We start from the raw sequence: 57,671 nt of genomic DNA, 5'->3' as shown, positions 1-57,671 counted from the left end.
CTCGACCCACGCTTGTCCACCACCTATGTGTCCCATGTTGTCTAAATTTTCAATCAACGAATTAGAATTATTATACATAAATATTTATAAAAATTCAACAATATGTATAATTTTTACACAGTTTACTCAAATTACTCTTTTGTAGACGATAAAACAACCTTAAATCAACACATTCCATAAGATAGTAGTGAAAATAATAGAAAGGAGTGTTAAGTATGAGTTGCCAAAATGAATTCCCTTGTTGGCAAGAAAATCAACATACAAGACCTAGCACAAGTGGGGGTTGTGTAGAAGATACGGTTAGAAGAATTTTCGATGCGCAAAAAAAGGCGGCAGCAGACGATGCGAGCAGATGTATTACAAGCTGTGACCAATCCATTGAAGATTTACTTTCTCCTACACACACACACCGTCCTACTAGGTATACGACCATTCCATTTATGTTACAATGTAAAGATAACTGTAGCACGTTTGTCGCTTCTGGCTTTACTAGTAGGGATACTCGTGGGGACCGTGATCACCATTTTCGTTGTGTTAGTTCTCCAGTATTTAAAGTACGTGGCTTTGTACGTGGCAATGACCATTGCGTGCGCTTAGAACTACTTGAACCTATTTTTGAACAAGGACATGGACCAAGGAAAGACGATGATGGTTGTTCCAAACATTCTATTTGTGGCACTTTTGGAAATCGCTCGATTCGTAACTTCCGCTATACAGGTGTTTGTATTACAGTTGACCTACGCTGTTTCTGTGGGATTACTTGTTTAGATCCTATCACACCTGCACCTGCTCGATAATGTGAGCAAATAAACAGTCATGATGCAAAAATCCTTGTATGATACTAGTAACAAGTATAAAAAGGCGGTAGAAAAATGAGCACATTTGCAACGATTCATACGATGGAAGAAATCGATTCATTCATTACAGAAAATGAACTTGCATTTATTTATATTACAATGCCAAATTGCAGTGTTTGCCACGGACTGTTACCACAAATTGAAGTGATATTTAAGCAATTTCCTAACATTGCAACTAGACAAATCAATGCAGCAGAAGTACAAGAAATTGCCGGACGGTTCGAAATATTTACTGCACCTGTTTTACTGTTGTTCGTTGATGGAAAAGAATATCTTCGAGAAGCAAGGATTGTCCAAACAGCAAAACTTGAAACACAAGTGAAACGATTATACGAAAACTTTTATGGGAATTAATCGAAAAAGGACCGCAACTCTATGAACTACAAAAAGGGAATTTCAGTACCACTTACCGTACTGAAATTCCCTTTTCCTTGTATTTGTACCTGATGTCATTGCAAAACGAATAAGTAGTAGCTTTTAGCCCACACATCTTTACTCCTTTATATACGCTTCATTAATATATATTTCTAGGAATTTATTAATGTGTTGACGATTTTCCACCGTTAATTCACCAACATATTTTTTATCCAACGTATTTGTATCCAAAACAGCTATTTTTGCCGTGTCATCATTATACATAAAGGCTGGAATGAAGTATAAGAGCCCATTTATTTCCTCGATATAACTATCTTGTGCATCATCATACGATACCCCTTCATCAAAAATAAGTGTTGATATCCTCTCGCCATTTTCTACATTATATTTCATTAATGCCGCTTTACCATCTTTGTTTTGTAAGAAATAGAGGTCATTAGCATCCGCTTGTACAGGAACACCGCCTTTTACTTCCTTCTCTACCTGTATTTCCTTTTTCTTTTGTGATGCAACATCTATCTGCATAACTTTATTTAACTTCATCTTAATTGAACCATCGTCTGAGTAAATTTCACTTGAATCTACTAGATAGAGTGACCCTTTATCTTTATCTGCTTCTAATACAGTCGCATAGGCAAAACCTTCATCGTTCTCTAACGCATCAACCGTATAGATCGATGTCGTATTTTCTAATTTTTCATTTTCCATATCAAATGTATATATCACTACTTCTTCGGCATAATTCCCATATTCACTTGAAACAACGGCATCTTCTTTATGATTTACAGTCGTAACAAATATGTTGCCATCTTCATAATACACATTTCGTATATCTAAATACCAATAATCTAAAACATCTGGAATATCAACCGAAAGTTTTGTCACTTGTTTAGAATCCTTATCTAACAAATGTACGTCAAATTTTTCTGGAGCCATTTCCCAATTCATACTAGAGAACCCAACATATGCAACAATCTCATCTGACTCAAAAAAATAGGAATCATATTCATCCTTCCCGCGCATAAAAGATGGATATTTTTCATTTAATCGTTCCATCTGTTCTGAAGAGAATCCATCTAATCGTTCTAACCAAGGAAGATCCGCTTCATAAGTCGTACCATTTTTGTCATATTTAAAAGTTTCATCAAAAAAATAATCCCCCATATTGATGGACCCGAAAATGGCTAATGATTCTACTAAACTTGCATCACCTTCTATATGATGAAACTTTATTTGCGGAAAGCTTGCTGTCATTTCCTTGCCTGAAATAAAGAAAACGGTATATATCACCACAATCATCACTGCGACACTAATTAATTTCATATACTTTTTCATGATATTGCCCCCCTTATACCGTTACTTTTTTATTTATTAAATAATGACTGAATACGAGTGATAATATTAAGACGATACTACTCGAAAGTAGGACGAGTAGGATAACTTCTTTTCCATACAAATAATTATATCCAAAAAAAGTGGCACTCCATAATGGAGCTAGCATAATCAAACATGCGATACCAATATTTAAAAGAGCATACACATTCCCAATCATTCGATAACTTCTCTCGATTAAAATACTCGTAAAAAATACAACCGTTACAACTATACCGATATACTGATAAAAGATAAATTCCGTAACATCTGTCGGTAATAACATATAAGTAATGTCTAAATGATATACAACCGACATCAGATCAAGGTCCGAACGATATACCTTCGGAATAATAAAGGCAATAACTTTTGATTGAATAGCCATTAAAAATAACTGAAACGCCATTAACCCTAAACCCGTTATAAAAATAGTTGCTAATTTTGCATAAAAGACATTCATTCTCGAAGTTGGTAAGGTGAGCAGACGATAAATAAAAGTATTTTTTCCAATCCAATCACGGTACCAAATAAAAAATGTATAAAATAAAATACTAATTAATCCAATGAATAATGGCCCTAAAAAATATAAACTATATGTCACATCCAATAAACCGAACGGTTCCAGTTGTTCCGTAATCGTATTTTGTCCAGCACCTTGATTCACCAATTTATTAATTTGTTTTTTATACAATAAAGATGAAACAATCGTTCCTCCAATTTGGAAAATGAACATACATACAAATATACCGATATATAATTTAAAAAAACGATTAAATTCAAAGTTTAATAGTTTTAAAAATGATTTCATGGACGATAAACCTCCCTCATCACATCAATAATAGACTTCCCTTCTTCTTCTCGGACTGTTTCAGCATTAAATTGCTTCACCACTATCCCATCATCTAATAAGACAACTTGATCAATTAAATGTTCAATATCTTGGATTTCATGTGTCGTAATAATAACACCACGGTCTTCAATTAAATGGCTTGTAAATACGTCTGCAATTTGTTCTCTACTAAAAATATCTATTCCGGAAAACGGTTCATCCATTAATATGTAATCCACATCTAAAGCTAACCCTAAAATCATATTTACTTTTGCTTTATTTCCTTTTGATAAATGTTGAATTTTTTCATCTTTCGTTAACTTAAAAAATGTCAGTAAGTCTTCCGCACGTTTTTCATTCCACGCAGTATAATAATCTTGCATAAAAAGAAAAGCATCTTCTATACGCATCGACGATAACATCGTAATCGTATCTGGAATATAGGCAATTTTTTCATACGTTTTTTTCGTTAATTCCGCTCCATCGATTAAAATTTCTCCACTTTTTATCGGTGTTAAGTTCATGATAGCGTTTAAAATCGTCGTTTTTCCCGATCCATTAATTCCGACTAAACAAGTAATTTCTCCCTTATCCGCCGTAAAACTAACCCCGTTTAATACTTGTTTTTTTCCGTACGACTTTTTTATGTTTTTCACTTCAATCATCTTTTTCGCCCCCTTCATAATGCGTTTCTAACATAGGAATAACCTCATTTAATGGTATTTGTAATGTTTCGATAGTCGACACAAATGAAATGATTGCATCTTGTAACAATGCATCTTTTACTTCTTGAATGATTGTTTCATTCGTCGTCACTTTACTCGGTAAATTCCCCTCTGTATGGATCAATCCCAACTCCTCCATCTCTTTATATGCACGTTGCACCGTATTCGGATTTATTTTTAATGTATTTGCTAACTCTCTTCTGGAAGGTATTTCCGTTCCAGGCTCTAATACGCCACTTGCAATTCTTTCTTTAAAATAACGAATCACTTGTATGTAAACTGGTTCACGACTATTTAATTCCATACGCAATATACTCACCCCTTCTTCCTACTGTATGAAGCTCTTCATACAGCAAACATAAAAAATTAGTGTATGAACCGACTCATACACTTTGCCCAAGAATATACGTGTACTATTCGATTAATACGCTATGTGTATTATAGAGGTAATACAGTATAGATGTCAATATTTATTTCTAACATGTTATAATATGCTCAGATACTACTCATAAAGGAGATTACAATGAAGTTTATATCATGGAATGTCAACGGACTACGTGCCGCTGTAAGAAAAGGGTTTGTCGACTTCTTTGAAGAAATCGATGCAGACTTTTTTGCTGTGCAGGAAATTAAGTTACAAGAAGGACAAATAGATTTGGATTTTCATGGGTATGAATCCTATTGAAATTATGCCGAACGTAAAGGATATGCTGGTGTTGCCTTATTCACAAAGCATTCTCCCTTATCCGTACAATACGGGTTAAATGGCGAAAATGAACAAAAAGAAGGGAGAATCATTACGCTAGAATATGAAGACTATTACGTCGTCACTGTTTATACCCCGAATTCACAACGTACATTAGCAAAATTAGATGTTCGCTTACAATGGGAAGATGCGTTTTATACGCATATATTGACATTAGACGAAAAGAAGCCTGTCATCATATGTGGTGATTTAAATGTGGCACATCAACCGATTGATTTGCGCAACGATAAGGCAAATGAAGGAAATTCCGGTTTTACAATAGAAGAAAGAGAGAAGTTTTCTCGTTTATTAGAAGCTGGATTTATCGATACATTGCGCTACTTCGAGCCTGACACAGATGGGCTGTATACGTGGTGGAGTTATATGAAAACTGTTCGAGAACGAAATATTGGGTGGAGAATCGATTATTTTTTAACCTCTAGTAGATTGGAAGAAAAATTGCTTACTGCAACAACATATCCACATATTTTTGGAAGTGACCATTGTCCGATTGGGTTAGAAATTGCATTATAAAGTTTAAATGTCCATATACATACTTTGATTCTAGCATCATCATAAAAAAGCTTGTATGCTGTAAAAAGAAGCATACAAGCTTTTTCTTAAGATTTTTCGTATGTTTTACCTACACGGTCCCAATCCATCATATTTTCTAATATTAAGGCAATAATGATTCCAACTAACAATCCATTACTCATAAACGGACGAATAAACGCTGGAATGGATTCAAAATAAGATGCCGGAAATGTCATTATAACGACTCCAGCAAATAGTGGGATAGCCGAACGATATACATTTAATGTATTAAACGACATTCCTTTAAAGAAATCAATAGATGAATTAAACAATTGTAAATAAGCAACGAACAAGACCGCACTACCGATACTTAAAGGCAATGTAGAGAAAAATGTCCCAATTGGTGGAATAATACCCATAAGGAAAAATAGAAAACCACCAATAATAAATGGTACCTTATCATATATATTCGTCTGTTTTAAAAAACCAATAGATGATACGAAAGGTGCATATGGTACGAGACCAAAAAAACCTGCACCAACTGTCGCAACTCCTGTTACTGTGAATGATTTACGATAATCTTCGTTCGTTGTCGTTTGTTGAAACATTTCATCTGTTCCTTTTAAAGCACCGAACGTATTCGATGTATTCAACAGTCCTGCTAAAACGGCTGTTAAAACGACGCCCGTATCCCATGTCATTTTCCCAAAAGGAAATAGGGGAATAGCGCTTACATTTTCTGATGTTGCAGCTGATGGCGATCCGAAAAAAATGACATATAAAATCCAACCAATAATAATCCCGATTAACAGCGCATAACTTCGAACATTCGCTGGTGACTTAATGCTGATGATGATAACGAGTAATGCGATGAATATGGCTAATCCCGCTACTGGTAGATTAATTGCCGCTGTTTCTGCAGCTTGACCGAACGGAATTCCGAGCATCCCTTTTAAAAATATTTGTATGAGTGTAATACCTAACAAGAGCATAAATACACCCATCACACCTGGATTAAATAGTTTGGCTATGTAAGGTCCTATGCCTAATAGACCAATTAAAATCGTAATGACCCCTGAAATGATGACGCCGATTGCAAGACTACCACCTAACACATGTAATGGCATTCCTTGGGCAGAGGCGGTTGCAACAAGGGTTAAGAAAATTCCCCACCATAAACCAGATTGCCCCTCTAAAATCGGACGTCCATGACCGAAAAAAACTTGTCCTAAACAAGCGAGCCCAGTAATAATAAATGAAAACTGTAATAAAGGAACGATCTCCGCTTGCGTCATTCCAAATGCTTCCCCCACTGTAATTGGAATGATCACGATGTTGGCAAAAATAAAAAAGAACCACTGTATACCAGCAATCCAATTCTTTGTATCCTTTAATCCTTGCATATATACTCCCTCTTTCTTTTAACGAAGTAATGCTTTCCATTTTAACATAAAATGAACAATACCTTAAGCAAATATTCAGATTATTTGTAAACTATTTATCTAGCATTTATAATAAATTGTAAATTAATGATCTAGTATAAAAAATTTTATATAAATCGTTCTTTCATCCCTGTTCATTTTATGTAAATTCTGGCATAATATTAATTTACAACTTGATTTTATAGAAATATTGTAGTAATATTGTTATTTGCCCAAGGAATCACTATAAAAGAATTGTAAAATTTGAGGTGAAAAAGGATGAAGAATTTTATTTCTTCTAAAATGGGATTTTTTACAATTGCAGCAGTATTCATCTGGATTAAATCATATATTGCTTATTTAACAGAATTTAATTTAGACGTACAAAATACAATGCAACATTTTCTGTTATTGATTAACCCAATAAGTTCGACACTAGTCTTTTTAGGTATTGCTTTATTTGCGAAAGGACGTAGAGTCGGTGGGTTTATCATTATCATTCATAGTTTTATGAGTTTACTATTGTATGCAAATGTCGTATTTTATCGATTTAACTCTGATTTTATTACATTGCCTGTATTAACTCAAACTAGTAATTTTGGAAGCTTAGGAAGCAGTATTGTTAACTTAATGCAATGGACAGACTTATTTTATGCGTTAGACATTATCATCTTAATTGTATTGTTTCGATCAAGTCGTCAAATTTGGTCTAGCGAACGTATGCAATTAAAACGTCCTGCGATTATTATCGCTACTGGACTTGTTGTGTTCTCTATCAACTTAGCATTAGCAGAAGTAGATCGTCCACAATTACTAAAAAGAACTTTCGATAGAAACTATATCGTTAAATATTTAGGTGCATATAACTTTACGATTTATGATGCAATCCAAAATGTAAAATCCTCTACGGAACGTGTGTTAGCAGATAGTAATGATATTACAGAGGTACAAAATTATACAAACAATAAATATGCAGAACCAAACGAAGAATTATTCGGAATTGCAGAAGGTAAAAATATAATTAAAATTCACTTAGAATCATTCCATTCGTTTTTAATCAATATGGAAGTGAATGGGGAGGAAGTAACACCTTTCATTAACTCATTAGTAAATGATGACAAGGAAGACTATACGTATTTCGAAAACTTCTTCCACCAAACAGAGCAAGGTAAAACAGCAGATGCTGAATTAATTATGGATAACTCTTTATACGGTTTACCACAAGGTAGTGCCTTCGTTACGAAAGGTAAAAATACGTATCAAGCATTACCAGCTATTTTAGGGCAAGAGCAAGGGTATAAAAGCTCCGTACTACACGGAGATAGTAAATCTTTCTGGAACCGTGATGAAATATATAAAGAGTTAGGGGTAGATTATTTCTTTGATGAAGCTTTTTACGATATGAGTGAAGAACAAGTTATCGGATACGGGCTAAAGGATAAGCCTTTCTTCAAAGAATCAATGCCTATTATCGAAGCAATGGAAGAACCATTTTATGCACACTTTATGACATTAACACATCACCATCCGTATTTAATTGATGAAGAAGATGCAACAATTGACCCAGCAGATACGAATGATGGTTCTGTTGATCGATATTTCCAAACAGCTCGTTATTTAGATGAATCATTAGAACAATTTGTACATGACTTAAAAGAGGCTGGTCTATATGACGACTCTGTTATTATGATATACGGAGATCACTATGGTATTTCTGAAAATCATACAGCGGCATTATCAGAAATCTTCGGTGAAGAAATGACACCATATAAATATGCAGAATTACAACGTGTACCATTCATATTAAAAGTTCCTGGGGTAGAAGGACAAGGTACCGTTTCTGAATATGCTGGTCAAGTAGATGTAATGCCTACTTTATTACACCTATTAGGGATAAATGCAAAAGATTATGTTCTATTTGGTACAGATTTACTCTCTGAAGAACATGATGATCTCGTTCCATTTAGAAATGGTGACTTCTTTACAGAAGATTATGCGATGGTAAAAGGAGTCTTTTATGATAACCATACTGGAGAAGAGATTGAACCGACAGAAGAACTGGAAGCATTAAAGGAAAAGGTGGAACATGAATTAGCAATGTCTGACAAAGTGTTACAAGGAGACTTATTGAGATTTTATTCACCAACAGATGATTGGAATCCGGTAGACACTGATGATTATTTCTATGACATTAACCAGTTTACAGTACCGGAAGAGCTAAAAGAAAAATGGCTCGGTACGGAGGAAGAGACTGATATAGACACTACAGAAAACAAAAATTCCAATGAAGACGAAGAACAGGTAGAGGAATAATCCTCTACCTGTTTTCTTTTCCATAAAGCGGTACAATAAATGGCGTTGAAAGAGATAATACCAATATCATTTTTCCCTTTAACATTTATCGTCATCATCAAAAACCAATCTAGAGGAAGCTTCTATCTTTTTCTAATAGAATCAATTGTATAGTCTATCGTGTTAAAAAGGTAATGATTCTACTTAGAGTAGCAAGTTTTATAAACAACAAAATAAAAACGTAGGAAATGTACGTAGACTCCTGCGTGAGGATAGGCCTAGATAAGACAAGGGAAGGCGAAGCCTGAGCTTGGCTTAGCAGCCGCACGCGGAAAGCGGAGTACATTTCCGAAGTGACATATTCCCGCTATTCTTATTGGTTCCACACCATTACATATTAGATGACCTTAATGGATCATGACAAAGATCCACCCTTACAGCTAGGCTACAAAGGGGGAGGAAACCAGCATGTAAACAGCCAAATAAAACGTAGGAAATGTACGTAGACTCCTGCGTGAGGATAGGCCTAGATAAGACAAGGGAAGGCAAAGCCTGAGCTTGGCTTAGCAGCCGCACGCGGAAAGCGGAGTACATTTCCGAAGTGACATATTCCCGCTATTCTTATTGGCTCCACACCATTACATATTAGATGACCTTAATGGATCATGACAAAGATCCACCCTTACAGCTTAGGTTACAAAGGGAGAGGAAACCAGCATGTAAACAGCCAAATAAAACGTAGGAAATGTACGTAGACTCCTGCGTGAGGATAGGCCTAGATAAGACAAGGGAAGGCGAAGCCTGAGCTTGGCTTAGCAGCCGCACGCGGAAAGCGGAGTACATTTCCGAAGTGACATATTCCCGCTATTCTTATCGGCTGAACACAATAAAATATTAAATGACTTTAATGGATCCACCAACAACATTTGACAAAGAGCCTAAAAACACCCTTTCAGTTAGATTTTATCCTAACTGAAAGGGTGTTGTTCCATCATTCAAATTTTATTATGCGATATGCTGATTTGCTAGTTGCTGGATAAGTGGAATCTTATCAATATCAAAGTTCCCACCACTTACAACAATTCCGCAATGTCTCGACTTTATATAGTCTTTATGCGCGAATAATGCTGCTAGAGCTACTGCACCAGCACCTTCCATTAATGTTTTATTTCTTTCTAACATATATAAAATCGCACTTGCAATTTCTTCTTCTGTCACTGTTACAATATCATCCACATATTGATGAATAAGCGGAGAAGTGAGGTCACCTGGTTTTTTAACGGCAATTCCTTCTGCAATTGTATCAGCACGATAAGGTGAGTTTGGTGTCGTTTGATGGAAGTCATGATACATTGGACAGATCATTTCAGATTGTACACCGATAATGCGAATGTTTTTATTCACATGTTTCGCTGCAACAGCCATACCGCTAATAAGTCCACCACCACCGATAGGGACGATAAACGTATCAATTCGATCTTCCTGCCTTAACGCTTCCATCGCAATTGTTCCTTGACCGGCCATAATGTCATAATCATCAAATGGATGTACATATGTCGCCCCCGTCTCTTTTTGACGGATCATAGATGCTTCATATGCTTCTTGGAAAGAACCTCCAACTAAAACTACTTCCGCTCCGTAATTTTGTGTTGCTTCCACTTTACTATGCGGTGTTTTTTCAGGCATAAAGATAGTAGCTTTTACCCCTAACTTCCTTGATGCATATGCAACCCCTTGTGCATGGTTTCCAGCAGATGCTGTAATTACCCCTTTATCAAGTTGTTCATTTGTTAATTGCATCAATTTAAATGTAGCACCCCTAAATTTAAATGCACCTGTCTTCTGTTGGTTTTCCATTTTAAAATACACTTTTTTCCCGACAATCTGATTCGTCGTCTCTGATGTGATCAATGGCGTCGAATGTACAATCGGCTTCAAACGCTCTAACGCTTTATAAATTTTTTCTCCCGTTAACAAATCCCCAATGGTTCCACACTCCCTAGTTCCACTTACTTTATTTTATAGTCTAGTCTTTTCATATGCAGAAATTTCATCCTCAAGTTGCAAAGTTAAAGCAATTTCATCCCAACCGTTCAGTAAATTTTGACGGTGGTATTCTGGTAAATCAAATGCAAATTCAGTTCCATTTTGATCTGTTATGACCTTCTTCTCAAGGTTTACAGATAATTCTAATGTTCCTTCTTCTGCTTCTTTTAACCATTTATTAATCTGCTCTTCTTCTACTTTAATTGGAACGAGTCCATTTTTAAATGAATTATTGTAAAAAATATCCGCAAAACTTGGAGCAAGGATAATTCTAAAGCCATAATCTAATAATGACCATGGAGCATGCTCTCTAGATGACCCACACCCGAAGTTTTCTCCTGTCACCAAAATGGATGCATGATCATATTTTGTATCATTTAAATTAAAATCTGGTCGTTTATTTCCATCATCATCAAATCGCCAATGGTAAAATAAAAACTGTCCAAAACCTGTTCTTTCAATTCTTTTTAAAAATTGTTTCGGAATAATTTGGTCCGTATCGACATTCGTACGGTTTAATGGATAAACGAGACCACGATGTTCCTTTATAGGTTCCATTGTACAACATCCTTTCCTTGCCGTAAATTATTGATACGTTCGAACATCGACAAATTTACCTTCAATCGCAGCAGCTGCTGCCATTTCTGGACTTACTAAATGTGTTCTAGCACCATTTCCTTGTCTACCTTCAAAGTTACGGTTTGATGTAGATGCACAACGTCCTCCTGAAGGAACAATATCTTCGTTCATTCCTAAACACATACTACATCCTGCATCACGCCATTCAAATCCAGCTTCCTTGAATACCTTATCGATGCCTTTTTCTTCTGCTTCCATTTTCACTAAAAATGACCCTGGTACAACAATTGCTTTCACACCATCTTTTACTTGTTTGCCAGCAACAATTTTTGCTGCTTTTTCTAAATCAGATAAACGCGAATTTGTACAAGAACCAATAAACACGTGATCAATTTCAATGGATGTCATCGGTTGGTTTTCTTCTAAGCCCATATACTCCAACGCTAGTCGTACTTCTTCTTTATTTGGCGCTGTATCAATAGTTGGAGTTGCACCACTTACAGGTACACCCATTCCAGGGTTTGTTCCCCATGTTACTTGTGGTTCTACTTCCTCTGCATTGATTGTTAATGTTTTATCATATGTGGCACCTTCATCTGTCGCTAGTGCTAACCACTCATTTGCCACTTCATCGAATGCTTCTCCTTTTGGAACGTAACGACGACCTCGTAAAAATTCGATTGTTTTCTCATCTGGACTAATTAGCCCTGCCCTTGCTCCAGCTTCGATGGACATATTACAAATCGTCATACGCTCTTCCATGGAAAGATTACGAATAGCTTCCCCTGTATATTCTACAATATAACCTGTTCCCATTTTCACGCCATATTTTGCGATAATTGCTAAAATTAAGTCTTTAGCAGTAACACCAGGTCCGAGATTACCTTCCACTTTTAAGTTAAGTGTTTTTGGTTTATCTTGCCATAATGTTTGTGTCGCAAAAACATGTTCTACTTCACTCGTTCCAATACCGAATGCGATCGCTCCAAACGCTCCATGTGTCGATGTATGACTATCTCCACATACAATCGTTTTCCCTGGTTGTGTTAATCCTAATTGTGGTCCAATTACATGTACAATCCCTTGATCAGGATGGTGCATATCTGCTAGTTCGATGCCAAACTCTTCACAGTTTTTTGCTAATGTATCAATTTGTAATTTTGCAATCGGATCACTAATTTCATCACGATTTAATGTCGGCACGTTATGGTCCATCGTCGCAAATGTTAAATCTGGTCGACGAACTTTTCTATTTGTTAAACGTAATCCTTCAAATGCTTGAGGAGACGTTACTTCGTGAATAAGATGTAAATCAATATATACTAAATCTGGTTTTCCTTCTTCTTCATGGACGATCTTTTGTTCCCAAACTTTTTCTATGATTGTTTTAGGCTTCGCCATAAGAACACCTCCACCTTATGATAAATGACGAATAACCGCTTCTGTCATTTCCTTCGTTCCAACAACTTTTCCACCATTGATTCGTAAATCTTTCGTATGGTATCCTTCCTCTAATGCTTTTTCTACAGCAGTTTCAATCTCTGTCGCTTCTTTATCCATATCAAATGAATAACGTAATAACATCGCTGCAGACATAATCATCCCAATTGGATTTACAATACCTTGACCTGCAATATCAGGAGCAGAACCGTGTACAGGCTCATATAGTCCAATCGTTTCTGATAAACTAGCAGAAGGTAACATACCAATAGATCCGGTTAAAACAGATCCTTCATCACTTAAAATATCTCCAAACATATTTTCTGTCACGATGACATCAAAATATGTCGGTTCTGTAATAAGGCGCATTGCCGCAGAGTCTACTAACATATGTTCTACATGAACATCTGGATAATCTTTCTTTTTCTCCTCTACGATCTCTCTCCAAAGACGGCTAGATTCTAAGACATTTGCTTTATCTACTGAAACAAGATGTTTTTTCCTTAATTGTGCACTTTCAAATCCTTTTTCTACGATTCTTTCAATTTCATCACGACGGTAAAGCAAAGTATCCACCGCAACAGTTCCATTTTCTCTTCGTTCACGTGGGGTACCGAAGTACAATCCACCTGTTAGTTCCCGAACGATATAAATATCGCTACCATTAATAATCTCTTCTTTTAATGGTGATGCATGTAACAATGGGTCAAATCCTTTGATTGGTCGTATATTCGCAAATAAATTTAACGCTTTACGAATTTTTAATAAACCTTGTTCAGGTCGTACATCAGATGGCAAGTTATCCCATTTAGGGCCACCAATCGCACCTAATAAAATAGCATCCGATTGTAAGCATACATTGACGGTTTCTTCTGTTAATGGTTCTCCATATTTATCATATGATGTTCCACCAATATCATGTTGTTCAAATTCAAATGTATGGCCATGTTTTTCAGCAATTTTTTCTAACACCTTTACTGCTTCACCTGTTACCTCATGTCCAACCCCATCTCCTGGGAGTACAACTATTTTCTTCACCATTTGATTCAATCCTTCCTACACGATTCATGTTCATTTCCCTAGTAAAGATAAATTATATATCATCATGTAATGTATGTTACATTAGACGAAACGTTTCTTGCGGAGAATATCGAAGTATCATTCGATGAAGGGTACTTCTAGTAGAGTAGAAGCAAAGAGGAAGGATATTGTATCCTACCTCTTTCTTCCATTGATTACGTTTATTTTAATGGATTTTTAACAAATGGCATTAAGTCACGTAATTCTCTTCCAACCTTTTCAATCGGGTGATTGTTTTCCGCGTTATTAATTGCATTAAACATCGGACGGTTTGCTTGGTTTTCTAGAATCCAACCTTTCGCAAATGCACCGCTCTGTATATCATCTAGAACCTCTTTCATACGTGCTTTTGTTTCTGCGTTAATAACACGTGGTCCAGATACGAAGTCACCCCACTGTGCTGTATCTGAAATAGAATAACGCATGTTTTCTAATCCGCCTTCGTACAGTAAATCTACAATTAATTTAAGTTCATGTAAACATTCGAAGTAAGCAACTTCAGGCTGGTATCCTGCTTCTGTTAATGTTTCGAAACCTGATTTAATTAATGCAGTCGCTCCACCACATAATACTGCTTGCTCTCCGAATAGATCTGTTTCTGTTTCTTCTTGGAATGATGTTTCGATGACACCTGCACGAGCGCCACCTACTCCTACTGAATAAGCTAATGCAACCTCACGTGCTTTTCCTGTAAAGTCTTGGTACACACCATATAATGCTGGAACCCCTGCTCCTTCTTCAAATGTACGACGAACTAAATGTCCAGGTCCTTTTGGTGCTACTAAAAATACGTCTACATTTGCTGGAGGTACAACTTGACCATAATGAACATTAAATCCATGAGCAAATGCTAATGCTGCACCTTCTTTTAAGTTATCTTTAATTTCATTTTCATACACAGCTGCTTGTAACTCATCAGGTAATAAAACCATCACAACATCTGCTGCTTTTGTTGCTTCTGCAACGGCTTTTACGGTAAAACCATCCTCTTCTGCTTTTTGTTGTGACTTCCCTGGTCTAATTCCAATCACAACGTCAAAACCACTATCACGTAAGTTTAACGCGTGTGCGTGACCTTGTGAACCATATCCGATTACTGCAATTGTCTTTCCTTGTAATACCTCTTTGTTAATATCTTTCTCGTATAAAACTTTTGACATGACTTCTATCTCCTTTTTCATATAATAATCATCATTTTTTATGTAAAATTATTTTGGCGATTTTTAAGCCGTCGCCAAAATAATTTTCGCTATACTGTAAACTGGTTAATTTCAGCAATTTGAGCTGGTTGTGGTTGGTGTCCACGTAAAAATGCTGTCACACCTGTTTTAGATAACTCTTTAATACCGTATGGTTTCAATAATGCAATTAATGCATCAATTTTTTCCGGCTTTCCTGTCACTTGAATCGTAATACTATCTTTACTAATATCAATGACGGTTGCACGGAAAGGTGTAATTAATCCTTGGATTTCATTACTTAATTGCGGAGAACTTGCTACTTTAATAAGCGCTAATTCTCGGGCAACAATCGATTTATCTGTTATATCAGAAACTTTAATGACATCAATTTGCTTATTTAATTGTTTCGTTAACTGTTCTGCCTTTTGATTGTCACTTACTTCCACAACTAATGTCATTTTTGAAATACCTGGTGTTTCAGTTTCCCCTACAGAAATACTTGAAATATTAAACTGTCTACGTTGTAACATCCCTGTTACACGGTTTAGTACTCCACTTCTATTTTGAACCGTAGCTGTTATAATACGTTTCATTTCGTCACCCCTATCATTTCTTGAATTCCTTTTCCAGGAGCAATCATCGGATAAACTTTTTCCTTCTGAATAATTCTGAAGTCAGCTACCACTGGTCCGTCATATTCGAACATTTCTTTTAATGCTGCTTCAACATCTTCTTCTTTTTCCACTTTCATTCCTTTTAATCCGTAACTTTCCGCTAACTTAACGAAATCTGGATTTATATCAAGTAATGACTGTGAATATCTTTCATCATAAAATGTTTCTTGCCATTGGCGAACCATTCCTAATGCAGAGTTATTCATAATTATTACTTTTACTGGTAAATTCCATTGCTTTAATAGTAGTAATTCTTGTAAATTCATTTGGAATCCTGCATCTCCGTTAATCGAAACAACTAATTCATTTGGACGACCAAACTGTGCACCGATGGCAGCAGGAAATCCGAATCCCATCGAACCTAATCCACCTGATGATGCCCAGTTATGTGGTTTATCTAATGTATAATGTTGAGCTGCCCACATTTGATGTTGTCCAACATCCGTTGTAACAATCGCCTCTCCGTTTGTTGCTTTATGAATTTTCTGTATGAGGCTTTGTGGAGAGATCGCTTCATCAGATAAATCATGCCATAATGGATAGTCCTTTTTGTTTTGTGCGATTTTTTCCATCCAAGCTTCATGGTTTGGTTGTTTAATATCTTTCTTTAATAATGCTTCCAATGCTAATTTTGCGTCCGCTACAACCGGAATTTCTGTTGGAACGTTTTTCCCGATTTCAGCTGGATCCACATCAATATGTGCTACTTTTGCCATCGGAGCAAAATGTTGTAGATTTCCTGTTAAACGGTCATCAAAACGTGCACCGATATTGACGAGTAAATCACTTTCGTACACAGCCATATTCGCCGTATAAGAACCGTGCATTCCTGCCATCCCTAATGATAGTTCATTCGATCCCGGGAAACTTCCTAAGCCTAGCAATGTATTGACAACTGGTAGACGGTATTTTTCTGCGAACTGTTTTAATTCCTCAGCAGCATCCGCAAATAATACTCCTGCACCAGCTAATAAAACTGGGCGCTTCGCCTTTTCAATTGCATCTGCTACTTTGACGATTTGTAGAGGATTCGGTTTTGTTGTCGGTTGATATCCTGGTAAATAGAAATCCGTTTTAAACTCCCCGCTCGGCAATGCTTCGGAAATATTTTTCGGAATATCAATAACAACTGGCCCTGGTCTTCCTGTTGTCGCAATATGGAACGCTTCTTTTACAACACGTGGTAAATCTGTTACATCGTCCACTTGATAATTATACTTCGTAATCGGCGTCGTAATCCCTAGCACATCTGACTCTTGGAATGCGTCTGTTCCAATTACATGATTTGCTACTTGTCCTGTAAATATTACTAAAGGCAATGAATCCATCATTGCATCTGTAATGCCTGTAATTAAGTTGGTAGCACCTGGTCCTGATGTCGCAATGACAACTCCCGGTTTCCCTGTTACACGAGCATATCCTTCTGCTGCAAAAATTGCTCCTTGCTCATGTCTTGTTAATATATGTTTGAACGATGCGTTTGAACGATAAAGTGCGTCATAAATCGGTAATACAGCACCACCCGGATATCCGAAAACTGTGTCCACTTCCGCCTCAACTAATAACTCCATCAATAAATCTGCACCTGTTCTCACTTCATTTGTTGTCTTTGAAGGTAGTGTTTGTTTTGGCTTTGCCTCTGCTTTCAATGTCATTTCCTCCTTAAAAATATCTTCCTTAAAACAAAGTCTATATAGAAACAATCGTCATACATTTTTTCTTTTTTCTTCCTCATCCTCCACTTTCAAATAAAAAACTCTTTTCTCCACAAATCTCCTAAAAGATTATGGGGAGAAAAGAGTATCTTTTCACGGTACCACCCAAAAATTCATAGCATTTCTCACGAAAGCTATCTTGCAGACTTCTTTTTTAAAAAAAGTCTATTATTGGTAACAGGTATATGTTATATACCTGGCTATGCCTACTAAAAAAATCGTTCAGCATAACACTCAAGGATGATGTCGGAATAAGTAGTGTTTCTAGGCTTCCAGCAACCCTAGATCTCTGAGAACACGATGTGCTTATTCCTTTTTTCCTGTCATCGATTTATTTGTATGAATTATCTTGCAATTGTTAATAATATAACTTATTTCATTATACGCTATTATAAATTAACGAACATAAATATTCAAACATTTCGAAAATGTTATGAAGAAATCCTATTTCCTTCCGAATCAACTTCCAAAAAAACAAATGTCTGAATTAACAGAAAATTAATGTTGAAGAAAGAAAACCTCGTAAATGAGTGAATATTAAAAGCATACAATGTTTTCAATCTTTCGTCAATATGTTTGTTTCCTTTTTCACAATTTTTATACATTTGTATTTGAAAAAACATTATGGTTTACGTTGCATCTCTTTTTGCTAAACGACGATTATGTTCGTTCCTCTACAAACGTTTCGCCTAGACGATATACACGATTCGCAATTTTTTTAACTTCATGTGGATTATGTGTCACGAATATAACTGGAATTTTCCACTGCTCGTGTAATCTACACAATTGTGTATAACTCGTCTCTTTCGTACGTTCATCTAAAGCAGAAAATGGTTCATCTAATAAAAGAATTTGTGGCTCCATTGCATAGGCACGTAACAATGCTGTACGTTGTTTTTCCCCACCCGATATTTCACGTGGATACTTATCTAATAAATGTTCCATATGCAATGCACGGATCCATTCACGTGTTCTATTTTCATTTTGCATACTATATGCTATGTTTTCCCAAACGGTTTTATGTGGAAATAAAGCATAATCTTGAAATACATAGCCAACTTTCCTTTGTTGCGTCGGGATACACGATTTACCATCTTGCGTAAAAATTTGATCCCGAAATTTTATATACCCATTATCTGGTGTCACAATTCCGGCAATCATATTTAAAAATGTTGTTTTTCCAGTACCAGATGGACCGACAATAGCAATGATTTCATCGCCAATCGTACATGTAATCTGTAATGTTTTGTGAGGTATTTTTTTCTCCACATCAATTGTAAGCATACATTTTCTCCTATTGTTTATGTTTCATCATATGTTTCCTACTCCACCAGTTCAACCAATAAATCGCAATAAATCCAATAATTACGATCGTCACTACCCAAAATTTTGCTACGCCCATCTCTCCTGACTCCACCGCAAAATAAATGGCAATCGGGATCGTATCCGTTACATTCGGTATGTACCCAGCAATCATTAATGTCGCACCAAATTCACCTAGCGCACGCGCAAATGCTAATACCGTTCCAGAAAGCAAACCTGGCCACGCTAATGGAAAAGAAATTGTCCAAAATACATTCCAACGGGATTTTCCTAATGTGTATGCAACATATTCTAAATTACGATCATACTGTTGAAAGGCTGCAACGGCACTTTGGTACATGAGTGGAAAGGAAACGACGATGGCAGCAAGCAAGACACCATACCAAGTGAATACAATTTGTACATCGAACTGTGCCATGAGCCACTTCCCAATAAAACCATTTTTTCCAAATAAATATAACAAACCAAATCCAACTACTGTTGGTGGCAATACTAAAGGAAGCATAATGATTGCTTCTAAAACGCTTTTTCCAAAAAAGTCTTTTTTCGCAACGAAATAAGCAATCATCATCCCGATGATAAATACGAAAACTGTCGAGATAAGTGCTGTTTTTAATGATAACCAAAATGGGAATAAATTCACTTGTTCCAACATGTCCTTCTATATCCCTTCAAATCCGTAAGCTTTTTTTATTTCATTAGCCTCTTCGTCTAATAACCAATGTATAAATTGCTCTGTCGCTTCTTTATTTTCTACCGTCGTCGTCATACCGATTGGATACACTATTTCATCATGTAATGTTCCATCTATTTCTTCGATGATTTCAACATCATCTGATATTAGTGCATCTGTTTTATATACGACACCAACATCTACATTCCCTGTTTCAACGTACGTTAACGCTTGTCGCACATCATTCGTATAAACAAATTTGTCTTGCAAGTCACTCCATAATTCGACCCCTTCGAAAAATTGCTGTGCATACGTACCTGCTGGAACAGTTTCCGGATGCCCAATCGCAATTTGCTCAACGGAGTCATCTTCTAATGTTTGAACATCTTCATATGTAATCGTAGCTTCGTTTCCTTGAATAAGAACTAAAGAGTTATATAAAAAAGGGGTGACTGTTTCTTTTTCAATAAGCTCTACCTCTTCTAAATGGGTCATCCATTTTTCATCGGCGGAAATAAAAATATCTGCATGTGCACCTTGCTCCATTTGTTTCGCTAACTTTCCTGAACTGCTAAATTGTAATTGTATATCCACATTATTCGCTTCTTCGTATAGTTGTTTCATTTCCTCTAATGGCTCTTTTAAGCTTGCTGCAGCTAATACGGTAATAGTTTTTTGCTCCTCCTGTTGACAACTTGTTAAGACAAATATACTAAATACCATGACTAAACAAATGACACGCTTCATAATTTACCCCTCTTACCTCTTTTCTTTTGATTATAACTTTAGAAAATTTCACTGTAAATAAAAATATGCCCCAGCTTTCCATAAACTGAGGCATATGTATCGATGCTTACCATTTTATTTACATGTATACTACTCTTTTTATAATGTGGACAAAAAATTATTTTGTCCCAAATAAACGGTCGCCCGCATCTCCTAATCCCGGTACAATATATCCATCTTCATTTAACTTCTCATCCATCGCCCCTAAATAAATATCAACGTCTGGATGATTATGTTTAATTAACTCTACTCCTTCAGGTGCTGCAACTAAACACATTAGTTTAATGGATTTTGCTCCACGTTTCTTCAATGATTCAATTGCGTCATTTGCTGAACCACCTGTTGCCAACATCGGGTCTAAAACGATTAAAATACGCTCGGAAATGTCTGATGGTAATTTAATGAAGTATTCTTCTGGTTGCAATGTTTCCGGGTCACGATATAAACCGACATGCCCAACACGTGCTGCAGGTAGTAAATTGAGCATTCCGTCCACCATTCCTAAGCCTGCACGTAAAATTGGAATTAAGCCAATCTTTTTCCCTGTTAATACTTGTGCTTTACTCGACGTTACCGGTGTTTCAACTTCAATCTCTTTCATTGGTAAATTACGCGTAATTTCAAATCCCATTAACATTGATACTTCATCGACTAATTCTCTAAATTGTTTTGTTCCCGTGTTTTTATCACGAATATATGTTAATTTATGCTGGATTAATGGATGATCTAAAATATGAACTTGTCCCATTGTTTTCCACCCTTTCCATTGTTGTATATCGTTACTATCTTACAGTTTTCTACCACTGTTGTCTACCGATGAAACGCATTTCTTAAACTAATTTATTTTTGTGTAAATTTTGAAAACAACTTCCCCTTCTCTATGAATGAAAATGGCAAATAGATTTTCTCAAATAAAAAAGACTTCCAGTAACATAAGCTACCGAAAGTCTTCTTAAATTTCACTAATTTTTTCATCTGTGTCTATATATTATGCGTATAGTGGGTGCTTTTTCGTTAAAGCTGCAACTGCTTCACGAGCCTCATTTAACACGGCTTCGTCATCGATGTTTTTCAATGTTTTCGCAATAATTTTCCCTACTTGTACCATATCTTCTTCTTTAAATCCACGAGTCGTTACTGCTGCAGTTCCTACACGCACACCACTCGTAATGAAAGCTCCTTCTTGGTCAAAAGGAATCGTATTTTTATTCGTCGTAATACCGATCGTATCTAATGTTTCCTCCGCAATTTTTCCAGTTAAACCTAATTTAGAAACATCTAATAACACTAAATGGTTGTCCGTTCCGCCTGAGACGATACGAACCCCTTCTTCCATAAGTGTTTCCCCTAACACTTTAGCGTTCGCTCTAATTTGTTTTGCATACTGTTTAAAATCGTCTGAAAGAGCTTCTTTCAACGCTACAGCTTTTGCAGCAATAATATGCATTAATGGACCACCTTGAACTCCTGGGAATACTTGTTTATCAATTGCTTTTGCATATTTCTCTTTACATAAAATCATTCCACCACGAGGGCCACGTAATGTTTTATGTGTGGTTGTCGTGACAAAGTCACAGTAAGGTACCGGATTCGGATGTTCTCCAGCAGCAACTAACCCAGCAATATGTGCCATGTCTACAAATAAATATGCATCTACTGCATCTGCAATTTCACGGAATTTTTTAAAGTCAATGGTTCTTGAATAGGCACTCGCACCAGCGACAACCATTTTTGGTTTTACTTCTTTTGCTAACGCTAAAACCGCATCATAATCAAGTTGTTCTGTTTCTTTATCTACTCCATACTCCACAAAGTTAAATAACTTTCCACTGAAGTTCACTGGGCTACCGTGTGTTAAATGACCTCCATGGCTTAAATTCATTCCTAAAACCGTATCTCCCGGTTCTAATGTACTGAAATAAACTGCCATATTCGCTTGTGCACCAGAGTGGGGCTGAACGTTAACATGCTCTGCACCAAAAAGTTCTTTTGCACGATCGCGCGCTAAATCTTCTGCAACGTCTACATATTCACATCCACCGTAATAACGTCTACCTGGATATCCTTCAGCATATTTGTTCGTTAATACTGAACCTGCTGCTTCCATTACTGCTTCGGATACAAAGTTTTCTGATGCAATTAACTCAATATTATCTTGTTGACGTTTTTTCTCGTCTTCCATTGCATCAAATAGTTCTCGGTCAAATTCTTTTAAATGGTCCATTTACTTTTCGTTCCTCCTAGAAATGAAATATATACATATCATAACAAATAATAATTCATTTTTACATAAAAAATGCATAAAACATCATTTTTCCTATGTTTTATGGCGAAAATCCGAACATTAACGGTTAATATACCGCCTCTGTTCGGATTTTATTCTCTATACATATACCGCTCTCGATCCACCGATTAACTTTGGACGTGTTTTGGCAATCGTCATATGTGCATTCCCTATCGATGAAACAGACAAACGGACCGGAACCGCAACATGTTTTAAATGCATACCGATGAATGTGTCCCCTATATCGATGCCTGCATGTGCTTGAATCGCCTCAACGATAATCGGCTCGTCCATATGTTCGTATGCATAAGTAGCCATCGAACCGCCAGCATTTCGAACTGGTTTTACACTCACTTCTTCTAATGGGTACTTCTCTAATATTTTTCGTTCTACGACTAATGCACGATTTAAATGTTCACAACATTGAAAGGCTAAAAATATTTGTTGATTTTGCGCAAATCGTTGTACATGCGTGAAAATTTCTCTTGCTACCTCTTCACTCCCCGCACTTCCGATTGCTTCCCCAATGACTTCGCTCGTTGAACAACCGACAACGAATATTTCCCCTGCATGAATTGCTTGCAGTGCGGACCAATCCGCCATAGCTGCTTCCATGTCTTTTCGGACATGATCTAACATAGAGTTCATAAAATGACCTCCTTATATGCATTTAAGCTTCACATTGCTCTTCATATGCTGTAATTTTATTTACTCGATTTAAGTGGCGGCCGCCTTCGAATTCTGTCGTTAACCATGTTTTCACGATTTCACGTGCTAATCCAGGCCCAATTACTCGTTCCCCCATCGCTAACATATTGGAATCATTATGTTCTCTCGTAGCTTTTGCTGAAAAAACATCATGTACGAGAGCACAACGAATGCCCTTTACTTTGTTAGCAGAAATGGAAATACCAATACCTGTTCCACAAACTAAAATTCCACGGTCAAACTCGCCGTTAGCAACTCGTTCCGCTGGCCCAATACCATAATCCGGATAATCAACAGACGCTGTACAATCTGCTCCAACATCTTCATACTCATACCCTAATTCTTCTAATACGCTTTTCACTTCATTACGTAAGGTCATTCCAGCATGGTCGCCTGATATAATAACTTTCAAAAAGAACTCCTCCTAAAAATAAGCTTTGTCCTTCTTATTATACATTAAATTCGCTAATTTGTTTGTTTAATTTTTCTGATTGAACCGATAATGCCTTTGCTAACTGTTCCACATCCTGTATCGTTTTATCTTGATCTACTACAGCTGCACTAACCTCTTCTGTTGCGGCAGAAGTTTCTTCCGAAATGGCTGCAACTTCTTGTGATTGTTGTACGGTCGTTTGAATAAATTGTAATTGACGATTCACTAAATCTCGGATGGTTGTCACTTCCTTCGCCACTTCTGTTACAGAGGTAGACATATGTTCCATCGATGTATTCGTTAACATTCCTATTTCTGCTTTTTCCTGTGCATGTACGACATGTTCATTCATCTTTTTCACTACATTCGTCACATCCTTTTGTATCGCACCAATTAAGGTAGAAATACGTTGCACTGCATGAGCACTTTCATCTGCTAATGTACGTATTTCATTTGCGACTACCGCAAAGCCCTTCCCATGTTCTCCAGCCCTTGCCGCTTCAATCGACGCATTTAAGGCAAGCAAGTTTGTTTGCTCTGCAATTTTGCCGACCATCGTAATAATGGATTCAACTTCTAAAGCATTTTCTTTTAAGTGTTCCACATCTTGTAAAGATAATGCTTGTTCTTCCGCTAGCTGTTGAATGCCGTGCACTAGTTGATGAACCACTTGTTTACTATCTGTTAACATCTTTAACATTTCTGTTGCGTTATTTGTAGATGTTTCTGCTTTATGTTGTACTTCTTCCGCCAAAAGGGTCGCTTCCTCAATCGCTTCAACGGTTTGTTGGATTGATTCCGCAGCATTAACTGCCCCTGTAGATATGTCATTCGTTGCATCTGTAATCGCTCTCGAATGCTGTGTCGCCGTATCGACCACTTGTTTCATATCTTCCACGGCACGCTCTGTGTTTGTAAAATTACCATGTATATTATGTACCATACCTTGAATATTTTTAAACATCCTATCAACAGCCATACTTAACGCACGAATTTCATCATCCGCTTCTGGTATATGAATTTCTTGGTTTAAATTCCCTTTCGCTCCCTCTGTCGCTGCAGCTTCTAATTGTTGCAATGGCTTCGTAATGAATCCCGCTGCAACGAAAGCTAAAATACCTGTCCAAATAATCCCTAGTAAAAATGTCACCATCATAAAGATTTCTTCTTTCAATGGTACATATGGGGATAGTAAATCATAAATAACATACATACAGACAGCACTACATGTATACGTAATAAAGGCTAATAGCGTAGTAAATAATACTAACTTTTTTTGCAAACCAAATCGATATGCCTTTTTCATTTGCATGACCCTTCCCTACTAATTAATCTTTTGCACTAGATGATCAATATATGTTTCTAATAATTCCGCTGTTTCACGATAAATCGATACATCTCCACCAAATGGATCGGGAATATTATATCCACCTTGATATAACGGAACCTGTTCTGTAGAAACATATTCAATTAATGTAAAAATTTTTCCTTTATACTGTGGAAATAGACGTAATAACACTTGTTTATGATCTTCTGTCATCGTTAAAACAATATCGGCCCATTGCATATGATCCAATTGAATGGCTTCCGAACGGTGGGTAAAAGAAATACCCATTTCTTCTAAAACTTGTATCGCGTGTGCATGAGCTTTTTCGTTTTCATTCGCAAAGATCCCTACAGACTGTACTTCTATTTGTGGCAGTTTCTCCTTTAATATCGCTTCTGCCATCGGACTTCTACATGTATTACCTGTACAAACAAATAAAATATTCATCTTTTTTCCTCATCTTTCCTTATTCATTAATATACCACAATAACACAAACTTTTGAACTATATTCTAATTTATTTTATAGGTATTTAATCTCAAAACATGGAAATAAAATGTTTCCAACCTAAATAGATAAATAAAATACCACTGAAGACATCTCCAAATACGCCAACTTTTCCCCGTAATACCTGTGCAAAGGTCAAACCAATAAATGAAACCACCATTGCCGTCATACCAAATAAAAATATCATCGACATATGATTCGCGCCTGCCAAGCCGAACGTAAGGCCGACCGGAAAACTATCCACGCTTACAAACATACAGACAAAAATAAGTTTCCAACCAGCAAAAAACGTCTGCCTTTTCTCTTCGAATATAGAAAACAAGGTAAACAAACCGAGCGTCGTAAAAATGACTGTATTTAAAAAGGCTGCTAAATGATGAATAAACGGGAAAAGATATACACCAAATAACAACCCTGCTAAAGGAAAAGCACTATGAAAAATGCCGAGCATGACACTAACAGATACTTTTTGTTTTATTTTTTTTTCAACTAACCCTAATCCGATTGCGACAGAAAAGCAATCCATACTTATTGCAAGTGCAACAGGCATCCATGAGATAAGTTCATATACCAAATTGTTAATCCTCCCTATTTTGCTTGTACAATGTATGCAAAATAGAGATAGATTAGAAGTTTACTTGTATACTATTTCTGTAGCCGCCCTCGTTAAACGGTCCATTATTGCTAAACCGACCCCATCTTCCGAAAAAGATTGGGAAACGACAACATCGAACCGATCTTTCTTTAACGAACGTAACGTATCATACAACGTTTGAGCTACCTCTATGTCCTTATTTCCAATCATGATTTTATGTGCTGCTTCTATATTCTCGGCCATTTTTTTCGTCACAATGACCCCTACTCTATTTCCCTCTGCTTCATAACGTTCCACAACATCCTGTAGTAAAGCATTGTTTGCTACTAATATGAGTGGTACTTCAGGTGCATAATGTTTATATTTGAGCCCTGGAGATTTTGGTTTTTCTGTCTTTTCTTTTTTAGTCAAGGTACGTACTTCTCCTACAACTGCTTCGATAGCTTCTTTCGTAATCGCACCTACTCGAAGAATAAGTGGAACATCCCCCGTACAATCCACTACGGTTGATTCCACGCCAACCTCTGCTTCCATTGCATCAACAATTGCTGCAATTTTTCCATGTAAATCATCGTATACATGTGCCGCTTTTGTTGGACTTGGTTTTCCAGACTTGTTTGCACTTGGCGCTGCAATTGGCAAGTCTACTTCTTTTAATAATCGTAAAGCGACATCATTATTCGGAATACGTACCCCTACCGTATCCAAATTTGCAGTAACATTTGTCGCGACATTATTTTTACGTTTTAAGACGTATGTAATTGGTCCAGGAGAAAATGTCATAATTAATGTATCTACATACGCGGGATAAGCTTGTACAAGATCGTTTAATTGCTCTTTTGTTGCGACATGGACAATTAACGGATTATCACTTGGTCGACCTTTTGCTTGGAAGATTTTAGCGATAGCCGCTTCGTTTGTTGCATCTGCACCTAACCCATAAACGGTTTCAGTAGGAAATGCGACCACTTCTCCCGCTCGTAAGAGAGCTGCCGCCTCTTTTATATATGCCTCATCATTTTGTCCGTTCATTGTGAATATTTTTGTTTTCATTTCGTTCCCTCACTTCTCTTTATATTTTAGACGATATAACGATGTTTCACAAAGGATTCATCTAGAACATGACCTACAAATTATCACTCCAACGATGCAAAGGAAACACGAATCATAAGATGAAAATGATTGTGACAAACCTTCCTTTCACATAAAAAACCCTAAAGTAGCAATACCTACTTTAGGATTTCTTTCAGTTAGGATTACGTTAACCCTAACCATTCAAAAAGAAAGATTTTCACTGTTTTCTTCTCTGTCTTTTCTTCTTCCTTATTCGCTTGCTCCATATCCGCTTTTTCCTCTTCTGATAAATCTAAATAACATAAAGATGGAAAAAGCACGCACCACCAATTGTCCCCTTCTCCTTCGCCAAGTGTAATGAGCAGCGCCTCATAATCACCGGCTGGATACACATATTTCCCATATTTTTTCGTCGGAAATGGTACATCTTTTTTAAACTGAACTGAAAAGGATAGATGTTCTCCATTTTGCTCTAATGTATTGGCAATAATTTCTTCTACTTTTGGTAATATTTCTTCCATTCGCTTACGTGCCTCATCGATCGATGTCACTTTGGACATTTCAGTAGATAAATAGGCATTTACTTCATCACGAACAGTATATTTCATTTGTTGATCTTTCATATCATTACTATTTGCCAAAATACGTAAACGAATCGCGTCTTCCGGGATCATTTCTACAGCATAGTCTGTCCCATGTACAGTCATCGGATAAAACATTCCTAAAAAACAAATCATTAAAAATAATAATGCGAATTTTCTCATCGTTTTTGCCCCCAACTGCTTTTAGGAACATTATGGACAGATAAGAAAAAGGTTATACCTCTTTATCGTACAATAGCTGAAATGATTCGGTCTTTTCCGTTCATATCAACGATTGTTTCGATTTGTGCTGCAGGATATGTTTTTGCTACTATATTTGTTACAGCCTTTGCTTGCTCATATCCGATTTCCATACAAATACGTTCAATAGAAGGGATTCTCTTTGATTGATCCACGATAGATTCATAAGCAGCTAATCCTTTATTCGGTGCAAAAAGTGCTACATGTGGATCATAATTTTTCACCGTATCTTCTAACTCATCTATTTCCGCCTTAGCTATATAGGGAGGATTTGAAACGATTATTTGTGGGTGGATGTTTGCTTCTATTATCGGTTCTAAAAAACTTCCTTGCATAAACGTAACATTTGCCCCTAAATCCGCTGCATTTTGTGTTGCAACTCGAAGGGCAGCTTCCGATATATCTGTAGCATATACAACTGCATTCGATAGCTCCAATGCTAATGTCGTTGCAATCACACTAGATCCCGTGCCGATATCAACAATCGTGACTGTTTCATCACGATACTTCGATTGGATCAGTTGGATAAGATGATAAACTAATTCTTCTGTTTCAAAACGTGGAATAAGTACATGCTCGTTTACAGCAAATTGTCTCCCATAAAAATATTCATATCCAACTAAATGTTGCACAGGTATCCCCGTCTCCACGTGTGCCTTTACATCGGACATAAAGGCTCTATACTGCTCCTCCTTCATTTCATCTCGTAAGATCATATGGAACGTATTACGATCTACTTGTAGATGATGTTCGATTAAAACTTTTGCGATATGAGGGTCACGTCCATGTTTTTCTAAAAAAGAAGAAGCCCATGTTAGGACTTCATATACTTTCTTCTTATTCATTTTTTTCACTAACTTCTTGCAGACGACTCGTTTGGTCTTCAATGAGTAAAGCATCAATAATTTCGTCGATTTTCCCTTCGACAATTTGGTCTAATTTTTTAATCGTTAAACCGATACGGTGATCTGTTACTCGGTTTTGTGGGTAGTTGTACGTACGAATACGTTCAGATCGATCTCCAGTACCTACGGCAGATTTTCTTGATTCTGCATATTCTGCTTCCGCTTCTTGTTGATATTTGTCATATAAACGGGCACGCAATACTTTAAAAGCCTTTTCGCGGTTTTTAATTTGAGATTTCTCATCTTGACACGATACGACAATCCCTGTCGGTAAGTGTGTTAAACGAACAGCCGAGTCTGTCATATTTACGTGCTGTCCACCTGCCCCACTTGCACGGTACGTATCCACTTTTACATCTTCATTACGAACTTCTACGTCCACATCTTCTGCCTCTGGTAATACTGCAACTGTCGCAGTAGAGGTATGAACACGTCCTTGTGCTTCTGTTTCAGGTACACGTTGTACACGGTGTGCCCCATTTTCGAATTTTAACTTAGAATAAGCACCTGTACCATGAATCATGAAAATAATTTCTTTATATCCACCAACTCCTGTTGAGTTCGCTTCAATAACTTCTGTTTTCCAACGATTCGCTTCCGCAAAGCGCGCATACATTCGATATAAATCACCAGCAAATAATGCAGCTTCATCCCCACCAGCTGCTGCTCTGATTTCAACAATAACGTTTTTATCATCGTTCGGGTCTTTCGGTAATAATAGTACTTTTAACTCTTCTTCTAATTCCTCTATATTAGATGTTAACTCCGAAATCTCCGCTTTAATCATGTCTAACATATCACTGTCTGACTCACTTGCTAACATTTCTTTCGCGTCGTTTAATTCTTCCACACTCGTTTTATATTTGCGATATGCCGTAACAGCTGGTTCAAGGTCGGATTGTTCTTTCGAATATTCTCTTAATTTATTCGAATCACTAATTACTTCTGGATCACTTAAAAGTTCATTTAATTTATGGTACCGATCCTCTAATGATTGTAGTTTATCTAACATGTGTTTCCACCTCTTTTATACTTCCGTAAAATCAAGTTTCAATATTTAGTATACACTATTTTCACGTTTCATTTATAGTAGGTATGTAAAAACGGTTCAACTTTAGCGAATATCATTCCTCATCAACATCAGTGGATTTTTTGTAAATAAAAATCAGGCATAAATTTGCCTGATTGTAATAGGTTACGATTGTATTTTTGTTTCTTGTTTGTTTTACATGTTGTATTTCTTTTTGAATCGATCGACACGACCACCGGCTCTGTCTGCTTTCTGCTTTCCAGTGTAGAAAGGGTGTGTGTCAGAACTAATTTCAACACGAATGACTGGGTAAGTGTTACCATCTTCCCATTCCATTGTTTCGTCAGATGTTCTTGTAGAACCACTTAAAAATTTATAATCTGAACTTGTATCTAAAAAGATTACTTTTTGGTATTCTGGATGAATTCCGCTTTTCATGTTTTTCCACCTCTTTTACAAAAAATGATTATTCACAATTATAAGTTAAACCTACCTAACCTCACATCTTGATATTATAACAGTATTAGGTAGGTAATGCAAGTCTTTTTTTACTTTTATGAGCGTTGATTTCGCTTCATTTTAATTTCTTCTCCGATATCATCTAGGAATTGTTCATTTGTTTTCGTCGCTTTCAAACGCTTTAAAAATCGCTCGGTAAATTCATGCGAGTCTTGCATTGATTTTCGAATCATCCACATTTTCTCTAAATGATCTTTCGAAACGAGCAACTCTTCTTTTCGAGTACCGGAACGTAGTATATCGATTGCCGGGAAAATTCTTCTTTCTGCTAAACTACGGTCTAAATGTAGTTCCATATTACCTGTACCTTTAAATTCCTCATAAATAACATCATCCATCCGTGATCCCGTATCTACTAAGGCAGTTGCTAAAATCGTTAAACTTCCACCTTCCTCAATATTTCTTGCCGCACCAAAGAATCGCTTCGGACGGTGGAATGCTGCAGGATCAATCCCGCCGGATAATGTACGTCCACTTGGTGGAATCACTAAGTTATATGCACGTGCTAAACGTGTAATACTGTCCATTAAAACAATCACATCGCGTTTATGTTCCACGAGACGCATGGCACGCTCTAATACAAGTTCAGATACTTTAATATGACTTTCTGGCACTTCATCAAATGTAGAACTTACGACATCGACATCTGGTGCAACAGAACGTTCAATATCTGTCACTTCCTCTGGACGTTCATCGACTAATAAAATAATTAGTTTTGCCTCTGGGTGGTTTTTCGAAATGCTATTAGCAATTTCTTTTATAAGCATCGTCTTACCCGCTTTTGGCGGAGCAACGATTAATCCTCTTTGGCCAAAACCAACTGGTGTCATTAAATCTATAATTCTCGTCGATATATTTTGTGGAGAATTTTCTAATGTCATATAGCGATCAGGATATAAAGCAGTTAAGGCAGGAAAATGTACTCGTTCTTTTGCTGTTTCAGGATTATCGCCATTTACAGCGTCCACATGTAATAAACCATAATAACGTTCATTCTCTTTCGGTGGTCGAACCTTTCCAGATACTTTATCCCCATTTCTTAAATCAAAACGGCGAATTTGTGAGGCTGAAATATAAATATCTTCCGCACTTGGAGAATAGTTAATTGGACGTAAAAAACCAAAACCTTCTGAAGGGATCACTTCTAAAATCCCATCCATAAATAAATAACCGTCTTTTTCTGCTTGCGCTTTTAATATCGCAAAAATTAATTCTTTTTTTGTTAGTTTCGCATAATAAGAAACTTTATATTCTTTAGCTAACTTATAAATGTCTTTCAACGTTAAGCTTTCTAAATGAGAAATCGTTATTTCAGACACATCATCACACCTATTCATTTATTTCTATTCGTATCTCTTTTAACATAATTTTGGTTGCTCTTTTTGATAGGATAACATGTTATATGTTGCTCATATGTACACGTTTATTTATATAGGAGATAAAAAAGATGCTTGTTTAAAAGAGGAGCCGAATGAAGAGTTCGTTGTAAAAAAACTAGACCGTCTCTTGTCTATTTGTATCATACAACTTTCTCTTCATATATTCAACTCTATCTTTAGAAGAAAATATTATTCATTATCTAATACTAAATTTGGCTTTTTCTTTAAACTATGTTGACCATCAATGAAACGAATCGTTCCACTTTTCGCACGCATTACGACAGATTGTGTTGTTGCTCGTTGTCCTTTAAATTGAACCCCTTTTAATAATTCTCCATCCGTCACACCTGTCGCAGCAAAAATGGCATCATCCCCTGGACAGAAATCATCCATGTAAAAGACTTTATTCATGTCTTCAATCCCCATTTTTTTACAACGGATAATTTCTTCTTCATTGGATGGTGCTAACTTCCCTTGGATTTCTCCACCTAAACACTTTAAAGCAACTGCTGAAATAACGCCTTCTGGTGCACCACCAATACCGAATAAAATATCTACTCCTGTATGGTCGAAGCAAGTGTTAATTGCCCCTGCCACATCACCGTCTTGAATTAATTTAATTCTAGCACCTGTTTGACGAATTTCTTCGATTAATCCTTGATGGCGATCACGGTTTAATACGACAGCTAATACATCTTCAATTTCTTTGTTTTTTGCCTCTGCTACAGCTCGTAAGTTATCTTCCACTGATGCGTTAATATCAATTTTTCCAACCGCTTCTGGACCAACAGCAATTTTATGCATGTACATGTCTGGAGCGTGTAATAAATTTCCACCATCTGAAATAGCAATAACAGATAAAGCGTTCCAAGAACCACGTGCAACAATGCTCGTTCCTTCAAGTGGGTCAACCGCAACATCTACTAAAGGTCCTCTTCCAGTACCGAGTTTTTCGCCAATATAAAGCATTGGCGCTTCATCCATTTCCCCTTCTCCAATGACAACTGTGCCACGCATTGGAATCGTATCAAAAACTGTACGCATTGCGGTTGTTGCTGCATCGTCCGCCTCATTTTTTAAGCCTCTACCCATCCATCTTGCAGACGATAATGCTGCCGCCTCTGTTACGCGAACTAATTCAATCGATAAACTTCTTTCCATCGTTTAAAAATCCCCTTTTTATGAGTTATAAACCTTTCATACTAATCGTTTTATTTGGTTCCACCACTTTTTCACGCCAAATTTTCGCACCTAAACGACGTAAATTTTCGGTAATATCTTCATATCCACGATCTATATGATCAATTTCTGTTATTTCCGTAATGCCATCTGCCATTAATCCTGCAATGACTAATGCTGCTCCCGCACGTAAATCCGTTACTTTTACTTTGGCACCTTCTAGCTTTTCCGTACCTGTTACAATCGCAGCACTGCCTTCTACTTTCACTTTTGCATTCATACGGCGCAATTCATCAATATGTTTAAATCTAGCTGTATAAATGGTATCTGTCACGATACTCGTTCCTTCTGATTTCGTTAATAGTGATGTGAAAGGTTGTTGTAAATCGGTTGGAAATCCTGGGTATACTAATGTTTTAATATCTACACTTTTCAACTTTTCACCAGGTTTAATAAGTAGTTGATCATTATATTGCTCAATCGTTACACCCATTTCACGCAATTTCGCTAATAATGATTCTAAATGTTCTGGAATCACATTATCAATGACTACTTCTTTCCCTTGTGCAGCTGCCGCAATAATATATGTACCCGCTTCTATTCTGTCAGGTATGATTGTATGTTTACAACCGTGCAAGCGATCGACACCTTCAATACGAATAATATCGGTTCCTACACCTTTAATTTTAGCGCCCATATTCGTCAACAATGTAGCAACATCAATAATTTCTGGTTCCTTAGCGGCATTTTCAATCGTCGTTTTTCCTTTCGCTAACACTGCGGCTAACATAATATTAATTGTCGCACCTACACTCACTACGTCTAAATAAATCCGGGCACCACGTAATTCTTCCGCCTCTAAATAAAGGGCACCTTTTTCATTTTTTACCTTTGCACCGAGAGCTTCAAACCCTTTTATATGCTGGTCAATCGGACGTGGACCTAAATAGCATCCACCTGGAAGACCAATTGCCGCACGTTTAAACTTCCCTAACATAGCGCCCATTAAATAGTACGATGCACGTAACTTTTGTACTTTTCCATTAGGAAGAGGAATGGAAACGACTGACGAAGGATCGATATGTACTTTTTGCTTCGAGTCTTGTACTACCTTTGCGCCAATATCTTCCAAAATCGATTGCAATGTATCTACATCAGAAATATTCGGTAATCCATCAAGTGTTACAGTAGAATCTGCTAAAATGGCGGCCGGAATTAATGCAACTGCACTATTTTTTGCACCACTGATCCTTACTTTTCCTTCTAACAGATGACCGCCTTCGATCATAATCTTTTCCATCCTAGTCCCTCACTTCTTTTCGTTGTGAATTTACTTCTCTTGTGTTGCTGCCCAATCTGCTAAAAACTGTGCAATTCCTTTATCTGTTAAAGGATGTTGCACTAACCCGTTCAATACTTTAAATGGAACTGTTGCAATATGTGCCCCATTTAATGCTGCATCTGTTACATGTAATGGATGACGAATCGATGCTGCAATAATTTTCGTCTCAATGGCAAATTGATTAAAAATAGCTGAAATCGTTGCAATTAAATCCATTCCATCATGACCAATATCATCTAAACGTCCTAAAAACGGTGATACGTAAGTTGCACCAGCTCTTGCCGCAAGCAATGCTTGGTTCGCGTTAAAGATTAATGTCACATTGGTCGTAATATGTAAGTCACTTAAAGCTTTTACTGCTTTTAGCCCTTCCATCGTCATGGGGATTTTTACCGTAATGTTTGGAGCGATGGCTGCAAGTTCTTTTCCTTCCGCAATCATCCCTTCTGCATCTTCTGCGATGACTTCCGCACTAACAGATTCAGCTGTTACTTCTGTTGTAATTTCACGAAGGCGATCATGGAAATCCACTCCTTCTTTTGCAACTAATGAAGGATTGGTTGTCACTCCACCTAAAATGCCTAAAGCTTTCGCCTGACGAATCTCGTCAATGTTTGCCGAGTCAATAAAAAATTCCACTAATATCGCTCCTCTATTTTTATTATTTTGCTTGTTGAGATGAACCAAATTCACGCATTTTCTCAATAACTGTTTGCTTGATCGCTTCACGTCCAGGTCCCATATATTTACGTGGGTCATATACTTCCGTATCATTATTTAAGATCTCACGAATTTTTGCTGTTTGTTGAATTTGGTTTTCTGTGTTCACGTTAATTTTTGCTGTCCCTAAAGAAATTGCACGTTGAATATCTTTTAAAGGAATTCCTGTTCCACCATGTAATACTAAAGGTACGTCTGTTTTATTGGAGATTTCCTCCATCTCTTCAAATCCTAAGTTCGGTTCGCCTTTGTATGGTCCGTGAACGGAACCTAATGCAGGTGCTAAACAGTCAATATTTGTTTCGTTTACTAGTCGAACACATTCAGCAGGATCCGCATAAATAACACCATCTGCAATTACGTCATCTTCTTGTCCACCGACAATTCCTAATTCTGCTTCCACAGATACATCGTGGAAATGTGCTAATTCTACTACTTTGCTCGTCGTTGCAATATTTTCTTCTAATGGTTTACTTGAAGCATCAATCATGACAGAAGTAAATCCTGCCTGAATGGCTTTTGCACAAGCTTCAAAGCTAGAACCATGATCTAAATGAATTGCCACTGGCACCGTAATATTACTTTCTTCCATGATTGCCTTTGTCATGGCTACCGCTACTTTATATCCTCCCATATAACGTGCAGCACCTTCAGATACACCTAGAATAACTGGTGAATTTTCCTCTTCCGCCGCTTCTAAAATTGCTTGCGTATATTCTAAGTTATTAATATTAAACTGCCCAACTGCATATTTGTTTTCTTTTGCTGTAATTAACATTTCTTTCATTGATACTAATGGCATTTCATCCATCTCCTTAACATAATTTTTCAAAAAAATCATCTATCAATAGAATACCAAGACGACGTTTAGCTTGCAACATGTTCTGCTCGTTTTACGTCGTCTCTTTATCATTATTCTTTAAAAATATTAGTTAAATTTTTTATTTACAACCGCATCAACAAATCCTTCCATTAACGGATGTGCTTTTGTCGGTCTAGATTTAAATTCTGGATGATATTGACATGCAACAAACCAAGGATGATCTTTTAACTCCATTACTTTTACAGTTTTTCCATCTGTCCCATATCCCGAGACAATAAATCCTGCTTCTTCTAATGGGGCAATAAAATCCTCATTAATTTCATAACGGTGACGATGACGTTCACTTATTTCCTCTTGTCCATATGCCTCTTTCGCCTTTGTACCATCTTTTAAAATGATATCATGTGCTCCTAATCGTAATGTATTTCCAATTCCGTCACTTAAGTCTTGTCCGTCGATTAATTTTACTATCGGATTTGCTGTTTGCTCATCCACTTCTGTCGTATGGACATCTTCTAACTTTAATACATTTCGTGCAAATTCTACTGCTGCCAGTTGTAACCCTAAGCAAATCCCTAAATAAGGAACACCTTGTTCACGTGCGTATTGAATAGCGGTAATCTTTCCGTCGATTCCTCTCGTACCGAATCCACCTGGAACGACAATACCATCCACTACACTTAATTGTTCTTTCATCACTTCTTCAGAGGTGTTTTCAGAATCAATCCAATGAACTTCTACGTCTGTACCATACGTAAATCCTGCATGTTTTAGTGCTTCTACCGCTGAAATGTAGGCGTCTGGTAACTCGACATATTTTCCAACTAAGCCAATATGAATCGTTTTAGATAAATTACGTACTTTATTTACGAGTTGGATCCACTCTGTCATGTCTGCTTCGCCTTCACCTAATTCTAAATGTTCACAAACTAGGTCATCGAAATTTTGCTGTTGTAATGCAATTGGTACATGATACAATGTGTCAGCATCTAGCATCTCAATAACTGCTTTTTTATCCGTATCACAAAATAGAGCAATCTTCTCTTTCATTTCTTCGCTAATTTCTTGTTCTGAACGAAGAACGATTGCGTCAGGTTGAATCCCTAACGAACGTAACTCCTTCACACTATGTTGTGTCGGTTTTGTTTTTAATTCCCCTGCAGCTCGAATATATGGTACAAGCGTACAATGAACATACATGACGTTTTTGCGCCCAACTTCATTTTTAATTTGGCGAATTGCTTCTAAGAACGGTAATGATTCAATATCTCCAACTGTCCCACCAATCTCTGTAATGACAACATCTGAATCTGTCATATATCCAGCTTTATACACTTGGTCTTTAATAACATTCGTAATATGTGGAATAACTTGAACCGTCGCTCCTTTATAATCTCCTCTACGTTCTTTTTCAATCACGCTGGAGTACACTTTCCCTGTCGTAATATTGCTGTATCGATTTAAGTTAATATCGATAAAACGTTCATAATGCCCTAAATCTAAATCTGTTTCAGCCCCATCTTCTGTGACGAAAACTTCTCCATGTTGGTATGGGCTCATCGTACCTGGGTCAACGTTTAAGTATGGATCAAACTTTTGTAATGTTACAGTTAATCCTCTGTTCTTTAATAATCTCCCTAAAGATGCAGCCGTAATTCCTTTCCCTAATGACGACACTACTCCACCAGTTACAAAAATATATTTTGTCAATGTTGTACCCTCTTTCTCCATAATTATTATTTCAATTCAATACCTGTTATAAAATGTCCTTGTAAAAAAAGAAATGCGTTTCCCAATCTACTAGGGGAAACGCATCTAAGTTTAAATTCATTGTAAAGCCCAATAAAAATATTACTCATAATCTAAAGAAATGTCAAGGTATTAAGAATGACAAAATAGGGCAAATTTCGACGTTTTAGCGACTATTCATTTTCCTTATCTTCATCATATTCTAATTGATCGATATCGTCGTAAATGTCATCCTCTATCTCATCTTCTATTGCTTCACCATCTAACTCTTCGTCATAAAAATCGTCATCTAGTTCTTCTAAATCCCGTTTTCTTGATTCCGCTAATGACTTTTCTGTCGTCTGTTCCACAGGGTACCATCTTTTTAACCCCCACACATTCGACCCTAATGTCATAAAGCGTCCATCAACATTTAAATCTGTGTAAAAACGTGCGAGCAAATCTTGGCGCTGAGCGTCCGTAAAATCTTTTAACTTTGCTACCTCACTAAATAAATCTGCAAACTTCATTTCTGTTTTTTCATCTGCTAATACAATGTTCGCTAGTTCAATCATCGACATCTTTAATAATTGTTCTTCCGAATATTTTTCTAATGCCACGACCAATGCACTTCCTTTATTCTTTAATTAATTTATAGCTATTTTTAATAAAATATTATCCTAATAATTTTGTAGTATAACCATTCATAATAAGATAATCAAGCGACATGAAACGTCTTTTAAAAAATTATAAAATTCGGTTAAAAATCTGTGAATAAATAGGTTATTAGGAAATAGTATGTGACAAAAATAAAAAGAAGAACAAGGAAGTGAAAAAAGAATCTACCATTATTTACATGTACAAAAAATGATGTCGATGACGTATAAAAATAGACGACTATACCAAACTGTTTTAAGTTTTACATGTTTCTTCTATATTTTCCGCCAACTTCATATAACGCATTTGTAATTTGACCTAAACTAGCTACTTGAACCGTATCCATTAACGCTGCAAATATATTTCCGTCCGCTTTAGCTACTTCTTGTAAATGATGTAAGGCTTTTTCAGCCTCTATTTGATGGTTCGCCTTAAATTGTTCCACATGTTCGATTTGGCTAATCTTTTCTTCTTTAGAAGCACGGGCTAATTCCATCGAATCTATCTCTTCTTCTGAAGGCGGAGACGGATTTACATACGTATTCACTCCAATGATCGGCAATGCACCAGAATGTTTTTTCGTTTCATAATATAATGACTCTTCTTGAATTTTCCCACGTTGGTACTGTCTTTCCATTGCACCAAGTACTCCATTACGCTCATTAATTCGTTCAAACTCTTGTAATACCGCCTCTTCTACCAAATCTGTTAGTTCTTCGACAATAAATGAACCTTGTAAGGAATTTTCATTTTTCGTTAAACCAAATTCACGATTAATAATTAATTGAATGGCTAATGCACGACGAACAGATTCCTCTGTCGGTGTTGTAATTGCTTCATCATAGGCATTGGTATGAAGGGAATTCGTGTTATCTTGTATCGCAATCAACGCTTGTAATGTCGTACGAATATCATTAAAGTCAATTTCTTGTGCATGCAAAGATCGGCCAGATGTTTGAATATGGTATTTTAATTTTTGACTTCGTTCATTTGCACCATATTTGTCGCGCATCGTAATGGCCCAAATTCTTCGAGCAACTCGGCCGATTACCGTATATTCAGGATCTAATCCATTAGAAAAGAAGAAAGATAAATTCGGGGCAAAATCGTCGATATGCATCCCACGACTTAAATAATACTCGACATACGTAAAGCCATTTGCCAATGTGAAAGCCAATTGTGTAATGGGATTCGCTCCAGCCTCTGCAATATGATAGCCTGAAATAGATACAGAATAATAATTTCGCACATTATGTTCAATAAAATATGCTTGAATATCTCCCATCATTTTTAAAGCAAACGCTGTAGAAAAGATGCATGTGTTTTGTCCTTGATCTTCTTTTAAAATATCTGCTTGAACGGTACCACGAACGACACTTAATGTTTGTCGTTTAATCGTGTCATATTCTTCTGTTGTTGGAGGACGATGATGCTTTTCTTCAAATTTTTCTACTTGTTGAGCAATTGCGGTATTAAAATACATCGCTAAAATAATTGGTGCTGGCCCGTTAATCGTCATGGAAACCGATGTCGTTGGGTCTGTTAAATCAAATCCTTTATACAGCTCCTTCATATTATCTAATGTACAAATGCTTACCCCACTCTCGCCAACTTTGCCATAAATATCAGGCTCATATGCTGGATCCTCTCCGTATAATGTAACAGAGTCAAATGCGGTGGATAATCTTTTTGCATCATTACCTTCTGATAAATAATGGAAACGACGATTCGTTCTAGCTGGTGTTCCTTCCCCAGCAAATTGTCGTGTCGGATCTTCTCCTTCCCGTTTTAACGGAAACACTCCCGCTGTATATGGAAAAGACCCCGGAACATTTTCCTTCATGAGCCAACGGATGCGATCTCCCCAATCTGTATAATGAGGAAATTTCACTTTCGGTATTTTCAGTCCAGACAAACTCGTGGTCGTTAAAGGAAGTTCAACGGTTTTATCACGTACTTTAAAAGTGTAGATATCTTTTTCGTATCTTTCTTGTAAATGTCCCCAACGCTCCAACATTTCCTCTGTCTCACGTTCCAATTCTTGCATCAATTTATCTTTATATGGTTCAAGCAATACGCTTATTTCATCTTCATGCACCATTTCCTTCGTACCTTCTAATTGATACAATTGTCGTGCAATATTACTCTGTTTCTCTACATGTTTATGATATTTACGCACCGTTTCACTAATCTCTCGCAAATAATGAATGTGGTCATTTGGAATAATCGTACGACGTTCTACTGTCGAATCATCTTGAAATGGAATTTCTTCTTCCCATCCGTAATGGTCATTCAAATGTTGAATTAAAGCAGCAAACAGCCGATTGACACCTGGATCATGAAATTGACTTGCGATCGTGCCGAAAATCGGAAACGTTGTTGGATCTTCATGAAAAAGTAAGCGACTACGTTCATATTGTTTGCGAACTTGAATAAGAGCATCTTCCGACCCTTTCTGCTCAAACTTATTTATCGCGATAAAATCCGCATAATCAATCATGTCGATTTTCTCTAATTGTGTCGGTGCTCCAAATTCTGCGGTCATCACATACATTGAAAAATCCGTTACCTCTGTAATTTCAGCATCTCCTTGCCCGATTCCGCTCGTCTCAATAATAATGAAATCATAATTAGATGCCTGTAAAATTTGCATCACATCTGTCGTTGCATTCGATATTTCTGTTCGAGAATCCCGTGTCGCTAAAGAACGCATAAACACACGATTCGAAAAAATAGCATTCATTCGAATACGGTCCCCTAATAGAGCGCCACCCGTTTTTCGTTTTGTCGGATCGATCGATACAATCGCTACCTTTTTATCGGGACATTCTTGCAAAAAACGTAAAATAAGTTCATCTGTTAAAGAACTTTTTCCCGCTCCACCTGTACCAGTAATTCCAAGAACAGGAATCTGTTTATTTACATGTTCTTTCACTTGATTCAACAATGTTTGTTTTTCTTCCGTTAAAATATCGCCTCTTTCTACATACGTAATAAGACGTGACATCGCTAATTGGTGGCCATTCTGAAGCCCTTTTAATGCTTCCTCTATATCGATCGGCAAAGGATAATCACTTAATTCCATCATTTTATTGATCATCCCTTGTAATCCCATCTTCCTACCGTCTTCTGGCGTAAAAATCCAATCTACCCCATAATCATGGAGTTCTTTTACTTCCCGTGGAATAATCGTCCCACCACCACCGCCAAATACTTTAATATGGCTAGCACCATATTCACGTAATAGATCAACGACATATTTAAAATATTCAATATGGCCACCTTGGTACGATGATAGAGCAATGGCATTTGCATCCTCTTGGATAGCGGCACTGACAACTTCTTTTACACTCCGATTATGCCCTAAATGAATGACTTCCGCTCCTGTATCTTGCAACATACGGCGTATTATATTAACGGAAACATCATGCCCATCAAACAAACTTGAAGCTGTTACAAAACGAACTGGATATTGAGGTACATATTTACCCATCCTTACCCCTCCTCGTATATAGTTGTCAGTCCAATCGTCTTTTGGAATAATACCAATTGCATCTGAATGTATTCATCGATTGTATATTGTTTTTGCAATGTCCACCGTCTAAATGCCCACATTTGTCCTTGCACAAAAATATTGTTTGCAATAAGAGTTGCTTCCTTTTCACTCACCTTGTCGTCGTAACATGTATAGATCGCTCGTGTTAATAATTCGACCATGGCACGTTCTTTTTGTAAAACGACCTCTTTTTTAGATATATGCAATGATTTTATTTCCTGATATAAAATAATTACTTCATCTTGCATTTCATCCACTAATCGATAATAAGAAGCAATCGTATCCATGATATTAGAAGAGGAAACATCCTTTAAATCTACTTTTTCATGCAAATGTTGATATACTCTTTCGTGAATGGATTGATAGACGAGAAAGAGAACATCTTCCTTCGTACGAATATATTCATATAATGTTCCAATACTGAAACCACATTTCTGTGCGATTTCTCTCGTTGTCGTCCGATGAAAGCCTTTTTCCTTAAAAAGTTGAATAGCACTTTTTATAATTTGATGACGTCTTTTCGTAATTAATGCTTCATCTTTGACTGAAGATACGACATTATCTTCCACGTCCATCCCTCCTTCAAACCATATATGTTATTTTGTTACGCTTCGCCCAATAACGAGACGTTGAATTTCATTTGTACCTTCGTAAATCTGTGTAATTTTTGCATCCCGCATATATCTTTCTACAGGATAATCTTTCGTATAACCGTATCCACCAAAAATTTGTACCGCTTCTACTGTATGACGCATTGCTGCATCTCCCGCAAATAACTTCGCCATTGCAGATGCTTCACTATATGGCAGTCCTTCACTTTCCAACCATGCAGCTTGATATGTTAATAATCGCGCAGCTTCAATATCTGTCGCCATATCTGCTAATTTAAACGAAATACCTTGATTATGTGCAATAGGCTTGCCGAATTGTTCTCTTTCTTTTGCATATGCGACAGATGCATCTAATGCTCCTTGCGCAATTCCCACTGCTTGGGCCGCGATCCCACTTCGTCCACCATCTAACGTGGTCATCGCAATTTTAAAACCATCTCCTTCAGCACCGAGTAAGTTTTCTTTCGGAATACGGCAATGTTCAAAAATTAATTCTGTCGTAGGAGATGAACGGATTCCTAACTTTTTCTCCTTTTTCCCAAAGGTGAATCCTTCCGTACCTTTTTCAACGATAAATGCAGAAATACCACGGTGTTTTGCATCTGCATCTGTCTTTGCAAATACGACATAAATATCGGCGACACCACCATTTGTAATCCATACTTTGCTACCATTTAAAACATAGTCATCTCCATCTTCTTTTGCCGTCATCGTCATTGAAGCAACATCACTTCCAGCCCCTGGTTCTGATAATGCATATGCTCCTATCGCAGACCCTTCTGCTAATCTACGTAAAAATGTTTGTTTTTGCTCCTCATTTCCATATGTAAATATTGGCCAACTTGCTAAAGAAACATGTGCAGACAAGGTTACTCCAACAGAAGCACATACTCTCGATAATTCTTCTACTGCGATGACATAACTAATATAATCAGACCCGATTCCACCATATTCTTCTGGCCACGGAATACCTGCTAAACCTAGTTCTGCCATTTTATCAAAAATTTCTCTATCAAATCTCTCTTCTTCATCTCGTTCTGCTGCTGTCGGTTCTACCTCTTTTAACGCAAAATCTCTCACCATTTTTTGTAACATTTTTTGTTCATCATTTAATTGAAAAAACATTTGTATTCCTCCTTCATTGTTTATCACTATATGTTTTCTACCACGTTTCAAATCTAGTCCTATTTCTTATATGTCCTCTTATTGCTAGGACTCATATTCTTTATCAATCTGTTTTTTCCAAAACAACCATCTCGTTCACAGCACGTTTGTCTGTCACTGTTTTATACAATTATAGACGTTTTGCGATAACGATTTTTTGAATTTCATTGGTACCTTCGTATATTTCGGTTACTTTTGCATCGCGAAAATATCGTTCAACTGGGTATTCCTTTGTATAACCATACCCACCAAGTATTTGTACAGCTTCTATCGTTACTTGACGAGCCGTTTGGGCTGCCATTAATTTTGCCATCGATACTTCCTTCACACACTCTTCCTCCGCTTCTATGAGGGAGGCTGCACGATATACGAGTAATCTAGTCGCCTCTACTGCTGTATGCATATCCGCTAACTTAAATGAAATGCCTTGATTATGTGCAATGGGCTTCCCAAACTGCGTTCGCTCTTTTGCATAAGTGCTTGCATATGTTAAAGCTCCTTCCGCAATACCTAACGCTTGTGCTGCAATCCCAATCCGTCCGATATTTAAATTTGCCATCGCAATTTTAAAGCCGTCTCCTTCATTTCCTAATCGATTCGCTTCCTTCACCCTACACTGATCAAAGGTTAATGTGACTGTACTCGTACCATATAAACCCATTTTCTTTTCTGACTTACCAATAATGAGTCCATCTGTATTTCTTTCGACGATAAAAGCTGTAAGCGACTTAGAGGACTTTTCTGCACTCGTCCTCGTAAACACAATGAATGTATCCGCTTCCAAACCGTTCGTTATAAAAACTTTTGAACCATTTAGGACGTATGTATCGCCTTCCTTTTTGGCACTAGTTTTCACATTCATTGCGTCTGATCCTGCGCTTGGTTCTGTAAGTGCAAAAGCACCAAGGTATTGTCCAGTCGCTAATTTAGGCACATATTTATGCTTCTGTTCTTCTGTACCGAAATAAATAATCGGGTTGGTTCCAACGGATGTGTGAACCGATAAAATAACTCCGACCGCGGCACTAATTTTTGAAATTTCGTGGATAGCAATAATGTAACTTATAAAGTCCATATTGCTTCCACCATATTTCTCGTCAATTGGAATACCCAGTAGTCCGAGTTTCCCCATCTTTTTTATTACATCATATGGAAACTCACCATTTTCCATAGAGGTAATATAAGGTGTAATCTCTTTTTCCGCAAATTCTCTTACCATCTTTTGCATCATTTGCTGTTCACTCGTCAACAGGATATTCATTCTAACACCCTCGCTTTCTTTCAAAATGAGTTAGTTATGATTCATACGTATAAAACCCCTTTCCACTCTTCTTTCCATACCAACCAGCTTGCACATATTGGCGTAATAATGGACATGGACGATATTTACTATCTCCAAATCCTTCATATAACACTTCCATAATATATAAGCATGTATCTAGACCGATAAAATCTGCTAATGTCAATGGACCCATCGGATGATTCATTCCTAATTTCATTACCGTGTCGACATCTTCTATCGTCGCTACCCCTTCGTATACAGTATAAATCGCTTCATTTATCATTGGCATTAAAATTCGATTGGAAATAAATCCTGGAAAATCCTTAGACGTAACGGCAGTTTTATACAATGTTTTTGTTACAGATACAATCGTTTCATATGTAATATCATCTGTTTGTAAACCACGTATTACTTCTACTAGTTCCATTTTTGGAACAGGATTCATAAAATGCATCCCAATAACTTTCTCAGGTCGTTTTGTCACAGAAGCAATTTCTGTAATAGATAAAGAAGATGTGTTCGTTGCTAAAATGGTGTATGGAGACGTAATTTCATCTAGTTGTTTAAAAATCTCCTTTTTAACGTCCATGTTTTCTACCACTGCTTCTACTACTAAATCCGCAACTTTTGCATCTTCTATTTGGGAAGTGAATTGCATTCTTTTTAATATTGCATTCTTTTCTTCCTCCGTTATACGTTCTTTCTCCACAGACCTATATAAACGTCGTTCGATGGAGTTTCTTGCACGCTCTAATATCGCTCCATCTGTATCGTGCACATAGACGTCATAGTCCGATTGAGCAAATACTTGAGCAATACCAGAACCCATTTGCCCAGCTCCAATTACAAATACTATTTGTTTTCCCATCCCTATCACTCCACTTATTTTCTAAACATAGTCCTACATCTATTATAGTAAACGATTTCATTTTTGTCGAACGACCGCTCAATCAAATTTTATTCGTTAAAAGAAGGATATATGTCTCCCATGTAATGGTTGAAGCAATATATCCTTCTCGTTTATTCTATGCTGTTTGTTCCTCTTTTACATCTGCAAATACAGACAATGCTAAAATTTCTGCCACATCCATTGTACTAATATCTTGGTCCACATCTTTCGCTTTCGTTCCGTCGCTTAACATCGTTAAACAGAATGGACATGCACTGGAAATGATCGATGGCTCTACTTCTAATGCTTGCTCTGTACGAGCAACGTTCACACGGTTCCCTGTCGTCTCCTCTGTCCACATGAGACCTCCACCTGCTCCACAACACATTCCATTTTCACGTGTCCGAACCATTTCGACTAATTCTAGCCCTGGGATAGACGTTAAAATTTCACGTGGCGGATCATATACGCCATTGTAACGTCCTAAATAACATGAATCATGGTATGTTAGACGTTGTTCAATACGGCCTTTCGGTTGTAACTTTCCTTCCCGTACTAAATCAAATAATAATTGTGTATGGTGGTACACTTCTGCTTCAAATCCTAAATCAGGATATTCATTTTTGAAAATATTGTACGCGTGAGGATCAATCGTTACAATCTTCGTAACACCATTTTTCGTAAATTCTTTGATGTTTTTCTCAGCAATTTCTTGGAATAAAAATTCGTTTCCAATTCGTCTTGCCGTATCCCCTGAATTCGCTTCTTTATTTCCTAAAATAGCAAAACTTACTCCTGCTTCATTCATTAATTTAGCAAAATCAAGTGCGATTTTTTGACTTCGGCTATCATATGCCCCCATCGAGCTGACCCAAAATAAATATTCAAATTCTTTGTCTTCTTTTTTCAACTCTTTAATCGTTGGAATTGATACATCCTCATCCAACTCACGCCATTTAATACGATCTTTCTTCGATAATCCCCAAGGGTTTCCTTGACGTTCAATATTCATCACGGCACGCTGTGCTTCCGGGTCAATTTTCCCTTCTGTCATCACTAAGTAACGACGCATATCCATGATGGTTCCAACATGTTCGTTCATAACAGGACAAGCATCTTCACAGTTACGACAAGTGGTACATGCAAAAATCTCTTCTTCTGTAATGACGTCCCCTATCATACTAACAGCATTCATCTCTTCGATTGCTGCATCCCGTTCCATTCTCGCAAACTTGTTCGGTCCTTGGTCCCCAAATGCAAAAGAAGGAACCCAAGGTGATTTCCCCGTTACAGCTGCTCCTTTGTCATTTAAATGGTCCCGTAATTTAATCATAATATCCATTGGGGACAACATTTTCCCTGTCGTTGCTGCTGGACATACACTTGTACAGCGTCCACATTCTACACAAGCGTAGAAGTCTAACATTTGATATTGTTCAAAATCTTCTACTTTTCCAACCCCAAATGCAAACTCTTCTTCTTCCATTTCTTCATCCAGATCAAATGAAATAGTTTTTAATTTTCCAGGCACACGTTTACTTAAGAAAACATTTATTGGTGCCGCAATTAAGTGTGCGTGTTTAGATTGTGGAATATAAACTAAAAACGCTAAAATCGTTATAGTATGAATCCACCAAGCAATAAAGAATAATACCATCGCCGCATTCGGTGTTAAGAAACCAAATACAAACGCAATTGAACTTGCCACTGGTTCAGCCCATGTCGCTGGCTTCCCTTCCCAAATCTGAAGCATTCCGTTCCCGAATAATACTGAAATCATTAACGTTCCGATAAAAATTAAGACAAGACCTGCATACCAACCTCTTTTTAAACGGACAAGTTTTTCAATATAACGGCGATAAAATGCCCATGCAACTGCAAATAAGATAGCTAATGTAACGAACTCTTGGAAAAACGTAAACGCTGGATATAATGGTCCAAAAGGTAAATGTTTTCCTGGTGCGAGTCCTTTAATAAACATATCAATTGCACCGAATTGGACGAGAATGAACCCGTAGAACATTAAGACGTGAATCGTTCCAGATTTCTTATCCTTTAATAGTTTCGACTGCCCAAACACTATCGTCCATACATCTTGAAGTCGCTCTTTTACTTTTCCATCAAATTCCGACTTCTTTCCAAGTTTCATATAAGCTAATCGCGTTGACACGGCTTTTAAAAATAAATATAACCCATATAAAACGACGACGATAAACGCGATTAAATTAATCGTTAAAAATGTACTCATCGCTCTCCTCCTACCCTTCCATATAATGACAACGTTTTCAATATTATTCGAAAAAAATGACATACTGTTTAAAATACAGTAGCTTTGTTTATGTATACTATCATAAAACATGAATGACTATTCAGTCAATGATTTTCTATACTTTTTGTAAAAAAGTAGCCGTATCCCAAGTTTTATGTTGAAATACGGCGAAATTTTCTTACATTTTTTCCGGTGCGTGAATACCTAGAATAGTTAATGCATTTACTAAAACAATACGAACGGCTTGCATTAATGCAATTCTTGCATTCGTAAGTGTTTTGTCATCTTCATTGATTACCTTTTCCGCATTGTAGAAACTGTGTAAATAAGCTGCTAAGTCGTACACATATTGTGTCACACGATATGGAGCTTCACGCAATGCTGCATCTGCAATCGCTTGTGGGAATGCTGCTAAATGTTTCAATAAATCTGTTTCTTTCACAGATGTTAATAAAGACATATTTGCATGCTTACCATCCATATCAAAGCCTTTTTCTTCCGCTGTTTTTAACATGGTACAAATTCTCGCATGTGCATATTGTACGTAAAAGACTGGGTTTTCATTTGATTGTGATTTCGCTAAGTCAATATCAAAATCTAATTGTGAATCATTTGAACGCATCGTAAAGAAATAACGAACAGCATCTACCCCAACCTCATCCATTAATTCACGTAATGCAACAGCTTTTCCTGTACGTTTACTCATACGAACAATTTCTCCAGATTCCAGTACGTTCACCATTTGAATAATACTTACGCTTAATTTTTCCTTATCATATCCTAATGCTTGTATTGCCGCACTCATTCTAGGGATATATCCATGGTGGTCTGCACCCCACACATTAATAATTTTATCGTATCCACGCTCTAATTTATCTTTATGGTATGCAATATCTGGTGTTAAGTACGTATAAGAGCCATCTTGCTTAATAAGTACACGGTCTTTGTCATCGCCAAATGCTGTAGATTTAAACCATGTCGCGCCATCCTCTTCATAAACGTATCCATTATCTTTTAATGTTTGTAATGCTTGCTGGACTTTTCCTTCTTCATATAACGACATTTCCGAAAACCAGCGATCGAAATGAACGCCAAATTCATCTAAATCAGCCTTAATTTTGTTTAATTCATAAGCAAGTCCATAATCTCGGAAAAATTTCATTCTTTCTTCTTCCGCCGTCTCTTTCCACTTCGTTCCATCTTCTTTAGCAAGTTTTTCTGCCATGTCAATAATATCTTGCCCATGATAACCATCTTTTGGCATCGGTTTTTCTTCCCCTAAAGCTTGGAAATAACGTGCTTCAATAGAACTTGCTAACATATCGATTTGGTTTCCTGCATCATTAATATAATATTCACGGTCTACATCAAAACCTGCAGCAGCAAATACATTACATAATACATCCCCAAAAGCCGCCCCACGAGCATGACCTAAATGTAAGTCCCCTGTCGGGTTTACAGAAACAAATTCAACTTGCACATGTTTGTTCTCCCCGACATTTGAACGACCATATGCATCTTTTTGTTCCAAAATTGTTGGAACGATGTCACCTAAGAAATCTTCTGCCATGAAAAAGTTAATAAAGCCTGGTCCTGCAATCTCTGTGTTTTGTACATTTGCTTTTTCTTTGTCAAATTTCGCTACGATGTCTTCTGCAATTTGTCGTGGTGCTTTCCTAGCTACACGTGCTAATTGCATCGCAATATTCGTCGCGAAATCTCCGTGTGCTTCCTCTTTCGGTTTTTCCAATACGATAGCTGGGATTTCCTCTTCTTGTGCTAATCCCGCTTCTAAAACGGCTTGCTTAATGCTTTCTTTTAACGTCGCCTCTATTTCTGATAAAACAGTCATTCTTTTTCTCCTCCATATATAAGCGTTAAATGGTGTCGTCTTTTCTGCTCTCCATTAATGATCATGTCATACTGTATGATTACTTTTCCTTTACGTCCTTGTTCCATTCGATTGTATTGCAACTTTTTTGTATCTATTTCTAAATGCAATGTGCCGTATGGATGACGATAAATACTTTCTGTCCGTTGCCCGAGTATAAACTTCTGGTTCATCGTTAATTGCCCCGAACGTTTCAATGTCATCTTCCCATCTTGTAGCGTTATAAAATTACGAACTTCTCCAAGCTCCGTCTCCTCAGAAAATGTGATTACTTCACGATTCTTTGCACCGACATATTGACCTACTTGCTTGATGATGTTCATTTCTTTATCGCCATTTTCTTCGATGACCGTACGTAATTGTATAGGTACCTCTAATTTATTTAGCTCCATAATAACTCCTTACATCTGGATAATGTTTATAGGTTCTTTACGAATTGCTTATATGCGCCCAAAATTGGTTTCGTCTCTTTTATGCAAATACATATGATAAAACATCATCCAAAATATGCTACATCTATTATAACGATAATTATTTTGATTTACCATTCGTACACAATGAATTTATTCCATCATAAAAAAATTGTTTAAATCATGCGCATCCAACCAATAATAATGATATTACATCTAATGATTATGAGGGTTGCAACATGAGATGGGTTAAAAAAATATGCCTCGGAATAGCGGTTATATTGGTCCTTATGTGTCTTTCGTTCGGTAGTATCTTGTTTTTTGCCTATAAACAAGGTCCACCACCAATAATGGCAAAAACGGAAACGATTTTATATGATCGATATGACCAATCCATTTTTCAAAACAAAACGAAAACAACTCCATTAAAACTTGAAGATATTTCATCCGATTTCACGGATGCCCTTCTAGTAACAGAGGACAAAGACTTTTATAAGCATGTCGGCTTCGATTTTAAACGCATGCTAAAAGCCGTCATGAACAATATTCAAGCAGGGGCCTTAAAAGAAGGAGCGAGCACGATTACACAACAACTCGCTAAAAACTTATATTTATCCAATGAAAAAACGTTTGAACGTAAATTGAAAGAAGCCTTTTATACGATTCGTCTTGAAATGTTTTACGATAAAGAAACGATTTTAGCAACCTATATGCAATCGATTTATTTTGGACATGGAATTTACGGAATTGAAGATGCAAGTCACTATTTTTTTCAAAAGGACCCGAAGGACTTAACATTAGCTGAAAGTGCCATGCTTGCCGGTATTCCAAAAGGACCGACTTATTATTCCCCCCTAAATGACGAAACACGTGCAACAGAAAGACAACATTTTATTTTAAGTAAATTACGAGAGGGAAAAGTCATTCAAGAAGCCGACTATGTGATGGCGAAACAAGCGACACTTACTTTTGAACGAGCAGAAAACGATCTTTCTTCTGCACGCACGTATTTTACAGATTACACATTAAAAGAAGCAGCCGACATTTTACATATGTCTGAACAACAACTTTTACAACAAGGACTGCATATTTATACGACCTTTGACCCTTCCATTCAGGACCATGCAGAACAAGCTGTACATACCTATATGACCGATAGTGAGCTGCAAATAGGAACGGTTACAATGGACGTACAAACCGGAGCAATTCGTAGTATGATCGGTGGAAAGGATTATGCTGAAAGTTCTTTCAATCGCACCATCCATGCGAATCGAATGGTCGGATCGACATTTAAACCATTTTTATATTATGCAGCATTAGAACATCATTTTACACCTTCATCCGTATTAGTTAGCAAACCGACAGCCTTTACTACTTCTGAGGATACATTATATGAGCCTGGTAATTTCAATGACTATTATGCAAATGGCCCAATTACATTAATGACGGCTCTCGCATTGTCAGATAATATTTATGCGGTAAAAACAAATGTATTATTATCGGCTAACACTGTAATTGAGACGACGAAAAAATTTGGCATCACTGCACCATTACCGAACGTTCCTTCATTAGCACTTGGGACAGCTTCGATTTCCTTGCTTGAGATGACAAATGGATATCGTACGATTGCAAATAGCGGAAAGTTTGCACAAAGTTATACCATCGAAAAAATTACTCGACCAGATGGCAAAGTACTTTATGAACATGCTAGTGAAGAAGAGCAAGTGTTAGATGAAAGAAAAAATTATATTTTAATCGATTTAATGAAAGGCATGTTTGATGAGCGCTTAAATGATTATATGACCGTTACCGGCGCCTCCATTTCACCAATGTTAACGAGAGAATATGCAGGAAAATCAGGTACAACGGATGCCGATAGTTGGATGATTGGCTTTTCACCGACACTCGTTACGGGTGTTTGGACGGGATATGACCAAAATACGACGATACAAGTAAACGAGGAAAAACTAATTGCCAAAAAAGTATGGGCAGAAACGATGGAACGAGCCCATGAAACAGTGGAAGAAGAAGCCTTCCAAAAACCAGATGGACTCGTTGAAAAAGTAATCGACCCGAAAACAGGCTTACTAGCAACAGAACAGTGTGAAGTAAGACGAACAGCTTATTTTGAAAAAGGAACTGAACCGACCACGTATTGCTCGGATGAACAAACCAATGTAAATATACCGTTTTGGCAACTCTTTTTGCATTCTTCGACATAATTAAAGAAACCGACCCTGGATGGAGGTCGGTTTCTTTATTGTCCTAGCAATACATGAGTAGCCCATGTACATTCTATATTACAAACTATATACGTAAAGTACAAGAGTTAACTATTAAGTTAAATTTTTGTCACAAACTGTTCAAAATTCGAGTGCTGTTTTTAATTCATCTGATGAAAATTCCCACATATTTTCATCAAAATCTTTTAAGAAATCACATAATAAACGACGAGATTTCTCATCCATATGATCGACGATTACTTTATGTTTTAATGACTTCTCCATATGGATCACATGTTCAGGTAAAGACTTATAGGCACGTTTATTCGGCTTATCGACTCGTAACTCACTTGCCGTCACACCTGCATAATAAGGTCCATCTTCCCCACGTTCTACTGTCACCCAAACAATCCAATATAATAATCCGTCAGGTACTTCCGAACGGTCATTAAAATATTTTACGCGACGTTCTATTTCGCTTCTGGCATGCATTGCATCCATATCCACATATGCTTTATTTTCATTCGGGTCCACAATGATGGAGGACATATTCTCTAATGAAATAGAGCCAATACCATATCCACCATGACCGTCTGTAGAGTCATCTTTTATAATTGTAAATTGTTGTGTCGTTTTTTTCTTTTTATCCATTAAAGATAAGCTCCCCTTTCCATATCACCATTTACCGTCATTGTATCATATTATGTGAAGAACGAACGTGTAGTAGCTTTAAAATTTCTTCTCGTAACGATGTATCTTCTATCGCTGCAATTTTTTCACTTGGATAATATAATTTATGATCTTCCCTTGTTTTACCAGTAATTGCTTCTACAATAACAGAGTGTGTCGAAAGTTCTTTCTCTTCTCCAGAAGATGTTTGTAAATAAATCGGTACACGGTCTTTTCCTTTTCGATATACATCATAAGGTAAATCTTTGGAAGAATCGATGGTTAAATAGTAAGTCGAATCAATATTTGCTCGTTGGAAAAGTGCTTGTAATTTATCTAATTTATTTTTTTCTCTCTCTGGGTCATATTCAATATACTTAAATAAACGACGATTCACAAAACGATCACATAAGTCGGATAAAATCGGGTCTGTTTCATATTGCCAACGTTGAAAGTAATAGTTCACGACAGATTCGTCTAACTGTAAGTAACTATCGATATCCACATCTCCTTTAAATAACGGCAATAATAATGTCGGCTCAATTTGAAATGCATAACCAGCCTTGTATAAATGTTTTACTCGTTTAAAAATTTTCGTTAAAATTACTTCTGCACTTCTCGTTACAGGATGAAAATATACTTGCCAGTACATTTGGTAGCGTGACATAATATAGTCTTCTACCGCATGCATTCCCGTTACTTTCACGACGACTTGATCCTCTGTTGGACGCATGACACGCAATATTCTTTCCATATCGAAATGACCATAACTCACACCAGTATAATAGGCATCTCTTAATAAATAATCCATGCGGTCTGCATCAATTTGGCTCGAAATCATACTAACGACTAGTTTATCTTTATACGTTTTTTGAATGACACTCGCTACTTTTTCTGGAAATGTTTCGTCTACTCTTTTCAACACTTCATTAACTTCCGTATCTCCTAAAATAATATTTCGTGTAAATTGTTCATGATCTAGGCCAAATACTTTTTCAAAAGAATGTGAAAAAGGACCGTGTCCCAAATCATGTAACAATGCGGCACAAAGCGCTGTTAATCTTTCCTCTGGATGCCACCCTTCATCTTGATGGAAATTTTTAATCATTCGGCGAACAATTTCATATACACCGAGCGAATGGTTAAAACGACTATGCTCTGCACCATGGAACGTAACATATGTCGTTCCTAATTGTTTAATTCTACGTAATCGTTGAAACTCTTTTGTAGCGATTAAATCCCATATAACTTGGTCACGTACATGAACATATCGATGTACAGGGTCTTTAAATACTTTTACTTCGTCTAATTGTTTCTCTTTGTATTCCATACTTATCACCCGTTTCTTTCCATCCCATTTCATTCTATTATATAATACTTTTAGGTTAGTTAAAACTTAGTTTGAAAGAAGGATCATTTTTATGCATAAATTAGCTTTATTATTAAGCCACGAAAAAGTGAGGTTGATCGACCACTCCAAAGAAACGACCATTTTTAATAGAGATAATACACCTCTTTCAGATTTTGCGGTGGATGATGCGATTGCAACGATGGTCGGACAACATACGGTACATCCAACCGTCCGATTTTGGGTCCATCCAAATGTTGTCGTTCTCGGCATTATCGATGGGAAATTACCACATTTAGAAGATGGGTTACAATTTTTGCAAGAAAAACATTTCCATGCGGTTATTCGGAATTCTGGTGGGCTTGCAGTATTATTAAATCGCGGTGTACTAAATATGTCGATCATTATCCCAGGCAATCAAGAAGTATCGATTAATGATGGGTATGATATGATGTTTGAGCTCGTACAACTACTTTTTGCCCCTTATACAGATGAAATTAAAGCTTACGAGATTGTCGGATCTTATTGCCCGGGTGATTATGATTTAAGTATCCGTGGTAAAAAGTTCGCCGGCATTTCACAACGACGCGTCCGAAATGGGATTGCGGTTCAAATATATATGGATATTGAGGGCTCTAGTTATGAACGTGCGTCGATTGTAAGAGAGTTTTATCGCCGAAGTAAAAAAGATACGAAAACGAAGATGGCTTACCCAGAAGTGAACCCTCATGTTATGAGTTCCATCAACGAACTGCTCGACCAACAGTTTACGGTGCAAGAAGTAATAGAGGACATTCGCTCTATTTTAGAGGAAAAAGGCGTTCAATTGGAAGAAAGTAACTTAATCGAAGAGGAAGAAGCGATTTTCCAAAAACGATACGAACAAATGTTAAAACGGAATGAAGCCATTCGTTCATACAATCCATCGTAATGTTGTGTTAACGTGAATATGTCACTTCGGAAATGTACTCCGCTTTCCGCGTGCGGCTGCTAAGCCAAGATCAGGCTTTGCCTTCCCTTGTCTTATCTAGGCCTTCTTTCACGCAGGAGTCTACGTGCATTTTTACACCAACACCATCTATTGTTGAGCCGTACACTAGTGATAAAATAAAAAGAAGTGGAGTGACAAGTATTCGTCTCTCCACTTCTTTTCCATCATTAGTCAGCTTGTGCCGCTGTTATTAATGCTAGTTTATACACATCTTCTTCACTACATCCTCTTGATAAATCATTTACTGGTTTATTTAATCCTTGCAAAATTGGTCCTACTGCTTCAAAACCACCTAGACGCTCAGTTAATTTATATCCAATATTTCCAGCCTCTAGACTTGGAAATACAAATACCGTTGCGTCCCCCTGAATCTCGGAATCTGGAGCTTTTTTCTTTGCTACCGTTGGGACGAATGCTGCATCAAATTGGAATTCTCCATCAACAATTAAGTTTGCATCTTTTTCTTTTGCGATACTTACCGCTTCAATTACACGTTCTGTCTCTTCGGATGTTGCGGAACCTTTTGTGGAGAAACTTAACATCGCTACTCTTGGTTCAATATCAAACAATTTTGCAGTACGTGCACTTTCTACCGCGATTTCTGCTAAATCGGCGCTAGTCGGTGCAATATTGATTGCACAATCGGCAAATACATATTTCTCCTCTTCTCGTACCATAATGAATACACCGGATGTTTTACTAATGCCTTCTTTTGTTTTAATGATTTGTAATGCTGGACGTACCGTATCACCTGTTGAATGAGCGGCTCCACTTACTAGCCCGTCCGCTTTATTCATATGCACAAGCATCGTACCAAAATAATTCGCATCTTTCAAAATTTTCTTCGCGTCTTCTTGCGTTGCCTTTCCGTTTCTTCTTTCTACAAAAGCGTCAACCATCTCATCGAATGCGTCATAATTGTCTGGGTCTAAAATAGTCGTGCCTGTTACATCTGCTTGTAACTTGTCAGCAGCAGCTTTAATTGCTGCTTCATTTCCAATTAAAATAGGCTGAACTAATTCATCTTGTGCTAATCTTGATGCCGCAACTAGTATTCTTTCATCTGTTGCTTCTGGAAATACTACCTTTTTTTGTTCACCATGACGTAAATTCCCTTTTAACACTTCAAACAAATCACTCATCGCATGCATTCTCCTCTTCTCTCATTTTCGATAGTCCGATAACTTTATTATATACAATTTAAAACATTTGTGAAGTTATTTTTATACCTTTTACGAGATTTCATCACATGTTTTTCTTTTTATACGCATATAATGACATAAAAAAGAGAGGGGGACAGAAGTTGTATCATCCACTAATTAAAATGGACATCTTCCAATCACTCTCTCTTTGTTGTGCGATCATATTTATTTTGATTAGCTTTTTTAAAACAATGTTGTTAACGATCATACTTGCTGCTTTCTTTATTCTTTGCAATCTCATTCTGGATGCGTTTTTATTATATAAAATGGCTCGATCTTATGAAAGTGTTCTACAATTATGCAGAACCATATCCATTTTATGCATATTTATTTTATTATTTCTATATTAAAATAATTTCGAAACGGCTATTCCGAAACAGATCCATCCGATTAAAAATATAACTCCACCGATTGGTGTAATCATCGCTAAAGATTTAATTCCTGTCGGTGCATACACATATAAACTTCCT

Annotated in this window: 52 protein-coding genes and 1 pseudogene (2 of these 53 cut by a window edge); 6 read left to right on the top strand and 47 right to left on the bottom strand. The window is 36.9% G+C overall.

The genetic code is table 11. The features are described 5' to 3' along the window. Nucleotides 1–10, bottom strand: the 5' portion of a protein-coding gene (locus WKT09_RS03915) for a helix-turn-helix transcriptional regulator (RefSeq protein ID WP_340414795.1). 617 nt of this gene lie to the left of the window's left edge; the window shows 10 of its 627 coding nt (coding positions 1–10); it begins with the start codon at nt 8–10; its stop codon lies beyond the left edge, outside the window. A 205-nt stretch (nt 11–215) separates the two neighbouring features. Here WKT09_RS03915 and WKT09_RS03910 point away from each other — a divergent pair, with 205 nt between their 5' ends. Then, entirely contained in the window at nt 216–797 is a 582-nt protein-coding gene (locus WKT09_RS03910) for a CotY/CotZ family spore coat protein (RefSeq protein ID WP_340414794.1), read from the top strand. A 75-nt stretch (nt 798–872) separates the two neighbouring features. Then, complete coding sequence (locus WKT09_RS03905; protein ID WP_340414793.1) at nt 873–1,211, top strand: thioredoxin family protein; 339 nt, start codon at nt 873–875, stop codon at nt 1,209–1,211. 138 nt (nt 1,212–1,349) lie between these two features. On the opposite strand, the gene WKT09_RS03900 is transcribed toward WKT09_RS03905, so the two are convergent. Genes WKT09_RS03900 through WKT09_RS03885 form a run of 4 tightly spaced genes read right to left on the bottom strand, consistent with a single transcriptional unit; the run spans nt 1,350 to nt 4,461 of the window. Further along, entirely contained in the window at nt 1,350–2,567 is a 1,218-nt protein-coding gene (locus tag WKT09_RS03900; protein WP_340414792.1) for a hypothetical protein, read from the bottom strand. A 13-nt stretch (nt 2,568–2,580) separates the two neighbouring features. After that, nucleotides 2,581–3,411, bottom strand: a complete 831-nt coding sequence (locus WKT09_RS03895) for a hypothetical protein (RefSeq protein WP_340414791.1) — start codon at nt 3,409–3,411, stop codon at nt 2,581–2,583. Then, the gene (locus tag WKT09_RS03890; protein ID WP_340414790.1) at nt 3,408–4,097 is read right to left on the bottom strand and encodes an ABC transporter ATP-binding protein; all 690 of its coding nucleotides are present in this window, start codon (nt 4,095–4,097) and stop codon (nt 3,408–3,410) included. Before WKT09_RS03890 ends, WKT09_RS03895 begins: the two co-directional genes overlap by 4 nt. Next, nucleotides 4,090–4,461, bottom strand: coding sequence for a GntR family transcriptional regulator (locus tag WKT09_RS03885; RefSeq protein WP_340414821.1), 372 nt, complete (start codon nt 4,459–4,461; stop codon nt 4,090–4,092). The genes WKT09_RS03890 and WKT09_RS03885 overlap by 8 nt, the downstream gene beginning before the upstream one ends. Nucleotides 4,462–4,680: 219 nt before the next feature. Between WKT09_RS03885 and WKT09_RS03880 the strand changes: the two are divergent. Then, nucleotides 4,681–5,436 (top strand): annotated as a pseudogene (locus WKT09_RS03880) (exodeoxyribonuclease III). A gap of 86 nt (nt 5,437–5,522) precedes the next feature. Here the strand turns inward: WKT09_RS03880 and WKT09_RS03875 are convergent. After that, entirely contained in the window at nt 5,523–6,839 is a 1,317-nt protein-coding gene (locus tag WKT09_RS03875; RefSeq protein WP_340414789.1) for a uracil/xanthine transporter, read from the bottom strand. A 297-nt stretch (nt 6,840–7,136) separates the two neighbouring features. Between WKT09_RS03875 and WKT09_RS03870 the strand changes: the two genes are divergently transcribed. Further along, nucleotides 7,137–9,170: an LTA synthase family protein gene (locus WKT09_RS03870; protein WP_340414788.1), complete on the top strand. Its 2,034-nt coding sequence runs from the start codon at nt 7,137–7,139 to the stop codon at nt 9,168–9,170. Between the two features lie 984 nt (nt 9,171–10,154). On the opposite strand, the gene ilvA is transcribed toward WKT09_RS03870, so the two are convergent. The 37 genes from ilvA to WKT09_RS03685 all read right to left on the bottom strand — a co-directional run bounded on the left by ilvA (nt 10,155) and on the right by WKT09_RS03685 (nt 50,751). Next, complete coding sequence (gene ilvA / locus WKT09_RS03865) at nt 10,155–11,126, bottom strand: threonine ammonia-lyase (protein ID WP_340414787.1); 972 nt, start codon at nt 11,124–11,126, stop codon at nt 10,155–10,157. A gap of 42 nt (nt 11,127–11,168) precedes the next feature. Then, nucleotides 11,169–11,753: a 3-isopropylmalate dehydratase small subunit gene (gene leuD / locus WKT09_RS03860; RefSeq protein ID WP_340414786.1), complete on the bottom strand. Its 585-nt coding sequence runs from the start codon at nt 11,751–11,753 to the stop codon at nt 11,169–11,171. 27 nt (nt 11,754–11,780) lie between these two features. Then, nucleotides 11,781–13,175: a 3-isopropylmalate dehydratase large subunit gene (leuC, locus tag WKT09_RS03855; protein ID WP_340414785.1), complete on the bottom strand. Its 1,395-nt coding sequence runs from the start codon at nt 13,173–13,175 to the stop codon at nt 11,781–11,783. Between the two features lie 15 nt (nt 13,176–13,190). Next, nucleotides 13,191–14,255, bottom strand: a complete 1,065-nt coding sequence (leuB, locus tag WKT09_RS03850; protein ID WP_340414784.1) for a 3-isopropylmalate dehydrogenase — start codon at nt 14,253–14,255, stop codon at nt 13,191–13,193. 200 nt (nt 14,256–14,455) lie between these two features. Further along, nucleotides 14,456–15,454, bottom strand: a complete 999-nt coding sequence (ilvC, locus tag WKT09_RS03845; protein ID WP_340414783.1) for a ketol-acid reductoisomerase — start codon at nt 15,452–15,454, stop codon at nt 14,456–14,458. An 89-nt stretch (nt 15,455–15,543) separates the two neighbouring features. Continuing rightward, a complete protein-coding gene (ilvN, locus tag WKT09_RS03840) occupies nt 15,544–16,068 on the bottom strand; it encodes an acetolactate synthase small subunit (RefSeq protein WP_340414782.1) in 525 nt (174 codons plus the stop codon). Further along, nucleotides 16,065–17,798, bottom strand: coding sequence for a biosynthetic-type acetolactate synthase large subunit (gene ilvB, locus WKT09_RS03835; RefSeq protein ID WP_445323974.1), 1,734 nt, complete (start codon nt 17,796–17,798; stop codon nt 16,065–16,067). Before ilvB ends, ilvN begins: the two co-directional genes overlap by 4 nt. 726 nt (nt 17,799–18,524) lie before the next feature. Continuing rightward, a complete protein-coding gene (locus WKT09_RS03830; RefSeq protein ID WP_340414780.1) occupies nt 18,525–19,148 on the bottom strand; it encodes an ATP-binding cassette domain-containing protein in 624 nt (207 codons plus the stop codon). A 10-nt stretch (nt 19,149–19,158) separates the two neighbouring features. Beyond that, nucleotides 19,159–19,839, bottom strand: a complete 681-nt coding sequence (gene modB / locus WKT09_RS03825) for a molybdate ABC transporter permease subunit (RefSeq protein WP_340414779.1) — start codon at nt 19,837–19,839, stop codon at nt 19,159–19,161. Between the two features lie 9 nt (nt 19,840–19,848). Then, nucleotides 19,849–20,607 carry a molybdate ABC transporter substrate-binding protein gene (modA, locus tag WKT09_RS03820; protein ID WP_340414778.1) on the bottom strand — a complete coding sequence of 253 codons (759 nt, stop codon included), beginning with the start codon at nt 20,605–20,607 and terminating at the stop codon, nt 19,849–19,851. A gap of 157 nt (nt 20,608–20,764) precedes the next feature. Continuing rightward, a complete protein-coding gene (upp, locus tag WKT09_RS03815; protein WP_336266503.1) occupies nt 20,765–21,394 on the bottom strand; it encodes a uracil phosphoribosyltransferase in 630 nt (209 codons plus the stop codon). 240 nt (nt 21,395–21,634) lie between these two features. Continuing rightward, nucleotides 21,635–22,870, bottom strand: coding sequence for a serine hydroxymethyltransferase (glyA, locus tag WKT09_RS03810; RefSeq protein WP_340414777.1), 1,236 nt, complete (start codon nt 22,868–22,870; stop codon nt 21,635–21,637). Nucleotides 22,871–23,029: 159 nt separating this feature from the next. Beyond that, complete coding sequence (locus WKT09_RS03805; RefSeq protein WP_340414776.1) at nt 23,030–23,578, bottom strand: TIGR01440 family protein; 549 nt, start codon at nt 23,576–23,578, stop codon at nt 23,030–23,032. 22 nt (nt 23,579–23,600) lie between these two features. Then, nucleotides 23,601–24,050, bottom strand: coding sequence for a ribose 5-phosphate isomerase B (gene rpiB, locus WKT09_RS03800; protein ID WP_340414775.1), 450 nt, complete (start codon nt 24,048–24,050; stop codon nt 23,601–23,603). Between the two features lie 37 nt (nt 24,051–24,087). Next, nucleotides 24,088–25,383 carry a methyl-accepting chemotaxis protein gene (locus tag WKT09_RS03795; RefSeq protein ID WP_340414774.1) on the bottom strand — a complete coding sequence of 432 codons (1,296 nt, stop codon included), beginning with the start codon at nt 25,381–25,383 and terminating at the stop codon, nt 24,088–24,090. 12 nt (nt 25,384–25,395) lie between these two features. Beyond that, the gene (locus WKT09_RS03790) at nt 25,396–25,845 is read right to left on the bottom strand and encodes a low molecular weight protein arginine phosphatase (protein ID WP_340414773.1); all 450 of its coding nucleotides are present in this window, start codon (nt 25,843–25,845) and stop codon (nt 25,396–25,398) included. Nucleotides 25,846–25,935: 90 nt separating this feature from the next. Beyond that, a complete protein-coding gene (locus tag WKT09_RS03785; protein ID WP_340414772.1) occupies nt 25,936–26,478 on the bottom strand; it encodes a manganese efflux pump MntP in 543 nt (180 codons plus the stop codon). A 60-nt stretch (nt 26,479–26,538) separates the two neighbouring features. After that, a complete protein-coding gene (locus tag WKT09_RS03780) occupies nt 26,539–27,552 on the bottom strand; it encodes an L-threonylcarbamoyladenylate synthase (protein ID WP_340414771.1) in 1,014 nt (337 codons plus the stop codon). A 203-nt stretch (nt 27,553–27,755) separates the two neighbouring features. Next, complete coding sequence (gene spoIIR / locus WKT09_RS03775) at nt 27,756–28,337, bottom strand: stage II sporulation protein R (protein WP_340414770.1); 582 nt, start codon at nt 28,335–28,337, stop codon at nt 27,756–27,758. A 62-nt stretch (nt 28,338–28,399) separates the two neighbouring features. Then, on the bottom strand, nt 28,400–29,260 hold the full coding sequence (gene prmC / locus WKT09_RS03770; RefSeq protein ID WP_340414769.1) for a peptide chain release factor N(5)-glutamine methyltransferase: 861 nt from the start codon (nt 29,258–29,260) through the stop codon (nt 28,400–28,402). Beyond that, nucleotides 29,253–30,332, bottom strand: coding sequence for a peptide chain release factor 1 (prfA, locus tag WKT09_RS03765; RefSeq protein ID WP_340414768.1), 1,080 nt, complete (start codon nt 30,330–30,332; stop codon nt 29,253–29,255). The genes prmC and prfA overlap by 8 nt, the downstream gene beginning before the upstream one ends. 213 nt (nt 30,333–30,545) lie before the next feature. Then, a complete protein-coding gene (locus WKT09_RS03760) occupies nt 30,546–30,788 on the bottom strand; it encodes a type B 50S ribosomal protein L31 (RefSeq protein ID WP_340414767.1) in 243 nt (80 codons plus the stop codon). 116 nt (nt 30,789–30,904) lie between these two features. Continuing rightward, nucleotides 30,905–32,188, bottom strand: coding sequence for a transcription termination factor Rho (gene rho, locus WKT09_RS03755; RefSeq protein WP_340414766.1), 1,284 nt, complete (start codon nt 32,186–32,188; stop codon nt 30,905–30,907). 249 nt (nt 32,189–32,437) lie between these two features. After that, nucleotides 32,438–33,409: a class II fructose-bisphosphatase gene (gene glpX, locus WKT09_RS03750; RefSeq protein ID WP_340414765.1), complete on the bottom strand. Its 972-nt coding sequence runs from the start codon at nt 33,407–33,409 to the stop codon at nt 32,438–32,440. A 25-nt stretch (nt 33,410–33,434) separates the two neighbouring features. Next, nucleotides 33,435–34,727 (bottom strand): UDP-N-acetylglucosamine 1-carboxyvinyltransferase, encoded by a 1,293-nt coding sequence (locus tag WKT09_RS03745; RefSeq protein WP_340414764.1) that lies wholly within the window; start codon nt 34,725–34,727, stop codon nt 33,435–33,437. A 30-nt stretch (nt 34,728–34,757) separates the two neighbouring features. Further along, nucleotides 34,758–35,408, bottom strand: coding sequence for a fructose-6-phosphate aldolase (gene fsa, locus WKT09_RS03740; protein WP_340414763.1), 651 nt, complete (start codon nt 35,406–35,408; stop codon nt 34,758–34,760). Between the two features lie 22 nt (nt 35,409–35,430). Continuing rightward, the gene (locus tag WKT09_RS03735; protein WP_340414762.1) at nt 35,431–36,291 is read right to left on the bottom strand and encodes a class II fructose-bisphosphate aldolase; all 861 of its coding nucleotides are present in this window, start codon (nt 36,289–36,291) and stop codon (nt 35,431–35,433) included. Between the two features lie 126 nt (nt 36,292–36,417). Next, the gene (locus WKT09_RS03730) at nt 36,418–38,022 is read right to left on the bottom strand and encodes a CTP synthase (RefSeq protein ID WP_340414761.1); all 1,605 of its coding nucleotides are present in this window, start codon (nt 38,020–38,022) and stop codon (nt 36,418–36,420) included. A 212-nt stretch (nt 38,023–38,234) separates the two neighbouring features. Then, complete coding sequence (rpoE, locus tag WKT09_RS03725; protein ID WP_340414760.1) at nt 38,235–38,660, bottom strand: DNA-directed RNA polymerase subunit delta; 426 nt, start codon at nt 38,658–38,660, stop codon at nt 38,235–38,237. 299 nt (nt 38,661–38,959) lie between these two features. After that, nucleotides 38,960–42,190: a fused isobutyryl-CoA mutase/GTPase IcmF gene (gene icmF, locus WKT09_RS03720; RefSeq protein WP_340414759.1), complete on the bottom strand. Its 3,231-nt coding sequence runs from the start codon at nt 42,188–42,190 to the stop codon at nt 38,960–38,962. A 2-nt stretch (nt 42,191–42,192) separates the two neighbouring features. Then, complete coding sequence (locus tag WKT09_RS03715) at nt 42,193–42,822, bottom strand: TetR/AcrR family transcriptional regulator (RefSeq protein ID WP_445323971.1); 630 nt, start codon at nt 42,820–42,822, stop codon at nt 42,193–42,195. A gap of 27 nt (nt 42,823–42,849) precedes the next feature. After that, the gene (locus WKT09_RS03710; protein WP_340414757.1) at nt 42,850–43,989 is read right to left on the bottom strand and encodes an acyl-CoA dehydrogenase; all 1,140 of its coding nucleotides are present in this window, start codon (nt 43,987–43,989) and stop codon (nt 42,850–42,852) included. A 169-nt stretch (nt 43,990–44,158) separates the two neighbouring features. Then, nucleotides 44,159–45,289: an acyl-CoA dehydrogenase gene (locus tag WKT09_RS03705; RefSeq protein ID WP_340414756.1), complete on the bottom strand. Its 1,131-nt coding sequence runs from the start codon at nt 45,287–45,289 to the stop codon at nt 44,159–44,161. Nucleotides 45,290–45,323: 34 nt separating this feature from the next. Further along, a complete protein-coding gene (locus WKT09_RS03700) occupies nt 45,324–46,178 on the bottom strand; it encodes a 3-hydroxybutyryl-CoA dehydrogenase (protein WP_340414755.1) in 855 nt (284 codons plus the stop codon). A gap of 157 nt (nt 46,179–46,335) precedes the next feature. Beyond that, a complete protein-coding gene (locus WKT09_RS03695; protein WP_340414754.1) occupies nt 46,336–48,447 on the bottom strand; it encodes a (Fe-S)-binding protein in 2,112 nt (703 codons plus the stop codon). A 199-nt stretch (nt 48,448–48,646) separates the two neighbouring features. Beyond that, nucleotides 48,647–50,320, bottom strand: coding sequence for an arginine--tRNA ligase (gene argS / locus WKT09_RS03690; protein WP_340414753.1), 1,674 nt, complete (start codon nt 50,318–50,320; stop codon nt 48,647–48,649). Then, nucleotides 50,317–50,751 carry a DUF1934 domain-containing protein gene (locus WKT09_RS03685; RefSeq protein WP_340414752.1) on the bottom strand — a complete coding sequence of 145 codons (435 nt, stop codon included), beginning with the start codon at nt 50,749–50,751 and terminating at the stop codon, nt 50,317–50,319. Before WKT09_RS03685 ends, argS begins: the two co-directional genes overlap by 4 nt. Nucleotides 50,752–51,008: 257 nt before the next feature. On the opposite strand from WKT09_RS03685, the gene WKT09_RS03680 reads away from it, so the two are divergent. After that, complete coding sequence (locus WKT09_RS03680; RefSeq protein ID WP_340414751.1) at nt 51,009–52,991, top strand: transglycosylase domain-containing protein; 1,983 nt, start codon at nt 51,009–51,011, stop codon at nt 52,989–52,991. Nucleotides 52,992–53,132: 141 nt separating this feature from the next. Here WKT09_RS03680 and WKT09_RS03675 read toward each other — a convergent pair whose 3' ends face one another. Together WKT09_RS03675 and WKT09_RS03670 are read right to left on the bottom strand one after the other, a co-directional pair. Beyond that, nucleotides 53,133–53,642, bottom strand: a complete 510-nt coding sequence (locus WKT09_RS03675) for a YwhD family protein (RefSeq protein WP_340414750.1) — start codon at nt 53,640–53,642, stop codon at nt 53,133–53,135. Between the two features lie 37 nt (nt 53,643–53,679). After that, nucleotides 53,680–54,990, bottom strand: coding sequence for an HD domain-containing protein (locus WKT09_RS03670; RefSeq protein ID WP_340414749.1), 1,311 nt, complete (start codon nt 54,988–54,990; stop codon nt 53,680–53,682). Between the two features lie 91 nt (nt 54,991–55,081). Between WKT09_RS03670 and WKT09_RS03665 the strand changes: the two genes are divergently transcribed. After that, nucleotides 55,082–55,939 carry a lipoate--protein ligase family protein gene (locus WKT09_RS03665; RefSeq protein ID WP_340414748.1) on the top strand — a complete coding sequence of 286 codons (858 nt, stop codon included), beginning with the start codon at nt 55,082–55,084 and terminating at the stop codon, nt 55,937–55,939. A 227-nt stretch (nt 55,940–56,166) separates the two neighbouring features. On the opposite strand, the gene pta is transcribed toward WKT09_RS03665, so the two are convergent. Both pta and WKT09_RS03655 read right to left on the bottom strand, forming a co-directional pair. Beyond that, entirely contained in the window at nt 56,167–57,141 is a 975-nt protein-coding gene (gene pta, locus WKT09_RS03660; RefSeq protein ID WP_340414747.1) for a phosphate acetyltransferase, read from the bottom strand. A gap of 406 nt (nt 57,142–57,547) precedes the next feature. After that, nucleotides 57,548–57,671, bottom strand: the 3' portion of a protein-coding gene (locus WKT09_RS03655) for a DUF423 domain-containing protein (RefSeq protein ID WP_340414746.1). 245 nt of this gene lie beyond the right edge of the window; the window shows 124 of its 369 coding nt (coding positions 246–369); the start codon falls outside the window, past its right edge — the gene reads right to left on this strand; the stop codon is at nt 57,548–57,550.

The organism is Pseudogracilibacillus sp. ICA-222130, assembly GCF_037892545.1.
Lineage (GTDB): Bacteria > Bacillota > Bacilli > Bacillales > Amphibacillaceae > Pseudogracilibacillus.
The sequence above is the reverse complement of the archived record's forward strand: the minus strand, read 5'-3'. Positions and strand labels throughout refer to the sequence as shown.

Coding starts and splice junctions, on each gene's coding strand:
- WKT09_RS03910 (WP_340414794.1), top strand. CDS start 216: ATGAGTTGCCAAAATGAATTCCCTTGTTGGCAAGAAAATCAACATACA.
- WKT09_RS03905 (WP_340414793.1), top strand. CDS start 873: ATGAGCACATTTGCAACGATTCATACGATGGAAGAAATCGATTCATTC.
- WKT09_RS03900 (WP_340414792.1), bottom strand. CDS start 2,567: ATGAAAAAGTATATGAAATTAATTAGTGTCGCAGTGATGATTGTGGTG.
- WKT09_RS03895 (WP_340414791.1), bottom strand. CDS start 3,411: ATGAAATCATTTTTAAAACTATTAAACTTTGAATTTAATCGTTTTTTT.
- WKT09_RS03890 (WP_340414790.1), bottom strand. CDS start 4,097: ATGATTGAAGTGAAAAACATAAAAAAGTCGTACGGAAAAAAACAAGTA.
- WKT09_RS03885 (WP_340414821.1), bottom strand. CDS start 4,461: ATGGAATTAAATAGTCGTGAACCAGTTTACATACAAGTGATTCGTTAT.
- WKT09_RS03875 (WP_340414789.1), bottom strand. CDS start 6,839: ATGCAAGGATTAAAGGATACAAAGAATTGGATTGCTGGTATACAGTGG.
- WKT09_RS03870 (WP_340414788.1), top strand. CDS start 7,137: ATGAAGAATTTTATTTCTTCTAAAATGGGATTTTTTACAATTGCAGCA.
- leuD (WP_340414786.1), bottom strand. CDS start 11,753: ATGGAACCTATAAAGGAACATCGTGGTCTCGTTTATCCATTAAACCGT.
- leuC (WP_340414785.1), bottom strand. CDS start 13,175: ATGGCGAAGCCTAAAACAATCATAGAAAAAGTTTGGGAACAAAAGATC.
- leuB (WP_340414784.1), bottom strand. CDS start 14,255: ATGGTGAAGAAAATAGTTGTACTCCCAGGAGATGGGGTTGGACATGAG.
- ilvC (WP_340414783.1), bottom strand. CDS start 15,454: ATGTCAAAAGTTTTATACGAGAAAGATATTAACAAAGAGGTATTACAA.
- ilvN (WP_340414782.1), bottom strand. CDS start 16,068: ATGAAACGTATTATAACAGCTACGGTTCAAAATAGAAGTGGAGTACTA.
- WKT09_RS03830 (WP_340414780.1), bottom strand. CDS start 19,148: ATGCTTACAATTGATGTGGAGAAAAAAATACCTCACAAAACATTACAG.
- modA (WP_340414778.1), bottom strand. CDS start 20,607: ATGAAGCGTGTCATTTGTTTAGTCATGGTATTTAGTATATTTGTCTTA.
- upp (WP_336266503.1), bottom strand. CDS start 21,394: ATGGGACAAGTTCATATTTTAGATCATCCATTAATCCAGCATAAATTA.
- glyA (WP_340414777.1), bottom strand. CDS start 22,870: ATGGACCATTTAAAAGAATTTGACCGAGAACTATTTGATGCAATGGAA.
- WKT09_RS03805 (WP_340414776.1), bottom strand. CDS start 23,578: ATGAACTCTATGTTAGATCATGTCCGAAAAGACATGGAAGCAGCTATG.
- WKT09_RS03795 (WP_340414774.1), bottom strand. CDS start 25,383: ATGCAAATGAAAAAGGCATATCGATTTGGTTTGCAAAAAAAGTTAGTA.
- WKT09_RS03790 (WP_340414773.1), bottom strand. CDS start 25,845: ATGAATATTTTATTTGTTTGTACAGGTAATACATGTAGAAGTCCGATG.
- WKT09_RS03780 (WP_340414771.1), bottom strand. CDS start 27,552: ATGAAAACAAAAATATTCACAATGAACGGACAAAATGATGAGGCATAT.
- spoIIR (WP_340414770.1), bottom strand. CDS start 28,337: ATGAGAAAATTCGCATTATTATTTTTAATGATTTGTTTTTTAGGAATG.
- prmC (WP_340414769.1), bottom strand. CDS start 29,260: ATGAATAAGAAGAAAGTATATGAAGTCCTAACATGGGCTTCTTCTTTT.
- prfA (WP_340414768.1), bottom strand. CDS start 30,332: ATGTTAGATAAACTACAATCATTAGAGGATCGGTACCATAAATTAAAT.
- WKT09_RS03760 (WP_340414767.1), bottom strand. CDS start 30,788: ATGAAAAGCGGAATTCATCCAGAATACCAAAAAGTAATCTTTTTAGAT.
- glpX (WP_340414765.1), bottom strand. CDS start 33,409: ATGGAAAGAAGTTTATCGATTGAATTAGTTCGCGTAACAGAGGCGGCA.
- WKT09_RS03745 (WP_340414764.1), bottom strand. CDS start 34,727: ATGGAAAAGATTATGATCGAAGGCGGTCATCTGTTAGAAGGAAAAGTA.
- WKT09_RS03735 (WP_340414762.1), bottom strand. CDS start 36,291: ATGCCATTAGTATCAATGAAAGAAATGTTAATTACAGCAAAAGAAAAC.
- icmF (WP_340414759.1), bottom strand. CDS start 42,190: ATGGGTAAATATGTACCTCAATATCCAGTTCGTTTTGTAACAGCTTCA.
- WKT09_RS03710 (WP_340414757.1), bottom strand. CDS start 43,989: ATGTTTTTTCAATTAAATGATGAACAAAAAATGTTACAAAAAATGGTG.
- WKT09_RS03705 (WP_340414756.1), bottom strand. CDS start 45,289: ATGAATATCCTGTTGACGAGTGAACAGCAAATGATGCAAAAGATGGTA.
- WKT09_RS03700 (WP_340414755.1), bottom strand. CDS start 46,178: ATGGGAAAACAAATAGTATTTGTAATTGGAGCTGGGCAAATGGGTTCT.
- WKT09_RS03695 (WP_340414754.1), bottom strand. CDS start 48,447: ATGAGTACATTTTTAACGATTAATTTAATCGCGTTTATCGTCGTCGTT.
- argS (WP_340414753.1), bottom strand. CDS start 50,320: ATGACTGTTTTATCAGAAATAGAGGCGACGTTAAAAGAAAGCATTAAG.
- WKT09_RS03685 (WP_340414752.1), bottom strand. CDS start 50,751: ATGGAGCTAAATAAATTAGAGGTACCTATACAATTACGTACGGTCATC.
- WKT09_RS03680 (WP_340414751.1), top strand. CDS start 51,009: ATGAGATGGGTTAAAAAAATATGCCTCGGAATAGCGGTTATATTGGTC.
- WKT09_RS03675 (WP_340414750.1), bottom strand. CDS start 53,642: ATGGATAAAAAGAAAAAAACGACACAACAATTTACAATTATAAAAGAT.
- WKT09_RS03670 (WP_340414749.1), bottom strand. CDS start 54,990: ATGGAATACAAAGAGAAACAATTAGACGAAGTAAAAGTATTTAAAGAC.
- WKT09_RS03665 (WP_340414748.1), top strand. CDS start 55,082: ATGCATAAATTAGCTTTATTATTAAGCCACGAAAAAGTGAGGTTGATC.
- pta (WP_340414747.1), bottom strand. CDS start 57,141: ATGAGTGATTTGTTTGAAGTGTTAAAAGGGAATTTACGTCATGGTGAA.